Origin of the sequence: Enterobacter cloacae complex sp. 309I3 (assembly GCF_050031595.1) — a bacterium.
Lineage (GTDB): Bacteria > Pseudomonadota > Gammaproteobacteria > Enterobacterales > Enterobacteriaceae > Enterobacter > Enterobacter cloacae.
The window spans coordinates 1,606,909-1,664,579 of record NZ_JBLGWI010000001.1; the positions used below are offsets into that span (position 1 = coordinate 1,606,909).

Consider the following 57,671-nt stretch of genomic DNA (forward strand, 5'->3'; position numbering starts at 1 on the left):
TCCGCTGTTGCTGGTGGAAGACCCGGAAACACGCCTGCACCCCATCATGCTCTCCGTTGCCTGGCACCTGTTGAATCTGCTGCCGCTTCAGCGCATTACCACCACCAATTCCGGCGAGTTGTTGTCGCTGACGCCGGTCGAGTATGTTTGCCGCCTGGTGCGTGAATCATCGCGCGTTTCTGCTTACCGGCTGGGGCCGGGAGGGATGAATGCCGAGGATGGTCGCCGTATTGCGTTTCATATCCGCTTTAATCGCGCCTCGTCGCTTTTTGCCCGCTGCTGGCTTCTGGTGGAGGGGGAGACCGAGACCTGGGTCATCAACGAGCTGGCGCGCCAGTGCGGCCACCATTTTGATGCGGAGGGGATTAAGGTCATCGAGTTTGCGCAGTCAGGGTTAAAGCCGCTGATCAAATTCGCCCGGCGGATGGGCATAGAATGGCACGTGCTGGTCGACGGCGATGAAGCAGGTAAAAAATACGCATCCACCGTGCGCAGCCTGTTGAACGATGAGCGAGAAGAAGAGCGGGATCATTTAACCATGCTGCCCGCCATGGACATGGAGCACTTTATGTACCGCCAGGGGTTCGATGACGTGTTCCACAGGATAGCGATGGTGCCGGTTGATGTGCCGATGAACATGCGGCGCGTGATCGCCAAAGCGATCCACCGCTCTTCAAAACCGGATTTAGCCATTGAAGTGGCAACAGAAGCAGGGCGGAGAGGGATCGAATCGGTGCCTACGCTGCTGCGTAAAATGTTCTCCCGCGTCCTGTGGCTGGCACGCGGGAAAGCCGATTAACGCCGGGTTGCCTGGGTGACCTGCTCCGTCAGGCTATCCAGCAGCTCATAGCGGCGGCGATATTCCGCGCGTTTTTTACTGGCAATCTCTTCCATGGACTTACGCGGCATGGCAAGCGGCAGTTCAAAGTTACCGTTATCCTGTTTGTGTCCGCCGAGGGAGATCCAGAAGCTGTCGTAATCCGCCAGCAGTTTCCCCTCTTTTTTCTTGCGATATCGCCAGCTGCGATAGATGTGGGTGGCATTACTCACCGCCACAATCTGCTCCACCGGAAAGGCGCTGCCGAGCGTCATGACAGCTTCAACCAGCAGTCGTTTCGGGAAAAGGCCATGGCACGCCTTGGTTGCCTTCTGGATCAGCTCATGCGGAACGTGGGCTTTCGCCCCCTGCAGACCGCCGATAAAGAGTGTGCTTTTGCCTTCAAACGGGCACAGCGTAAACGTTATTTCCGCCAGCACGGTATCCTGATGGTCACTGAAAAAGAGGGTAGCTTCTCCCTCTTTATCCAGGAACGCATCGGCGCACAACCGAACGGTAAACTGCTGTTCATCCTTACCGGTTAAGGTCAGGAGCGTCACGCCCTGCTTAGAAAGATAGCCTTTGAGCAGCGCGGCCGGCAGGTGGTCACTCATGGTCTGGTAGTGCCAGTTCAGGGCTTCCAGCGCATGCGGGCGATCCATATTCACGGTCAGCCAAGGGCGATGCAGGCGACAGGGCAGGCCAGGCTGGACCTGCAGCATTTGCATCAAACGGGGCTGCTTTGCCAGGCTTGAGAGCAGACGTGCGGTGCTGAGCGGCGTCGCCAGCGTGCGAAGCGCAAACTTACGTCGATAGGCGGGGTTTTGCCATGCCAGGCCCGGCGTAATGGCGCCAGTGACCAGACTTTTAAACAGCTGCCAGCCGGATTTAGGCTGCGACAGAGTGGAATACGGTGTATCGACGATGGAAGACATGTGAGATCCTGCTTCTTATGGAATGGCGTTATTTCAGCAGGCCCTTTGTCAACGTTGTGTCAACAAATCCAGGCATTTCCTGAATTCAGGGGTTTCGTTGAGGAGTGGTTTAGATAGAATCGACGTTGATGTAAGCCAGAATAATTATTTGGAATATTTATGAACCTTAAGGGAAAACGCAGAAAGTGGTTTCTGCTGCTGGCGATAGTGGTGATAGCGGGCGGATACTGGTTATGGCAAGTGCTCAACGCGCCGGTTCCGCAGTATCAAACGCTGATCGTCCGTCCGGGTGAATTGCAGCAAAACGTACTGGCGACCGGCAAACTTGATGCGCTGCGCAAGGTTGACGTGGGCGCACAGGTTAGCGGGCAGTTAAAAACGCTGTCCGTTGAGATTGGCGATAAGGTGAAAAAGGGGCAACTGCTCGGCGTTATCGACCCGGAACAGGCTGAAAACCAGATCCGGGAAGTGGAAGCCACGCTGATGGAGCTGCGCGCGCAGCGTGCGCAGGCGCTGGCGGAACGTAATCTTGCCCAGGTGACCCTGACGCGTCAGCAGGCGCTGGCCAAAACGCAGGCGATCTCGAAACAGGATCTCGACACGGCCGCCACCGAACTGGCGGTGAAACAGGCGCAGATTGGCACCATTGACGCGCAAATCAAGCGCAACCAAGCCTCGCTGGATACGGCGAAAACCAACCTCGATTATACGAAGATTGTGGCGCCCATGGCCGGGGAAGTGACCCAGATCACCACGCTTCAGGGTCAGACGGTGATTGCCGCCCAACAGGCGCCGAACATTCTGACGCTGGCGGATATGAGCACTATGCTGGTGAAAGCGCAGGTTTCCGAGGCGGATGTTATCCATCTTAAGCCGGGGCAGAACGCCTGGTTCACCGTACTGGGCGATCCGCAGACGCGCTATGAAGGCGTGCTGAAGGACATTCTGCCTACGCCGGAAAAAGTGAACGACGCGATCTTCTACTATGCCCGTTTTGAAGTCCCCAACCCGCAGGGCGTGCTGCGTCTGGATATGACCGCGCAGGTCCATATTCAGCTGACCGGCGTAAAAAACGTGCTGACCGTTCCGCTCTCTGCGCTGGGGGAATCCGCCGGGGATAACCGCTATAAGGTGAAGGTGTTACGCAACGGCGAAACGCGCGAGCGTGAAGTGGTGATTGGCGCACGCAACGATACCGACGTGGTAGTGGTGAAAGGGCTGGAAGAGGGTGACGAGGTGGTCACCAGCGAAACCCTGCCCGGAGCGGCGAAATGACGGCGTTGCTTGAGCTGACTGATATTCGTCGCAGCTATCCGTCGGGCGATGGTCCGGTGGAGGTGCTGAAGGGCATCTCCCTGCGCGTGGAAGCGGGCGAGATGGTGGCGATTGTTGGCGCGTCGGGTTCCGGTAAATCGACGCTGATGAACATTCTTGGCTGTCTGGATAAACCGACCAGCGGTACCTACCGCGTGGCCGGAACGGACGTTTCCACTCTGGACGGCGACGCGCTGGCAAAGCTGCGTCGGGAACACTTCGGCTTTATCTTTCAGCGTTACCATCTGCTCTCTCACCTGAGTGCGGCGCAGAACGTGGAGGTCCCGGCGGTCTATGCAGGCGTGGAGCGCAAGAAACGCCTTGCGCGCGCGCAGGCGCTGTTAACGCGTCTTGGTCTGGCGGAGCGGGTAGATTATCAGCCCTCGCAGCTTTCTGGCGGTCAGCAGCAGCGCGTGAGTATTGCCCGTGCGCTGATGAACGGCGGGCAGGTGATCCTGGCCGATGAACCCACCGGAGCGCTCGACAGCCATTCCGGTGAAGAGGTGATGGCGATCCTCCATCAGCTTCGCGATCAGGGGCACACGGTCATTATCGTGACTCACGATCCGCAGGTGGCGGCGCAGGCTGAGCGCATTATCGAGATCCACGACGGCGAGCTGGTGAGCAACCCGCCACCGCGTGCGTCCAGAGCGGCCGCGCCAAAAGAAGCCTTGCCTGCTGCAACCGGCTGGGGACAGTTTTCCAGCGGTTTTCGCGAGGCGCTGACCATGGCCTGGCTGGCGATGGCGGCCAATAAAATGCGCACCCTGCTGACCATGCTTGGGATCATCATCGGTATTGCATCGGTGGTGTCGATTGTGGTGGTGGGCGATGCAGCCAAACAGCTGGTGCTGGCGGATATCCGCGCTATCGGGACCAACACCATTGACGTCTATCCCGGGAAAGACTTTGGTGATGACGAACCGCAGTATCAGCAGGCGTTGAAATACGACGACCTGGCGGCCATTCAGAAACAGCCGTGGGTCAATTCGGCGACGCCTGCCGTGTCGCAAAACCTTCGCCTGCGCGTGGGTAACGTGGACGTTGCCGCCAGCGCGAACGGCGTCAGCGGAGATTATTTTAACGTCTACGGCATGACCTTCAGCGAAGGGGCGACCTTCAACGCCGAACAGCTGGCGGGCAGGGCGCAGGTGGTGGTACTGGACGCGAACTCGCGCAGACAGCTCTTCCCCAATAAAACCAACGTCGTGGGCGAAGTGATCCTCGTAGGGAACATGCCAGCCACCGTGATTGGCGTGGCGGAAGAGAAGCAGTCCATGTTTGGCAGCAGCAAGATCCTGCGGGTCTGGCTACCGTACAGCACCATTTCCGGGCGGATTATGGGGCAGTCATGGCTGAACTCCATCACCGTGCGCGTCAAGGAGGGTTATGACAGCGCGCTGGCCGAACAGCAGCTTGAGCGGCTGTTAACCCTGCGTCACGGGAAGAAGGATTTCTTCACCTGGAATATGGACGGCCTCTTGAAAACGGCGGAAAAGACCACACGTACTCTTCAGCTGTTCCTCACGCTGGTGGCGGTGATTTCGCTGGTCGTTGGCGGTATCGGGGTAATGAATATCATGCTGGTCTCGGTGACGGAACGTACCCGAGAGATTGGTATTCGCATGGCGGTCGGGGCCAGAGCCAGCGACGTGCTGCAGCAATTTTTGATTGAAGCGGTGCTGGTGTGTCTGGTGGGCGGCGCCATGGGGATTGCGCTGTCGATGATGATCGCCTTTGCCCTGCAGATTTTCTTACCCGGCTGGGAGATTGGGTTTTCACCGGTGGCCATTCTTACCGCATTTTTATGCTCGACCTTTACCGGCATCTTGTTTGGCTGGCTGCCGGCCCGCAACGCGGCGCGGCTGGATCCGGTGGATGCACTGGCTCGGGAATAACCCGAAAATAAAAATGCCAGCCGATCGGGCTGGCATTTTGACTGCAGGATGTACACAATAAAACAGAGAGCTAAGCAACCGTTTCTGCTTCAATCGGTACGATAAGGCTTGCGTGATTGCCTTTGGGTCCCTGATGTACATCGAACCGGACGGACTGCCCGGCTTTGAGCGTTCTGTAACCATCCATCTGAATGGTGGAATAGTGAGCGAATATATCCTCGCCGCCGCCTTCGGGGCAGATGAAGCCAAACCCTTTGGCGTTGTTGAACCACTTAACAGTACCCATTTCCATGCTTCGACATCCTTCGTAAATCTTATAAGTTAAGATGGAATGAACCGGTGGTGGAGTGGGGGCTGTTCAAAACCTCGCCATCTCACGCTTGTACAATTTAGAGAATCGAAAGACATCGTCAAGCGTTTGGCGCTGGAGATGGGACAATAATCAACCAAAGTTTGAAGCAGTTAACGCTATTGCAACAGTTTGTGACAGACATCGCGGATGACAGTAATAGATGATTGTTATCTAACATCTGAGGTAGATTCAAAGTGGTTATGCAAAATGGGTAAGACCAACGACTGGCTGGATTTTGACCAGCTGGCGGAAGACAAAGTGCGTGACGCGCTAAAACCGCCATCTATGTATAAAGTTATGTTAATGAACGATGATTACACGCCGATGGAATTTGTTATTGACGTGCTACAAAAGTTCTTTTCTTATGATGTAGAACGTGCAACGCAACTGATGCTTACCGTTCATTATCGTGGCAAAGCTATCTGCGGCATCTTTACCGCCGAGGTGGCGGAAACCAAAGTGGCGATGGTGAACGACTATGCGAGGGAGAACGAGCATCCGTTGCTGTGTACGCTGGAAAAGGCCTGATAAGGCATAAAATTGGGGGAGGTGCCTATGCTCAATCAAGAACTGGAACTCAGTTTAAATATGGCTTTCGCCAGAGCGCGTGAGCACCGACATGAGTTTATGACCGTCGAGCATTTACTGCTCGCACTGCTTAGCAACCCATCTGCCCGCGAAGCGCTGGAAGCCTGCTCCGTGGATCTGGTGGCGCTACGTCAGGAACTCGAAGCCTTCATCGAACAAACGACACCGGTGCTGCCAGCCAGTGAAGAAGAGCGCGACACACAGCCGACGCTCAGCTTCCAGCGTGTGCTGCAGCGCGCGGTATTCCACGTCCAGTCTTCCGGACGTAGCGAAGTGACGGGCGCAAACGTCCTGGTCGCCATCTTCAGCGAGCAGGAGTCGCAGGCGGCTTACCTGCTGCGCAAACATGAAGTCAGCCGACTTGATGTGGTTAACTTTATTTCCCACGGCACGCGCAAAGACGAGCCTAACCAGGCATCGGATCCCAGCAATCAGGTCAATAACAATGAAGAGCAAGCAGGCGGGGAGGATCGTATGGAAAACTTCACCACCAACCTTAATCAGCTTGCTCGCGTTGGCGGTATCGACCCGCTGATTGGTCGCGATAAAGAGCTGGAGCGCGCGATTCAGGTGCTGTGCCGTCGCCGCAAAAATAACCCGCTGCTGGTGGGGGAATCGGGCGTGGGTAAAACCGCGATTGCCGAAGGTCTCGCCTGGCGCATTGTGCAGGGCGACGTACCGGAAGTGATTGCCGATTGCACTATCTATTCGCTGGATATCGGCTCTTTGCTGGCGGGCACCAAATACCGTGGTGATTTTGAAAAACGCTTCAAGGCGCTGTTAAAACAGCTGGAGCAGGATACCAACAGCATCCTGTTTATCGATGAAATACATACCATCATCGGTGCGGGTGCCGCTTCGGGTGGGCAGGTGGACGCCGCTAACCTGATCAAACCGCTGCTCTCCAGCGGCAAGATCCGGGTGATTGGCTCGACCACTTACCAGGAGTTCAGCAACATTTTTGAGAAGGATCGTGCCCTGGCACGTCGCTTCCAGAAAATCGATGTCACTGAACCGTCCGTCGAGGAAACGGTGCAGATCATCAACGGCCTGAAACCGAAGTATGAAGCGCACCACGACGTGCGTTACACCGCGAAAGCGGTGCGTGCGGCGGTGGAGCTGGCGGTGAAATACATCAACGATCGTCATCTGCCGGATAAGGCGATTGACGTGATTGACGAGGCAGGGGCGCGTGCGCGTCTGATGCCAGCCAGCAAGCGTAAGAAAACCGTCAACGTGGCGGATATTGAGTCCGTAGTGGCTCGTATCGCGCGCATTCCTGAGAAGAGCGTTTCTCAGAGCGATCGCGACACGCTGCGTACCCTTGGCAATCGTCTGAAGATGCTGGTCTTTGGTCAGGATAAAGCCATTGAGGCCTTAACCGAAGCGATCAAGATGGCCCGTGCCGGACTTGGGCATGAGCATAAGCCTGTCGGTTCGTTCCTGTTCGCCGGTCCAACCGGTGTCGGGAAAACCGAAGTAACGGTGCAGCTCTCCAAAGCGCTGGGCATTGAACTGCTGCGCTTTGATATGTCCGAGTATATGGAGCGTCACACCGTCAGCCGCTTGATTGGTGCGCCTCCGGGATACGTGGGCTTTGACCAGGGCGGTCTGCTCACCGACGCGGTGATCAAGCATCCACATGCGGTACTGCTGCTCGATGAAATCGAGAAAGCGCACCCGGATGTGTTCAACATCCTGCTGCAGGTGATGGACAACGGGACGCTGACCGACAACAACGGGCGCAAGGCGGACTTCCGTAACGTGGTGCTGGTGATGACCACCAACGCCGGTGTCCGTGAAACCGAGCGTAAATCCATCGGCCTGATCCACCAGGATAACAGCACTGATGCGATGGAAGAGATCAAGAAGATCTTTACGCCGGAGTTCCGCAACCGTCTGGACAACATTATCTGGTTCGATCACCTGTCTACCGAGGTGATCCATCAGGTGGTGGACAAGTTCATTGTCGAACTGCAGGTTCAGCTTGATCAGAAAGGCGTGTCGCTGGAAGTGAGCCAGGAGGCCCGCAACTGGCTGGCTGAGAAAGGCTACGACCGAGCGATGGGTGCCCGTCCGATGGCGCGTGTGATTCAGGACAACCTGAAGAAACCGCTGGCGAACGAACTGCTGTTTGGCTCGCTGGTGGACGGCGGCCAGGTGACAGTGGCACTGGATCAGGCGAAGAACGAACTGACGTACGATTTCCAGAGTGCGGCGAAGCACAAGCCGGAAGCGGCTCACTGAGTGTAATATGTGTGTTAAAAACCGGGCAACAGCCCGGTTTTTTTATGCCTGCTTTTCTCCCTCTCCCTGTGGGAGAGGGCTGGGTGAGGGCAACAGCCCGCAGAGTAATTTTGCGAGGCGCTTTCCAGTTTCGTTCGATGTTGGTTCTGGATAAATCCACAGCCATAAATTGGCGCCTCTGTACAACCGTGGAAGACAATACACCAACACTGAAGCCATGAATAAAAAAAAGGCCGGGATTATCCCGGCCTTTTTTAATATTCATCTGCCATTACAGGCGAAAACAATTAGCGACTACGGAAGACAATGCGGCCTTTGCTCAGGTCGTACGGGGTCAGTTCAACAGTCACTTTGTCGCCCGTCAAAATGCGGATATAGTTTTTGCGCATTTTACCGGAGATGTGCGCAGTTACCACGTGACCGTTTTCCAGCTCTACGCGAAACATGGTGTTAGGCAACGTATCAAGTACGGTACCCTGCATTTCAATATTGTCTTCTTTGGCCATCTAATCCTCTGGGGTATCACTACCAAGTTTTGAACCGGCAAGATAATGCCGAAATTCATCAATTAAGTAAAGAATTGCGCGTTTAAAACGCAGCAAAACAGTTTCGGCGCATTGCCCAAGCGTCACGGTACAACCGAACGGAAAGCGCATTCGTAAAGGGGATACAACAGGATAAACGTCAGGACGTTATCTGAAGCGAAGGTCCCAAACGGCGGCGGGGCAACAGGCAGAAGCTACTCTGCGGCATAATTATAACACCCTCATAAAAAATATGCGGAAAACATTTAGACATTGGGCATAAAGAGTGTCCGCGGTACCCAAAAATCGCGCGGCAGCTTCTCCTGACGGCAGTTATCCAGGTGCTCAATGTAGTGCCGGCGGGAGATTTCAACCGCACCGAGGGAGGCGGTATGCTCGTTCAGAACCTGACAATCCAGCAACTGCCCGCCGCGCTGAGCAAACTCCCGGCAGAAAACCAGCAGGGCCGTTTTCGAGGCGTTTACCGCCCGGGAGAACATCGACTCACCGCAGAACAACGTCCCCTGCGCGACGCCGTACATACCGCCAACAAGTTCGCCACCTTCCCACACCTCAATGGAGTGGGCGTAGCCAAGCTCGTGCAGTTGATGATAGGCAGTGATGATATCGCGGGTGATCCATGTCCCTTCATGACGGTCTTCCGCACACCCTTCTATCACCTGACCGAAGGCGTGATTCAATGTGACCCGATACGGTGACTTTGCGTGGAAACGCTTCATGCTGCGGCTCAGGTGAAACTGCGTGGGCCAGAGCACGGCGCGCGGATCAGGAGACCACCATAAAATAGGGTCGCCAGGTGAAAACCACGGGAATATGCCGCGCTGGTAGGCCATCAGCAGCCGGGCAGGGCTGAGATCGCCGCCAAGTGCCAGCAGCCCATTGGGTTCACGCAGCGCTCCCTCTGGCGACGGGAACGCAATGTTATGACGAGAAAGCTGGACCAGGCGCATGACAGCAAAACTCCAGTACGCGAGTGAGGACGCTACAAATATAGTCTACAGACGCTGTTTAAACTGGTAGTAGCGACCCTGTTTCGTCAACAGCTCTGCGTGACTACCTTGCTCAATAATGTGTCCGTTGTCCATCACAATTATCCGATCAAAATTTGCCAGTCCACGCAGGCGGTGTGTCACCATCAGGACGGTTTTACCGGCCATAACATTCGCAAGTAAATCAAGGATCTGGCTTTCAGTTGTCGCATCAAGCCCTTCTGTGGGCTCGTCGAGCAACATCAGCGGCGCATCATGCAGCAGCGCGCGCGCAATCGCCAGACGACGCAGCTCACCGCCAGAGAGTTGACGACCGCCTTCACCCAGCCAGCTGTTCAGGCCATCGTCTTCAAGCAGCTTATGCAGCCCGACCTGCTCCAGCATGGCGCGGAGTACGTCATCAGTGGCTTCCGGTGCAGCCAGCAGCAGGTTATCGCGCAGCGTGGCGCTGAAGAGATGAACGCGCTGCGGAACCACGCTGACGGTTTTGCGCAGCGCCTGTTCGCTGAAGTCTGCCAGCGGAGTTCCGTTAAACTGAATCTGACCTTGCTGTGGATCCCAGGCTCGCGTTAACAACTGCAAAAGCGTGGATTTGCCGCAGCCGGTACGGCCGAGGATCGCAATCCGCTGACCCGCATCCACAGCGAGGCTGATGCCTTCCAGCGCATTCTGTGCCTGCTTGTCATAGGCGAAGGTGACGTTACTGAGCGTCAGGGCAACCTGCTCAGGCGTGGCCGTTTGCTCTGCGGTGAACTTCACCTCTGGATCCTGCTCCGCAATCTCCGTGATGCGCAGGGCGGAGGCGATGACCTGGCCGAGATGCTGGAAGGCACCCGTCACCGGCGCCAGCGCTTCAAAGGCCGCCAGAGCACAGAATACGAACAAGGCAATCAGAGGGCCCGGCTGTGCGTTATTGCCAACGCCACCGGACGCCATCCAGAGCATGGCGATGACTGCGACACCCCCGATTAACATCATAAGCGCCTGAGAGAACGCGGTAAGCTCAGACTGACGGCGCTGGGCTTCATGCCAGTTCAGTTCTGTATTCTCCATTCGCGCACGGTAGCGCTCGCTGGCGCCAAATATCGTCAGTTCGGCCTGCCCCTGTAACCAGGAGGTGAGCTGCTGGCGGTACTCCCCGCGCAGACGCGTCAGGTTCTCTCCGGTGGATTTACCCGCGCGGTAAAATAGCGGCGGCAGGATAATGAGCGTCAAAAGCATGATCCCGCCCAGCGTCAGCGCAACAGCGACATCCAGCACCGACAGACCCAGCGTGACTACCACAATCACCACAAACGCGCCGACTAGCGGGGAAATCACGCGCAGGTAGAGGTGATCCAGGGTGTCGACATCCGCAACCACACGGTTGAGCAATTCCCCCTGACGAAAACGCGCCAGTCCGGCAGGGGAGAGGGGCAGCAGTTTACTGAAGGTGTAAATGCGCAGATGTTGCAGCACGCGGAATGTCGCGTCATGGCTGACCAGTCGCTCGAAGTACCGTCCAGCCGTACGGGTAATGGCGGTGCCGCGGACGCCCGCCGCCGGAAGCATGTAGTTGAAGCTGTAGAGCCCGGCAACCCCCGCCACGGCAGAGGCAGACAAGAACCAGCCGGAAAGCGTGAGCAGGCCGATGCTGGCAAGCAGGGTCACAATGGCCAGCACGATGCCCAGCGTCAGCATCCATTTATGGCGTTTATAGAGCGCGAGATAGGGAAGCAGGGCACGCATCAGATGTCCTCCTGACGATTCGCCAGCAGGGCAGCGAAAGGACCCTGCGCGGTAACGAGAGAGGCGTAATCGCCTTGCTCAACAATACGACCGTTTTCCATGACCCAGATCTGGTCCCAGTCGGCAATGCCTTCCAGCTGATGAGTGACCATCAGGGTGGTTTGCTGCCGCGAGGCGGCGTTCAGGGCCGCCATCACGCGCTGTTCACTGTGCGCATCCAGGCTGGCCGCTGGCTCGTCCAGCAGCATTAACTGGCATGGATTAAGCAACGCGCGGGCGACCGCCACGCGCTGCGCCTGGCCCACGGATAACCCGGCAGACTGATCGCCGACAACGGTATCGACGCCATGCGGAAGCAGCGGCAGAAACTCGCTGACCCAGGCGCGGTCGAGAACAGATTGCAACTCGTCTTCACGTGCATCCGGGCGAGCCAGCAGGACGTTTTCCCGCAGCGTCGGGGCTGGCAGCTGCGGGTTTTGCCCCACCCAACTGAGCTGTTTTCGCCAGGCGTTCGGATCGAGATCGCGCAGTTCGGTTTTGTTGATGCGCAGTGAGCCGGTATAAGCCATAAAACCGGATAACGCATTAATCAGCGAGCTTTTCCCTGAACCACTGGTCCCTACCAGCACCACCCGTTGCCCGGCGGGTAAGGTAAAGTTCAGTGGGCCAGCCAGCACTTTCCCTTCCGGTGACAGGATAGAGAAATCACGTGCTTCAATGGTCACGGGTTCATTGGCGTTCAGCGTTACCTCTCCCCGCTCCGGATGCGCCAGCGGCGTCTCCAGGAACGTTTTCAGGCTGTCAGCCGCGCCAACGGCCTGCGCTTTGGCATGGTAGAAGGTGCCAAGATCGCGAAGCGGCTGGAAAAATTCCGGAGCCAGAATAAGCGCCAGGAAACCGGCCGACAGCGTTACCGCCGTGCCGTAGTGACCAAAATCCAGCGCGCCGAGATACGAGAAACCAAAATAGACCGCCACGAGGGCGATAGAGAGCGAGGTAAAGAATTCCAGTACGCCAGACGACAGAAACGCCAGACGTAACACTTCCATCGTGCGCTGACGGAAATCCTGCGACGCCAGGCGAATGTTTTCCGTTTCGGCTTCACCCCGGCCAAAAATGCGTAACGTCTCCATCCCGCGCAGACGATCAAGGAAATGGCCACTCAGGCGACCCAACGCAAGGAAGTTACGGCGGTTAGCATCGGCTGCTCCCATCCCCACCATCGCCATAAACAGGGGGATCAGCGGGGCGGTACCCAGCAGGATCAGCGCTGCCACCCAGTTGACAGGGAAAATGGTTATCACAATCAGCAGCGGGACGCAGACGGCCAGCGCCATCTGCGGAAGGTAGCGGGCGTAGTAGTCGTGCATATCGTCAATCTGTTCAAGAATTAACGTTGCCCAGCTTCCGGCTGGTTTTCCCTGGATCCATGCGGGCCCGGCTTCCTGAAGACGATCAAGCACCTGTCGGCGAATTTCGTAGCGAATATGCTGCCCCGCGTGAAAACCAACGCGTTCGCGCAGCCAGACGACCCAGGCGCGCAGAATGAAAACCAGGATCAGGACGATGAAGGGCAGCAGAAGCGCTTCACGCGGAATGTTCTCCATGATCATATGATTGAGAATGCGGGCCAGCAGCCATGCCTGGGCAACAATCAACAGACCACTGATCAGTCCCAGAAGACGGGAAATCATGAGCCAGCGGCGGGAAAGAACGCTCTGCTGTTTTAGCCAGCGTGTTAACTCTTGTTGACGGGTTTTTTCCATTGCGTGCTTTGCAGGTGATGTTATTAGAAAGTGGGCAGCGCAATGTTACAACGAGGAGACATTAAAGGCGACTTATCGCCGCCTTTATTTACGTTTGTTACTGACTTGTAAAGATTATTTACTTTGTTCAGCCAGCCCATCAAGGTAGCGTTCAGCGTCCAGCGCGGCCATGCAACCGGTGCCTGCGGAGGTGATCGCCTGACGGTAAATGTGGTCCATGACGTCACCAGCAGCGAACACACCCGGGATACTGGTCTGGGTCGCGTTGCCGTGAATACCGGACTGCACTTTGATGTAGCCGTTTTCCAGCTCCAGTTGCCCCTCGAAGATTGCCGTGTTCGGGCTGTGACCGATAGCCACAAACAGGCCCGCCACTTCCAGCGTTTCGACGTTATCGGTGTTCTGGGTATCACGAATACGCAGACCGGCAACGCCCATCTGATCGCCCGTCACTTCTTCCAGCGTACGGTTGGTGTGCAGCACAATGTTGCCGCTCGCCACTTTATCCATCAGACGTTTGATCAGGATCTTCTCGGCGCGGAAGGTATCGCGACGGTGGATCAGGTGCACTTCAGAAGCGATGTTCGCCAGATAGAGCGCCTCTTCTACGGCAGTGTTACCGCCGCCGATGACCGCGACTTTCTGGTTGCGATAGAAGAAACCGTCGCAGGTTGCGCAGGCAGAAACGCCGCGACCTTTGAACGCCTCTTCTGACGGCAGGCCAAGGTAGCGGGCAGAAGCGCCCGTTGCGATGATCAACGCATCGCAGGTGTACTCGCCGCTGTCGCCCGTCAGGCGGAACGGACGGTTCTGCAAATCGACCTTGTTAATATGGTCGAACAGAATTTCGGTTTCGAATTTAGCCGCATGCTCGTGCATACGCTCCATCAGCAGCGGCCCGGTCAGGTCGTTAGGGTCGCCTGGCCAGTTTTCCACTTCAGTGGTGGTGGTCAGCTGACCGCCTTTTTCCATACCGGTAATCAAAACCGGTTGCAGGTTAGCGCGTGCAGCATAGACCGCCGCGGTATATCCCGCAGGTCCAGAACCAAGAATTAGCAGCTTACTGTGTTTGGCCGTGCCCATGAGATCCCCATTGTTGTTGGCAGACAGTTGGCTGGATTGTAGGGAATTTGTTGCCGTAAAAAAAGAGCACAGCAATGTTGATCTCAATCTGTACGATAGGCGATGACGATAAATTGAGCGCTATAACATCAGGCTTACTTCTTAAATTCGCTTGTTTATAAGGCAATAAAATGAGGATTAATACCCCACCGAAATGAATATCCGGCATGTTGTACTAAAAATCGATGTTTTGCTTTGACAATCCCCTGCGCTTTTGCGAAAACATTCAAGGAAGAAAAAAAAACCGCGTTAACCGTGTGCCGCATAGGCATGCACGTAAATGCCATTTTTACCGGGTCAGTGAAATCTACGCATGGCGTGGACAGACGCCATACGTGATGTCGGTGACTGCCTTCGGGCAACGGTCTTCTTACCAACAGAACCCGAATCCGCATCGCGTCTAATAGATAACCAGGCGATGTGATGACTAACGGGTACAGGCTCTGAACAGTGATGTGCACAGGGTCCAGGCAGGAGTAGGGAAGGAATACAGAGAGACAATAATAATGGTAGATAGCAAGAAGCGCCCTGGCAAAGATCTCGACCGTATCGATCGTAACATTCTTAATGAATTGCAAAAGGATGGGCGTATTTCCAACGTCGAGCTTTCAAAACGTGTGGGACTTTCCCCGACGCCGTGCCTTGAGCGTGTGCGCCGACTGGAAAGACAGGGTTTTATTCAGGGCTATACGGCTCTGCTGAACCCGCATTATCTGGATGCCTCACTTCTGGTATTTGTTGAGATTACTCTGAATCGTGGTGCACCGGATGTGTTTGAGCAATTTAACGCCGCTGTACAAAAACTTGAAGAAATTCAAGAGTGTCATCTGGTTTCTGGCGATTTCGACTACCTGTTGAAAACCCGCGTACCAGATATGTCCGCCTACCGTAAGCTGCTGGGTGAAACCCTGCTGCGTCTGCCAGGCGTGAACGACACCCGTACCTATGTGGTGATGGAAGAGGTCAAACAGAGCAATCGTCTGGTTATTAAGACGCGCTAACACGGAACAGGTGCAAAATCAGTGTAGTTTGATTACACTCCTGTTAATCCATACAGCAACAGTGCCGGGGTGTCCCGGCGCTGTTGTCCGTTTTAGCAAACAGGCAGGATATGCCTGATACCTGGAGAGCCTTTCTTGAGCCAGGAATACACTGAAGACAAAGAAGTCACATTATCGAAGCTAAGCAGCGGACGTCGGCTCCTTGAGGCGTTGCTGATTGTTATTGCCCTTTTTGCCGTCTGGCTGATGGCAGCCTTACTCAGTTTCAACCCCTCAGATCCCAGCTGGTCACAAACTGCATGGCATGAGCCTATCCATAATTTAGGCGGCGTTCCCGGTGCCTGGCTTGCGGACACCCTGTTTTTCATTTTCGGTGTGATGGCCTATACCATTCCCGTCATTATTATTGGCGGATGCTGGTTTGCCTGGCGCCATCGTCAGAACGACGACTACATCGATTATTTCGCGGTTTCGCTGCGCCTGATAGGCGCGCTGGCGTTGATCCTCACCTCCTGCGGGCTGGCAGCCATCAACGCCGATGACATCTGGTATTTCGCGTCTGGCGGGGTCATCGGTAGCCTGCTGAGCTCTGCGTTACAGCCTATGCTTCACAGCAGCGGCGGTACCCTGGCCTTGCTGTGTATCTGGGCGGCAGGATTAACGCTGTTCACCGGCTGGTCGTGGGTGAGCATTGCCGAGAAGATCGGCAGTTTTGTCCTCACTATTCTGACCTTTGCCAGCAACCGTACCCGTCGTGACGACACATGGGTCGATGAAGACGAATATGAAGATGAGTACGAAGAGGAAGACGATGCGCCAGTACAGCGTCGTGAATCTCGTCGTGCACGTATTTTACGTGGAGCACTGGCACGCCGTCAGCGCGTCGCCGAGAAATTTGCCAACCCGCTGGGCCGTAAAACCGATGCGGCGCTCTTCTCCGGTAAACGCATGGACGAAGACGATCATGTTGAGTACCGTTCAGCCGGTGCCGCCGTCGATCCTGATGATGTGCTTTTCTCTGGCAGTCGCGCCACGCCAGGCGATTTTGATGAATACGATCCACTGCTAAACGGTCACTCTGTTACCGCACCGGTTGCCGCCGCGGCAGCCGCGACCACGGCGGCGCAGGCTTATGCAGCACCAGCGGAAGCCGTTATGCCGTCTGCGTCGGTTCCCGCTCCCGAGTCCGCTATTCAACAGCCTCAGGTAGAGTGGCAAACGGCGCCTGGCGTTCATACGCCAGAGCCGGTTATCGCACCAGAGCCAGAAAGCTATGCGCCGGTCCAGCAGGAACCGTGGCAGCAACCTTATCAGCCTGAGCCCGTTCATGAGCCGCAGGGGTACCCGTACGACGAGCAGCCCGTCGCGCAACCGTATCAGGAGTATGTCCCTGAGCCTGTTCAGCCTGCTGAGCCTTATGTCGCTCCTCAACCAGAACTTGAGGTGGTGGAAGAGGTCAAACCGTCTCGTCCGCCAATGTACTATTTCGAAGAGGTCGAAGAGCGCCGTGCCCGTGAGCGCGAGCAACTGGCAGCATGGTATCAGCCTGTTCCCGAGCCGGTGCAGGAGCCTGTTGTGAATACACCTTCTGTCTCCCCACCGCCGGTTACTCCAACGCCTGCGGTTGCACCAGTGGCAGAGAGCGTGAAACAGGCTACAGCAGCCGCTTCGGCTGCGGCGCCGGTCTTTAGCCTGGCGACAGGTGGAACACCACGTCCTCAGGTAAAAGAGGGGATTGGCCCGCAGTTGCCGCGTCCTAACCGCGTGCGTGTGCCAACCCGCCGCGAGCTGGCATCCTATGGCATTAAACTGCCTTCTCAGCGTATGGCTGAGGAGAAAGCCCGTGAATCTGATTACGACGATGATGCAGATGAAATGCAGCAGGACGAACTGGCGCGTCAGTTCGCCGCACAGCAGCATCAGCGCTATGGCGAGGAGTATCAGCACGATCATCCTGCTCAGGCGGACGATGATGATGCAGCAGAGGCAGAATTAGCACGCCAGTTTGCGGCCACCCAGCAGCAACGCTATTCAGGTGAGCAACCTGCTGGTGCGAACCCGTTCTCGCTGTCGGATTTCGAATTCTCACCGATGAAAGATCTGGTGGATGATGGTCCGAGCGAACCGCTGTTCACGCCGAGCGTCATGCCGGAAGCCGAGCCGGTGCGTCAGCAGCCGGCCCCTGCGCCACAGGCTTACGCCCAGCCGCAGCAGCCTGCGCCACAATCTTATGCGCAGCCACAGCAGCCACAGCAGCCACGGTTCCAGCAGCCTCAGGCACAGCCGCAGGAAAGTCTCATTCATCCGCTGCTGATGCGTAACGGTGACAGTCGTCCGTTGCAACGTCCGAGCACGCCTCTGCCGTCGCTGGATCTGTTAACGCCGCCGCCAGCAGAAGTTGAGCCGGTCGATACCTTCGCGCTGGAGCAAATGGCCCGTCTGGTAGAAGCGCGTCTGGCTGACTTCCGCATTAAAGCGGACGTGGTCAACTACTCTCCAGGCCCTGTCATTACCCGTTTCGAACTCAACCTGGCGCCTGGCGTTAAAGCCGCGCGTATTTCAAACCTGTCCCGCGACCTGGCGCGTTCTCTGTCGACCGTTGCGGTTCGTGTGGTTGAAGTCATACCTGGTAAACCTTATGTCGGTCTTGAGTTGCCGAACAAAAAACGTCAGACCGTTTACCTGCGTGAAGTGCTGGACAACACCAAATTCCGCGACAACCCTTCACCACTGACCGTGGTGCTGGGTAAAGATATCGCGGGTGAGCCGGTGGTAGCCGATCTGGCGAAAATGCCTCACCTGCTGGTCGCGGGTACAACCGGTTCCGGTAAGTCGGTGGGTGTGAACGCCATGATCCTCAGCATGCTCTACAAAGCGCAGCCGGAAGATGTCCGTTTCATCATGATCGATCCGAAAATGCTGGAACTGTCGGTCTATGAGGGGATCCCGCATCTGCTGACGGAAGTTGTGACCGACATGAAAGACGCGGCCAACGCTCTGCGCTGGAGCGTCAACGAGATGGAGCGCCGTTACAAGCTGATGTCGGCTCTGGGCGTGCGTAACCTTGCCGGATATAACGAGAAAATCGCCGAGGCGGCGCGGATGGGTCGTCCAATTCCCGATCCATACTGGAAACCGGGCGATAGCATGGATGCCCAACATCCGGTGCTGGAAAAACTGCCTTACATCGTCGTGCTGGTGGATGAGTTCGCCGACCTGATGATGACCGTCGGTAAGAAAGTGGAAGAGCTGATTGCCCGTCTGGCACAGAAAGCGCGTGCGGCCGGTATTCACCTCGTCCTGGCGACGCAGCGTCCTTCTGTGGACGTCATTACGGGTCTGATTAAAGCCAACATTCCGACCCGTATCGCCTTTACCGTATCAAGCAAAATTGACTCGCGTACCATCCTTGATCAGGGCGGTGCTGAATCGCTGCTGGGGATGGGGGATATGCTCTACTCCGGCCCGAACTCCACCTCTCCGGTGCGCGTTCACGGCGCATTCGTTCGCGACCAGGAAGTGCATGCCGTGGTGCAGGACTGGAAAGCGCGCGGTCGTCCACAATACGTTGACGGCATTACCTCCGACAGCGAAAGCGAAGGCGGCGGCGGTGGCTTTGACGGCGGCGAAGAGCTGGATCCGTTATTCGACCAGGCGGTTAATTTTGTTACCGAAAAACGCAAAGCGTCGATCTCCGGCGTTCAGCGTCAGTTCCGTATTGGCTACAACCGCGCGGCGCGCATCATTGAGCAGATGGAAGCTCAGGGCATTGTCAGTGAGCAGGGGCATAACGGTAACCGTGAGGTGCTGGCTCCGCCGCCGTTTGATTGATCTTCAGCGTGTGCAAAGAAGGGTAAATCAGCCAAATTTAAGCATTTTCTTCTGTCACCTGCCTGCGGGCAGGTCCAGAATAGAAAACGGAAACCCCATTTCGGGATGACGTATTTTAAGGAACAACAATGAAAAAAATCGCAATCGCCTGTGCATTACTCACCAGTTTTGTCGCCAGCAGCGTCTGGGCTGATGCGGCCAGCGACCTTAAAAGCCGCCTGGATAAAGTGAGCAGCTTCCACGCCAGCTTCACGCAAAAAGTGACTGACGGCAGCGGTAATGCGGTGCAGGAAGGCCAGGGCGATCTGTGGGTAAAACGCCCAAATCTTTTCAACTGGCACATGACTCAGCCGGATGAGAGCATCCTGGTCTCTGACGGCAAAACCCTGTGGTTCTTCAACCCGTTTGTTGAGCAGGCAACCGCCACCTGGCTGAAAGATGCGACCAGCAACACGCCCTTTATGCTGATTGCCCGTAACCAGGCCAGCGACTGGCAGCAGTATAATATTAAACAGAACGGTGATGAGTTTGTCCTGACGCCAAAAGGCAGCAACGGCAACCTGAAGCAGTTCACCATCAATGTAAGCACCAACGGTACCATCAATCAGTTCGGCGCCGTTGAGCAGGACGATCAGCGCAGCAGCTATCAGCTCAAATCTCAGCAAAATGGCGCTGTCGATGCATCTAAATTTACCTTTACCCCGCCGCAGGGCGTAACGGTGGACGACCAACGTAAGTAAGAGGCATGAGTGGGCAACCTGTCGCTCGATTTTTCAGATAATGCGTTTCAACCTCTGGCCGCGCGTATGCGGCCAGAAAATTTAGCTCAATATATTGGCCAGCAGCACCTGCTGGCTGCGGGTAAGCCGTTGCCGCGGGCCATTGAAGCCGGGCATCTGCACTCGATGATCCTCTGGGGACCACCCGGTACCGGTAAAACCACACTTGCTGAAGTGATCGCCCGCTACGCTAACGCGGACGTCGAGCGCATCTCGGCCGTCACATCCGGTGTGAAGGAGATCCGCGAGGCAATTGAGCGCGCGCGTCAGAACCGTAACGCCGGGCGACGAACCATCCTCTTTGTGGACGAAGTCCATCGCTTTAATAAAAGTCAGCAGGATGCATTCCTGCCGCACATCGAAGATGGCACCATCTTCTTCATCGGTGCCACCACCGAAAACCCGTCATTTGAACTCAACTCGGCACTGCTTTCCCGGGCGCGCGTCTACCTGCTTAAATCGCTCACCACCGAGGATATTGAAAAAGTTCTCACCCAGGCGATGGACGACAAAGCCCGCGGCTATGGCGGACAGGACATTGTCCTGCCTGACGACACGCGTCGGGCAATTGCGGAATTGGTTAACGGCGATGCGCGGCGGGCGCTGAATACCCTGGAAATGATGGCCGATATGGCCGAAGTCGACGACGCCGGCAAACGGGTATTAAAACCGGAACTGTTGACCGAAATTGCCGGTGAGCGTAGCGCCCGTTTTGATAACAAAGGCGATCGCTTTTACGATCTGATCTCGGCGCTGCATAAGTCGGTACGCGGCAGCGCGCCGGATGCCGCGCTTTACTGGTATGCACGCATTATCACTGCCGGTGGCGATCCGCTGTACGTCGCGCGTCGCTGTCTGGCGATTGCCTCAGAAGATGTTGGCAATGCCGATCCGCGCGCCATGCAGGTGGCGCTTTCGGCCTGGGATTGTTTTACTCGCGTCGGGCCGGCGGAAGGTGAGCGCGCTATTGCTCAGGCGATTGTCTATCTGGCCTGCGCGCCGAAAAGTAATGCCGTCTATACTGCATTCAAAGCGGCCATGTCGGATGCGCGTGAGCGCCCGGACTACGATGTGCCGGTGCATCTGCGTAATGCGCCAACGAAACTGATGAAAGAGATGGGTTACGGGCAGGAGTATCGTTACGCTCACGATGAACCCAACGCTTACGCGGCCGGGGAGGAGTATTTCCCGCAGGAAATGGCACATATCCGCTATTATCACCCCACAAACAGAGGTCTTGAAGGCAAGATTGGCGAAAAGCTCGCCTGGCTCGCCGGACAGGATCAAAATAGCCCTATAAAACGCTACCGTTAGTTCAGTCGTTGCGGTAATGTTGGCATTGTATCCCTGTGGCCGCAGGCTGTGGCCACATTTTCCTATTTTAATTCGATAAGCACAGGATAAGCATGCTCGATCCCAATCTGCTGCGTAATGAGCCAGACGCAGTCGCTGAAAAACTGGCACGCCGGGGCTTTAAGCTGGATGTAGATAAGCTGCGCGCTCTTGAAGAGCGTCGTAAAGTTCTGCAGGTACAAACTGAAAATCTGCAGGCAGAGCGTAACTCTCGATCGAAGTCCATCGGCCAGGCGAAAGCGCGCGGGGAAGACATTGAGCCATTACGCCTGGAAGTGAACAAACTGGGTGAAGAGCTGGACCAGGCGAAAGCTGAGCTGGACGTTCTTCAGGCCGAAATTCGTGATATCGCCCTGGCTATCCCGAACATTCCTGACGACAGCGTTCCTGTCGGTAAAGACGAAAACGACAACGTTGAAGTGAAACGCTGGGGTACGCCTCGTGAGTTCGACTTCGAGGTTCGCGATCACGTTACTCTGGGCGAAATGCACGCGGGCCTGGACTTTGCGGCAGCCGTGAAGCTGACCGGTTCTCGCTTCGTGGTGATGAAAGGTCAGATTGCTCATCTGCACCGTGCGCTGGCACAGTTCATGCTGGATCTGCACACTGAGCAGCACGGTTACAGCGAAACCTACGTTCCGTATCTGGTTAACCACGATACTCTGTACGGTACCGGACAACTGCCGAAATTTGCCGGCGATCTGTTCCATACCCGTCCGCTGGACGAGGAAGCCGACAGCAGCAACTACGCGCTGATCCCAACCGCAGAAGTGCCGCTGACCAACCTCGTGCGTGATGAGATCATCGACGAAGACGACCTGCCAATCAAACTGACGGCGCACTCTCCGTGCTTCCGCTCTGAAGCGGGTTCTTACGGCCGTGACACGCGTGGTCTGATCCGTATGCACCAGTTCGATAAAGTTGAGATGGTACAGATCGTTCGTCCGGAAGAGTCCATGGACGCGCTGGAAGAGATGACCGGCCACGCGGAGAAAGTGCTGGAGCTGCTCGGCCTGCCGTACCGTCGTATGGCGCTGTGCACCGGTGATATGGGCTTTGGCGCCTGCAAAACCTTCGATCTGGAAGTGTGGGTACCTGCGCAGAACACCTACCGTGAAATCTCCTCCTGCTCTAACGTCTGGGATTTCCAGGCGCGTCGTATGCAGGCACGCTGCCGCAGCAAGTCCGACAAGAAAACCCGTCTGGTGCATACCCTGAACGGCTCTGGTCTGGCTGTTGGCCGTACGCTGGTTGCCGTGCTGGAAAACTATCAGCAGGCAGACGGACGTATTGAGATCCCTGAAGTACTGCGCCCATACATGAAAGGCCAGCAGTACATTGGCTAATTCTTTGCCTTACAACAAAAAAGCGCCTTTTGGCGCTTTTTTTATACCCTCGGTTTGATACGACGCAATACCCCCTCCCTCTAAAGTAGTAATACTCCTGCGAATGAAAGACAGCATAAAACACGCATAACGCATTAACTCGTTATATATAAAACTATATCGCGGTTAATTCCGCCCCTTATTCTTTGTGAGCAACCAAAGTGAGTCTTTATGAAAATCAAAGCGCCTGAAGCGTTAATGGCTGCCGAGGTCACTCGCCGTGGGTTGATGAAAACCACGGCAATTGGCGGTCTCGCCGTTGCCAGCAGTGCCTTCACTCTCCCTTTTACCCGACTGGCGTCGGCGGCGGATGCGTTGTCCCCGGCTACGGCCCCGGAAAACGTGGTGTGGAGCGCCTGTACCGTAAACTGTGGTAGCCGTTGTCCATTACGTATGCATGTGGTGGATGGCGAGATCAAATACGTCGAAACCGACAATACCGGTGACGATAACTACGACGGCTTGCATCAGGTTCGCGCCTGTCTGCGTGGCCGCTCAATGCGCCGCCGGGTTTATAACCCGGACCGTCTGAAGTACCCGATGAAACGCGTCGGTAAGCGCGGGGAAGGGAAGTTCGAGCGCCTCAGCTGGGATGAAGCTTACGATATCATCGCCAGCAATATGCAGCGTCTGATAAAAGAGTACGGTAACGAATCCATCTACCTGAACTATGGCACCGGAACGCTCGGGGGAACGCTGACCCGCTCCTGGCCACCGGGTAAAACGCTGGTGGCGCGCTTGATGAACTGCTGCGGCGGTTATCTCAATCACTACGGTGACTACTCTTCTGCACAGATTGCTGCCGGCCTGAACTACACCTACGGTGGCTGGGCAGACGGTAACAGCCCGTCCGATATCGAAAACAGTAAACTGGTGGTGCTTTTCGGTAACAACCCCGGTGAAACGCGCATGAGCGGCGGTGGGGTAACCTATTACCTTGAGCAGGCTCGCGCCAAATCTAACGCCCGGATGATCATCATCGATCCGCGTTATACCGATACGGGGGCAGGACGGGAAGATGAGTGGATCCCTATTCGCCCGGGCACCGATGCGGCGCTGGTCAGCGCGCTGGCGTGGGTCATGATCACCGAGGACCTTGTCGATCAGCCATTCCTCGATAAATACTGCGTCGGCTATGACGAGAAAACCCTGCCCGCCAGTGCGCCTGCCAACGGGCATTACAAGGCGTATATTCTGGGTCAGGGCAGTGACGGCGTGGCGAAGACCCCGGAGTGGGCATCAAAAATCACCGGGATACCGGCGGAACGTATTGTCCAGCTGGCGCGTGAAATCGGTTCAGCGAAACCGGCCTATATCAGCCAGGGCTGGGGGCCACAGCGTCACGCGAATGGCGAAATCGCCACTCGTGCTATTTCGATGCTCTCCATTCTGACCGGTAATGTGGGTATTAATGGTGGGAATAGTGGCGCGCGCGAAGGTTCCTATTCGCTGCCGTTTGAACGGATGCCAACCCTGGAAAACCCGGTTCAGACCAGTATCTCCATGTTTATGTGGACCGACGCCATTGAGCGCGGGCCGGAGATGACCGCCCTGCGCGATGGCGTACGGGGCAAAGACAAGCTGGATGTGCCGATCAAGATGATCTGGAACTACGCCGGTAACTGCCTTATTAACCAGCACTCGGAGATCAACCGCACCCACGAAATCCTGCAGGATGACAAGAAGTGCGAGATGATTGTGGTGATCGACTGCCACATGACCTCATCGGCGAAATATGCGGATATTCTGCTGCCGGATTGCACCGCCTCGGAGCAGATGGATTTCGCGCTGGATGCCTCCTGCGGCAACATGTCCTACGTGATCTTTACCGACCAGGCCATCAAACCGCGTTTCGAGTGCAAAACCATCTATGAGATGACCTCTGAGCTGGCGAAACGTCTTGGTGTCGAACAACAGTTCACAGAAGGCCGCACTCAGGAAGAGTGGATGCGTCATCTGCATGAACTTTCCCGTAAAGCGATCCCTGACCTGCCGGATTTCGATACCTTCCGCAAGCAGGGCATCTATAAACAGCGCGATCCGCAAGGGCACCACGTGGCGTACAAAGCCTTCCGCGACGATCCGCAGGCGAATCCGCTGACCACGCCATCGGGCAAAATCGAGATTTACTCCGAAGAGCTGGCAAACATTGCCGCAACCTGGGAATTGCCGGAAGGGGATGTTATCGATCCCCTGCCGATCTACACGCCCGGGTTTGAAAACTATAACGATCCGCTGACCGCAAAATTCCCGCTGCAACTGACCGGATTCCACTACAAAGCGCGCGTTCACTCCACCTACGGCAACGTTGATGTGCTGAAAGCCGCCTGCCGCCAGGAGATGTGGATTAACCCGATGGATGCGAAAGCGCGAGGTATCAGCAATGGCGATCGCGTGCGTATCTTTAACGGTCGCGGCGAGGTGCATATCGAAGCCAAAGTGACGCCCCGCATGATGCCTGGTGTTGTCGCGTTGGGGGAAGGCGCGTGGTACAGCCCGGATGCAAACCGCATCGACCAGGCTGGCAGTATTAACGTACTGACCACGCAGCGCCCATCGCCGCTGGCGAAAGGCAACCCGTCCCACACAAACCTTGTTCAGGTTGAGAAGGTGTAAGGAGTAACCGATGACAACCCAGTATGGATTTTTTATTGATTCCAGCCGTTGCACCGGGTGCAAAACCTGCGAGCTGGCCTGCAAGGATTACAAAGACCTGACCCCGGACGTCAGCTTCCGCCGGATCTACGAATACGCGGGCGGCGACTGGCAGGAGGATAACGGCGTCTGGCATCAGAACGTCTTTGCCTATTACCTGTCGATTGCCTGTAACCACTGTGAAGATCCGGCCTGCACCAAAGTGTGTCCGAGCGGGGCAATGCACAAGCGTGACGACGGGTTTGTGGTGGTGAATGAGGATGTCTGCATCGGCTGCCGCTACTGCCATATGGCCTGCCCGTACGGTGCGCCGCAGTACAACGCTGCCAAAGGCCACATGGCCAAGTGCGACGGCTGCCATGACCGCGTCGCAGAGGGCAAAAAGCCGATTTGCGTGGAGTCCTGTCCGCTGCGCCCTGATTGGCGCCGATTGACGAGCTGCGTAAAAAACACGGCCAGCTTGCGGCCGTCGCGCCACTGCCGTCCGCGCACTTCACCAAGCCGAGCATTGTGATTAAACCTAACGCCAACAGCCGCCCGACGGGAGATACCACCGGCTATCTGGCAAACCCGAAGGAGGTGTGAGATGGGAAGTGGATGGCATGAATGGCCGCTGATGATCTTCACGGTCTTTGGGCAGTGCGTGGCGGGGGGCTTTATTGTGCTCGCGCTGGCGTTACTGAAAGGCGATTTGAAAGCTGAACAGCAGCAGCGCGTGGTGCTGAGTATGTTTGGTCTGTGGGTGTTGATGGGGATCGGTTTTATTGCCTCTACGCTGCACCTCGGCTCGCCAATGCGCGCGTTCAACTCTCTCAATCGCGTGGGGGCATCCTCACTGAGTAACGAAATTGCCAGCGGGGCGATCTTCTTTGCCGTCGGTGGGCTGGGGTGGCTGCTGGCAGCCCTGAAAAAGCTTCCTGCGGGGCTGCGCAACGTGTGGCTGATCGTGACAATGGTGCTGGGCGTGGTCTTCGTGTGGATGATGGTGCGGGTTTATAACACCATCGATACCGTTCCCACCTGGTATAGCGTCTGGACGCCAATGAGTTTCTTCCTGACGATGTTTATCGGTGGGCCGCTGCTGGGCTACCTGCTGCTGCGCGTGGCGGGTGTGGACGGTTGGGCGATGCGTCTGCTTCCCGCCGTTTCGCTGTTGGCGCTGGTGGTGAGCACGATGGTTGCGCTGATGCAGGGCGCTGAGCTGGCAACCATTCACAGCTCCATTCAGCAGGCCTCAGCCCTGGTGCCAGATTACGGTTCTCTGATGGCCTGGCGTGTGGTGTTGCTGGCTGTTGCGCTGGTGTGCTGGATTGCCCCTCAGCTTAAAGGTTATCAGCCCGCACTGCCGTTACTGTCAGTGGCCTTTGTGCTGGTGCTGGCAGGGGAGTTGATCGGTCGCGGTGTGTTTTACGGCCTGCATGTGACGGTAGGCATGGCTATCGCCAGCTGATTTGATTTTTCGTTATAAAAAGCCGGGACATAGCGCCCGGCTTTTCTTTTTTCCATCATGAAATTTTTCGACTGATGTTTGGTATTAAAAATCCCCTGAAATAAATAAAAACAACCAGATAATTAATATCAGTAGCAGACTTTGCATTAGCAGGATGAGTTTTTTAAATCGACATGGCACATATCGTGCGTGACGCCTGAATCGGTGGATTGACTTTGTTTTTGCCAGTGGCATGATGCGCACGAAATCTGAACTTCCTCACGGTTTTTAATCCATGACCATCTATACCCGGCCAGTGCTCCTGTTGCTCTGTGGCCTGCTTTTGTTGACCCTGGCGATCGCAGTGTTGAATACGCTCGTCCCGCTATGGCTTGCCCATGAAAACTTACCAACCTGGCAGGTGGGTATGGTCAGCTCGTCCTTTTTCACGGGGAACCTGCTGGGCACCCTGATGACGGGGAGCCTGATTAAACGCGTTGGCTTTAACCGCAGCTATTATCTGGCCTCGCTGATTTTCGCTGCCGGATGTGCCGGGCTGGGCCTGATGGTCGGCTTCTGGAGCTGGATGATCTGGCGCTTTATCGCTGGCGTAGGCTGCGCGATGATTTGGGTCGTGGTGGAAAGTGCGCTGATGTGCAGCGGTACCTCGCGCAACCGGGGACGTCTGCTGGCAGCGTATATGATGGTCTATTACGTCGGAACCGTGCTTGGGCAATTAATGGTCAGCAAACTGCCGACCGACCTGATGAGCGTTCTGCCGTGGGTAACGGGCATGGTCCTGGCGGCGATCCTGCCGCTGCTCTTTACACGCATTGTGAATCAGAACAGTGAGCATCAGGAAGCGACCCACGTCTGGCCGATGCTGAGACTGCGACAGGCGCGTTTGGGCGTGAACGGCTGCATCATCTCCGGGATTGTTCTGGGGTCGCTTTATGGTCTGATGCCGCTCTACCTGAACCATCAGGGCGTCAGTGATTCCGGGATCGGCTTCTGGATGGCGGTAATGGTCAGCGCGGGCATCGTCGGACAGTGGCCGATTGGCCGTCTGGCAGACCGTTTTGGGCGTCTGCTGGTGTTGCGCGTTCAGGTCTTCGTGGTGATCATGGGTTGCCTTGCCATGCTCAGCAATGCCGCGATGGCGCCAGCGCTGTTTATTCTGGGGGCTGCAGGCTTCACACTTTATCCGGTCGCGATGGCCTGGGCCTGTGAAAAAGTTGAACATCACCAGCTGGTGGCGATGAACCAGGCGCTGTTATTAAGCTATACCATTGGCAGTTTGCTGGGGCCGACATTCACCGCGATGCTGATGCAGAATTATTCCGACAATTTGCTGTTTATCATGATTGCCAGCGTGTCGTTTATTTATCTCTTAATGCTGCTGCGCAAAGCGGGCGAACATCCCACGCCAGTGGCGCATGCCTGATGAATTAAAAGCCAGTCGTTGACTGGCTTTTTTGTCCCCATCACATATAAGAATTTTACGCATTGTTTGTTTATCACGCCAGGCGATAATTCAGGTGAGTTCTAACACTAAAAGGCAGCAATCATGGCTACACGTCGTTTAACCACTACCGCACTGGCAGTAGTGTTGTCTTTAACGTTTGCTACAGCACCGGTCATGGCTAACCCTGGAAACGGGAATGGCGGTGGTGGTCACGGTAACAGTGGCGGACAAGGTAATGGCGGTAATCACGGCAACGGGAATTCCGGCAATCATGGCAACGGAATGTCCGATACTCATGGCAATAAAAAAAGTGGTCTGGACAACCCGGGTAAATCGAATAAAAGCGTCAGCGATGATGTCGATGCTCGCGTGAGCTTCGATCATGCTCGCCATCTGGCAGTGAACTATGGATTAACGGGGTATGAATCGCTGCCTCCGGGCATTGCTAAAAACCTCGCACGCGGCAAACCACTGCCTCCAGGTATTGCGAAGAAAACCGTGCCAGCCTCCATGCTGGGCCAGCTCCCTAACTATCCTGGCTATGAATGGCGCGTGGTCGGTGACGATCTGGTCCTGGTTGCGCTGAGTACTGCGATTGTGACTTCCATTATTAATGGTGTCTTTAAATAAAATACAAAAAGGCCCGGTTCTCACCGGGCCTCTTGTTTAATACATGACCTTGTGTCCGTATTGTTCCAGAATACCTTTCACGCGCTCCATCGTCTCTTTCTTCGGCGGCTTAACGCCATCAAGCTTATATTCTTCACCCATCGCCACCCATTTATGCTTACCCAGCTCATGGTAGGGCAGAAGCTCAATTTTCTCGACGTTGCCCATATCGCGGGTAAATTCGCCCAGGCGATGTGCGGAATCATCATCATCAGACCAGCCTGGAACGACGACATAGCGGATCCAGGTTTTGATGCCCTTGGCTGAAATATATTTGGCGAACTCCAGCGTACGGTGGTTGGATACGCCAACCAGGTTCTGGTGGATCTCATCATTCATCTGTTTGAGATCGAGCATGACCAGGTCGGTGACTTCAAGCAATTCATCGATGACCGGATCGTAGCGGCGCACAAACCCGTTCGTGTCGAGGCAGGTGTGTATGCCTTCTTTGTGGCAGGCGCGGAACCAGTCGCGCACAAATTCCGCCTGAAGAATGGCTTCACCACCGGATGCGGTGACGCCCCCGCCGGACGCGTTCATAAAGTGGCGGTAAGTCACCACCTCTTTCATCAGATCTTCAACGGTCACTTCTTTGCCGCCGTGCGTATCCCATGTGTCACGGTTGTGGCAGTACAGGCAGCGCATCAGGCAGCCCTGGAAAAAGGTGATAAAACGGATGCCCGGGCCATCAACAGTGCCACAGGATTCAAAGGAGTGAATGCGACCAATAATTGACATTGCGGTGATATCTCCGAATTTGGCCCATCCCGGGGCCTGTGTTGATGCACAGCTCAAAGGCTATGTCGAGTCTGTTTTGGCTGTTATCCATTCAGTATAGATAGCGGCCAAAAGAGACTGGGGTGGGGAAGAAAAAGGCCCCACTGACGTGGAGCCTTTATTGTACGCTTTTTAACGCGTGATTTCAGTCAATTCCAGTTACATGGACTGAGTGAAAGTACGGGTGATAACGTCCTGCTGCTGTTCTTTAGTCAGGGAGTTAAAGCGTACTGCGTAGCCAGATACACGGATGGTCAGTTGAGGATATTTCTCAGGGTGTTCCATCGCGTCGAGCAGCATTTCACGGTTCATGACGTTAACGTTCAGGTGCTGACCACCTTCGATGGACGCTTCGTGGTGGAAGTAACCATCCATCAGACCCGCGAGGTTAGTTTTACGTACTTCGTCATCTTTACCCAGAGCGTTTGGCACGATAGAGAAGGTGTAAGAGATACCATCTTTCGCGTAAGCAAACGGCAGTTTTGCAACGGAAGTCAGAGAGGCAACCGCACCTTTCTGGTCACGACCGTGCATTGGGTTAGCACCTGGGCCAAATGGCGCGCCAGCACGACGACCGTCTGGGGTGTTACCGGTTTTCTTACCATACACAACGTTAGAGGTGATGGTCAGAACAGACTGAGTCGGGATAGCGTTACGGTAAGTGGTCAGTTTCTGAATTTTCTTCATGAAACGTTCAACCAGGTCAACCGCCATGTCATCAACGCGAGCGTCGTTGTTACCAAACTGCGGATATTCGCCTTCGATTTCGAAGTCGATAGCCAGACCGTCTTCGTCACGAATTGGTTTAACTTTCGCATATTTGATAGCAGACAGGGAGTCAGCAGCAACGGACAGACCTGCGATACCACACGCCATGGTACGGATAACGTCACGGTCATGCAGCGCCATCAGAGAGGCTTCGTAGCTGTACTTGTCGTGCATGTAGTGGATAACGTTCAGTGCAGTAACGTACTGTTTCGCCAGCCAGTCCATGAAGTGATCCATGCGATCCATGACTTCGTCATAGTTCAGCACATCGCCTTTGATTGGTTCAGACTTAGGACCAACCTGCATTTTCAGTTTTTCATCAACGCCGCCGTTGATAGCGTACAGCATGGTTTTCGCCAGGTTTGCACGCGCACCGAAGAACTGCATTTGTTTACCAACAACCATTGGGCTTACGCAGCATGCGATAGCGTAGTCGTCGTTGTTGAAGTCCGGACGCATCAGGTCATCGTTCTCATACTGCAGAGAAGAGGTGTCGATGGACACTTTAGCGGCGAATTTCTTGAAGTTCAGAGGCAGTTTTTCAGACCACAGAACGGTGATGTTTGGCTCCGGAGAAGGACCCATGGTGTACAGGGTGTTCAGGAAGCGGAAGCTGTTTTTGGTGACCAGAGTACGGCCATCTACGCCCATACCACCGATAGATTCGGTTGCCCAGATTGGGTCACCAGAGAACAGTTCATCATACTCAGGGGTACGCAGGAAGCGAACCATACGCAGTTTCATGACCAGGTGGTCAATCATTTCCTGAGCGTCTTGCTCGGTGATTTTACCTGCTTTCAGGTCACGTTCGATGTACGCATCCAGGAAGGTGGATACACGACCGAAGGACATTGCTGCACCGTTCTGAGACTTAACTGCGGCCAGGTAGCCGAAGTAGGTCCACTGGATAGCTTCCTGAGCGTTAGTTGCAGGACCAGAGATATCGCAGCCATATTTAGCAGCCATCTCTTTGATCTGACCCAGCGCACGGTGCTGTTCAGCGATCTCTTCACGCAGACGGATGGTTGCTTCCAGGTTTACGCCGTTTTCCAGATCGGACTGCAGGGAAACGAACTGCGCGTATTTGTCTTTCATCAGGAAGTCGATACCGTACAGCGCAACGCGACGGTAGTCACCGATGATACGGCCACGGCCGTAGGCATCTGGCAGACCAGTCAGAACACCGGATTTACGGCAGTTCAGAATGTCTTTGGTGTAAACATCGAATACACCTTGGTTGTGGGTTTTACGGTATTCGGTGAAGATTTTTTTCAGCATTGGGTCCAGCTCGCGGTTGTACGCTTTGCAGGAACCTTCAACCATTTTGATACCACCGAACGGGATGATCGCACGTTTCAGTGGTGCTTCAGTCTGCAGACCAACGATTTTCTCAAGGGCTTTGTTGATGTAACCAGCATCGTGAGAAGTGATGGTGGAAGCAACGGAGGTGTCAAAATCAACTGGCGCGTGAGTGCGGTTTTCCAGTTTTACGCCTTCCATTACGCTGTCCCACAGCTTGGTGGTCGCTTCAGTTGCGCCAGCCAGGAAGGATTCGTCACCTTCATACGGGGTATAGTTTTTCTGAATGAAGTCACGTACGTTTACTTCATTCTGCCAGTCACCTTTTGCAAAACCTTCCCAGGCTGTGGCTAACTTTTCATTAAGCTCGGACATGTAACACCTACCTTCTTAAGTGGATTTTTTATTTACTGCCTGAGATAACCATCAATGATGATCGTCGCCACGCAGGTAAATGACCCAGTATGTCAACCCAACTAACAGACCCCCACCGATAATGTTCCCGATAGTGACAGGGATCAGGTTATCAGTAATGAAATTCATAATAGTCAGGTGAGAGAAACTTTCCGGGGTTGAACCAACTGCAGTCCAGAACTCCGGGCTCGCAAAGTTGCGGATTACAATACCCATTGGGATCATAAACATGTTCGCGATACTGTGCTCGAAGCCGCTGGCAACAAACATCGCAACCGGCAGAACCATAATCATGGCTTTGTCCATCAGGCTACGGCCGGAGTAACTCATCCATACCGCCAGACAGACCATCAGGTTCGCGAGGATGCCAAGTGCAACCGCTTCGATAAATGTGTGGTGCATTTTGTGGTCTGCGGTCTGCAGGACGTTCAGTCCCCAGCCACCGTTGGCGGTCATATACTCGCCAGAGAGCCACATCAACAAAACAAAGAGCAGACAGCCAATCAGGTTACCAACATAGACGTTAAGCCAGTTGCGCGCCAGTTGACCCCAGGTAATTCTTCCGCTGGCTTTTGCTACGACAATCAGCACCGTTGAGGTGAAGAGGTCGGCGCCGCAGATAACGCACAGAATCAGACCCAGTGAGAAGCAAATGCCGCCAATCAGTTTGGCCATGCCGTAAGGCATCGCGGCAGTACCGGTGGTGGCAGTAATGTAGAAGACGAACGCGATAGAGATGAACACACCAGCCGTGATCGCCAGATAGAACGTCTTCATCGGGTGTTTCGTTGCTTTATAGACACCTGCTTCTTCGGCCACTTTGGCCATCGCAGCAGGGAGTAAAAGATCAAAAGGGTTGTCAGCTTTCACACTAACTCTCTCTTTATTAAGTCGGCGACGAGATACTAACAAAGCATTATAGAAGAGAAATTGATATAGATCATATCTCGCCTGGCTTATAGGCCCGCAGTGTGTATGGTTTTACGACAAATGCGGTGTAAGTTTTTGATTATCCGTATAAAAATAAATTTTAAAAGTTATGAAAAGAGTTGAATTTTTTCGGTCGGCCACCTCTGAAACAGTTAATTAATATGGAGTATTTGCCATAAAAAGTAACAGTAAAGCCCAGGTAAATATTATTATATTTACCCATATTTAACTTTATTATTACATTCAACGTTCATTGCCGAAAAAAATAAAAAACGGGGCAATGAAATTGCCCCGTAATATAGCCCAGACGATTAAATACGCCTACTGCTGATAATGTTATATGCGCTTATTTTGACCAGTAAGCGGCTTTTGCTTTCTGCAGTTTTTCATAGGCCTTCAACAGCGACTGATGCGCAGGGAAGGCTTTCAGATCGCTGTCTACCGCCTGCAGTCCGTAGAATGGCGCTTCGCCGCTCAGGGCCGCGCTGGCGGCTTCTACCGCCTCGGCACCGTACATGCGCACAAAAGCGTTCAGGTACTGCAGTGGCTCACGATCCTCTTCCTGCGCAAGAAGCAGGAGGGTTTGCAGGCAGCGGTAGTAGTTGGTGCGCTCGGCAGAGAACACTGACTGGTTGAATTCCATGGTCCACTCGGTCCAGGCCAGGGCCTGATCCAGATCGCCGCCAGCCAGCGCCAGCATCGCTTTCAGCTCGCCGATGCGCAGGGTATACCAGCCGTTGTCTTTACCGGTAGCCAGACCCAGCAGTTCACGTACGCGCGTGAAGTCATCATGGCCTTCGTCGTCCAGCTGGGCGATCAGGTTCAGATAATCCTCTTTTTCCCACTCGCTGCCCGGCAGGGCCAGCAGCGTTTCACGCAGGTGCGCACCCATGCTGTTGTTCGCCAGCCACAGATCTTCAGCCGGATAGATATCGGACATGCCCGGCACCAGAATACGGCAGGCGTAAACACCCAGATGTTCGTAGTCAGCAATGTAGACTTCTTTATCTTCCGCGTTGAAGATAGCCATCAGGGTAGCGAACTCTTCTTCGGTCGTACCGGCAAAGCTCCAGTCGACGAATGGATAGTCTGCGTCCTGCTTGAACATATCCCAGGAGATCAAACCGCTGGAGTCGATGAAGTGGGTTTCGAGGTTGGTATGCTCGGCCACTTCTTCGTCGTCAAAGGTTGGTGGAGTAAATACATCGAGGTCTTTCAGGCTACGGCCCTGCAGCAGCTCGGTGACGGTACGCTCCAGCGCCACGCCGAAGTCAGGATGCGCGCCGAAGGAGGCGAAGCAGGTGCCGTTCGTCGGGTTAAACAGCACAACGCAGATAACCGGGTATTTACCGCCCAGCGAGCCATCATACGCAAAGATAGGGAAGCCTTCTGCCTCCAGCTTAGCAATGGATTCCACCACGCCCGGATAGCGTGCCAGCACGTCGGCCGGAATTTCAGGCAAACTGATGGATTCAGCAATGATGCGGTTTTTAATGTGGCGCTCAAACACTTCTGACAGCCCCTGCACACGCGCTTCATTGCGGGTGTTACCGGCGGACATGCCGTTAGACACATACAGGTTACCGACAATGTTCATCGGGATGTAAACGGTCTGTTCATCAGACTGACGGGTGAACGGCAGGGCACAGATCCCACGCTCTTCATTACCCGACTGCAGATCGATCAGCATGCTGGCGGTCAGTTCATTTTCCGGATCGTAGAACGCACGCAGACGCGCATCCAGAATGCCTTCCGGCAGTTCATCGTCTTCGGTCAGCGGAAACCATTTTTCATTGGGATAGTGAACGAACGGGCCGTTAGCGATGGTTTCACCCAGCCAGAAATCGGCGAAGAAGTAGTTGGTCGACAGACGTTCAAAATACTCACCCAGCGCAGAAGCCAGCGCCGCTTTTTTAGTCGCGCCTTTACCGTTGGTAAAGCACAGTGCACAGTCTTTATCGCGAATATGCACGGACCAGACGTGAGGCACTGGATTAAGCCAGGAGGCTTCTTCGATATTAAAGCCCAGGTCGGTCAGTTTCTGCTGGAAGCGAGCGATGGAATCTTCCAGGGCGGCGTCTTTGCCGGGGATAAACGTTTGAGTCATGGCGTTCACTTTTATCGTACGTAAAGCGCGCAATGATACGGGTTTTGCGTGACGGGTGCTATCTCCGGCGAAAATAAAAGACTGGGCTATGCTTACTGTCAGTAACTGACTGTTAAGGCATAAAAAAAATGAAAGCATTCGATCTGCAAAGGATGGCGTTTGATAAAGTCCCACCTGAATTTTTAGGCGAAGTAGCGCTGCGTAGTCTGTATACCTTCGTCCTGGTCTTCCTGTTTCTTAAAATCACCGGTCGGCGTGGCGTACGGCAGATGTCGCTGTTTGAGGTGCTGATCATTCTGACGCTGGGTTCAGCGGCGGGGGATGTCGCTTTTTACGATGATGTGCCAATGGTGCCGGTGTTTATTGTCTTCGTCACGCTGGCTCTGCTTTACCGGCTGGTCATGTGGCTGATGTCGAAAAGCGAAAAGCTGGAAGACATGCTTGAAGGGAAACCCGTCGTTATCGTTGAGAACGGACAGCTGGCCTGGGAAAATGTCCAAAGCGCCAATATGACCGAATTTGAGTTCTTTATGGAGCTGCGGCTGAACAGCGTGGAGCAGCTTGGGCAAGTGCGTCTGGCGATAATGGAAACGAATGGGCAAATCAGCGTGTATTACTATCCTGACGACGAGGTTAAGCCAGGGCTCTGTATTCTGCCGGATATGTTAATCGAGCGGTTTAAAACGGTACCGGAATCCGGCGAATATGCCTGTGTAAGATGTAGCCATGTCGTTGCCATGCACGTGGGCGATCATCAATTATGTCCCCGCTGTACAAATCCGGAATGGTCGAAGGTTAGCCGGGCCAAACGCCTTGTCTGACAGCCATTTTGTCGGTTTTGTGACAGCGAGGCGACAGATTGTATTGTGTGACGAAGGGCACATTTCACCGGTCATAAGTTTTAGACATTGCGGCGCGTGTCACTGAATGATAAAACCGATATCCACAGTTATAACTTATGGCTTTTAGCGTGGTGAGGGGAAATGGCTCAAGTCTTTAATTTCAGTTCAGGTCCGGCAATGTTACCGGCAGACGTGCTTAAACAGGCTCAACAGGAACTTTGTGACTGGAACGGTCTGGGTACGTCGGTGATGGAAATCAGCCACCGAGGTAAAGAGTTTATTCAGGTGGCGGAAGAGGCAGAAAAGGATTTTCGCGATCTGCTGAACATTCCCTCGAACTACAAAGTATTGTTCTGCCACGGTGGTGGGCGCGGCCAGTTTGCTGGCGTACCGCTGAATATTCTGGGTGACAAAACCACGGCAGACTATGTTGACGCTGGCTACTGGGCTGCCAGCGCGGTGAAAGAGGCGCATAAATATTGCACGCCAAACGTCATCGACGCCAAAGTGACCGTTGATGGCCTGCGTGCCGTGAAGCCAATGAGCGAGTGGCAGCTCTCTGACAACGCCGCGTATCTGCACTACTGCCCGAACGAAACCATTGACGGGATTGCCATCGACGAGACGCCGGACTTCGGTAAAGACATGGTGGTTGCCGCTGACTTCTCCTCCACCATTCTCTCTGCGCCGATTGACGTCAGCCGCTACGGTGTCATCTATGCGGGTGCGCAGAAAAATATCGGCCCTGCAGGCCTGACTATCGTCATCGTACGTGACGATCTGCTGGGTAAAGCGCATAAATCCTGCCCGTCGATTCTTGATTACACTGTGCTGAACGATAACGACTCCATGTTCAACACCCCACCGACGTTTGCCTGGTATCTCTCCGGCCTGGTCTTTAAATGGCTGAAGCAAAACGGCGGTGTGGCGCAGATGGACAAGATCAATCAGCAGAAAGCTGAACTGCTGTACGGCGTCATTGATAAGAGTGATTTCTATCGTAACGATGTGGCGAAAGCCAACCGTTCCCGCATGAACGTGCCGTTCCAGCTGGCGGACAGCAACCTGGATAAAGTTTTCCTGGAAGAGTCCTTCGCCGCAGGTCTGCATGCGCTGAAAGGTCACCGTGTGGTAGGCGGCATGCGCGCCTCCATCTATAACGCCATGCCGCTGGAAGGCGTTAAAGCCCTGACCGATTTCATGATTGACTTTGAACGTCGCCACGGTTGATTGCGCTGTTTTCACCCCCGTAGCCCTGCTGCGGGGTTTTTATTATGTTGAGTTGAGAGTTAAGTTTCATGGAATCCCTGACGTTACATCCTATCGCGCGGGTAGATGGCACCATCAATCTGCCTGGTTCAAAAAGTGTCTCGAACCGCGCTCTGCTGCTGGCAGCTCTGGCAAACGGCACCACCGTCCTCACGAACCTGCTGGACAGCGATGACGTGCGCCATATGCTCAATGCGCTGAAAGCGTTGGGAGTTCACTACACGCTGTCTGACGACCGTACCCGCTGTGAAGTGACGGGGAACGGCGGTGCGCTACGTTCAGCCGAGGAACTGGAACTGTTTCTGGGTAACGCGGGAACCGCCATGCGCCCACTGGCGGCAGCTCTGTGCCTGGGCAGCAACAATATTGTTCTGACCGGCGAACCGCGCATGAAAGAGCGTCCGATCGGTCATCTGGTGGATGCCCTTCGTCAGGGCGGTGCCCAGATTGACTATCTGGAGCAAGAAAATTACCCACCACTGCGCCTTCGCGGTGGCTTTACCGGCGGCAACGTCGAGGTGGACGGCAGCGTCTCCAGCCAGTTCCTGACGGCACTGTTGATGACTGCACCGCTGGCACCGCAGGATACGGTCATCACCATCAAGGGTGACCTGGTGTCTAAGCCGTACATTGATATCACCCTGCATCTGATGAAAACCTTCGGTGTGGAGGTGGAAAACCACGCGTATCAGCGCTTCGTGGTTCGCGGTGCGCAGCAGTATCAGTCTCCGGGTAACTATCTGGTTGAAGGTGACGCCTCATCTGCGTCTTACTTCCTGGCGGCAGGTGCTATTAAAGGCGGTACGGTGAAAGTGACCGGTATTGGCCGTAACAGCGTGCAGGGCGATATTCGTTTTGCTGATGTGCTGGAGAAAATGGGTGCGGTAGTGACCTGGGGGGAGGATTTCATCGCCTGTACACGTGGTGAACTCAACGCCATCGATATGGACATGAACCACATTCCTGATGCGGCAATGACCATTGCCACCGCTGCGCTCTTTGCAAAAGGCACTACGACGCTGCGTAACATCTACAACTGGCGCGTAAAAGAGACTGACCGTCTGTTCGCGATGGCCACCGAGTTGCGTAAAGTGGGTGCCGAAGTGGAAGAGGGCGAAGACTACATTCGCGTAACGCCTCCGGCAAAACTGCAGTTCGCGGAAATCGGAACTTACAACGATCACCGTATGGCGATGTGCTTCTCGCTGGTGGCGTTGTCCGATACACCTGTCACGATCCTCGATCCGAAATGTACGGCGAAAACCTTCCCGGACTATTTCGAACAGCTGGCCCGCATCAGTACACTGGCCTGATGACATGATGCCGCATCACCCGATGCGGCATTTCCTTACGTTTTCTGACGTTTGTTCCCGCACATTTCTTCTACACTCTGCTTCATTAATTCCGTAATTTGCACGCAAAGGTAACAGTTGCGCACGTTGGCGCGTATAATGCGCGGCGTTCATGTTAACGGTATGCCTTTATTAAGGAGAAAAAGATGACGGCAGTTGCCCCGGTAATCACCATTGATGGGCCTAGTGGCGCAGGGAAAGGAACTCTGTGCAAGGCGATGGCGGAAGCATTGCAATGGCATCTTTTAGATTCGGGAGCTATCTATCGCGTGCTGGCGCTGGCAGCGCTGCATCACCATGTGGATGTTGCGTCTGAAGAGGCGCTGGTTCCGCTGGCTGCGCATCTGGATGTGCGTTTTGTCTCGACCGATGGCAACCTCGAAGTGATCCTGGAAGGGGAAGATGTGAGCGGCGAAATTCGTACGCAGGAGGTTGCTAACGCTGCCTCTCAGGTGGCGGCTTTCCCGCGCGTTCGTGAGGCCCTGTTACGCCGTCAGCGTGCTTTCCGTGAAGCACCCGGCCTGATCGCTGACGGACGAGATATGGGGACGGTGGTATTCCCTGATGCGCCAGTGAAAATTTTCCTTGACGCTTCCTCGGAAGAACGGGCTCAACGCCGCATGCTTCAGTTGCAGGAGAAGGGGTTTAGTGTTAACTTTGATCGCCTTTTATCCGAGATAAAAGAGCGCGATGACCGCGACCGTAACCGCGCCGTCGCCCCACTTGTTCCTGCAGAAGATGCATTAGTTCTGGATTCCACCAGTTTAACTATTGAGCAAGTGATTGAAAAAGCGCTACAATATGCGCGCCAAAAACTGGCACTCGCGTAATTGCGACCGATTTAGCAGTACCCCCGCTGCAATGGATTGACGGCGGGTATGTGAAACAACCCCATCCGGCACGGAGCCAGGTGGACGTTAATATTAACCTGAAGATTAAACATGACTGAATCTTTTGCTCAACTGTTTGAAGAATCCTTAAAAGAAATCGAAACCCGTCCGGGTTCCATCGTTCGCGGTGTTGTTGTTGCTATCGACAAAGACGTTGTACTGGTTGACGCCGGTCTGAAATCTGAGTCCGCCATTCCGGCAGAGCAGTTCAAAAACGCCCAGGGCGAGCTGGAAATCCAGGTAGGTGACGAAGTTGACGTTGCTCTGGACGCAGTAGAAGACGGCTTCGGCGAAACCCTGCTGTCTCGTGAAAAAGCTAAACGTCACGAAGCATGGATCACGCTGGAGAAAGCTTACGAAGAAGCTGAAACTGTGGTCGGTGTTATCAACGGCAAAGTTAAAGGTGGCTTCACTGTTGAGCTGAATGGTATTCGTGCGTTCCTGCCAGGTTCTCTGGTAGACGTTCGTCCAGTCCGTGACACCCTGCACCTCGAAGGCAAAGAGCTTGAGTTCAAAGTAATCAAGCTGGACCAGAAGCGTAACAACGTTGTTGTTTCCCGTCGTGCCGTTATCGAATCCGAAAACAGCGCAGAACGCGATCAGCTGCTGGAAAACCTGCAGGAAGGCATGGAAGTCAAAGGTATCGTTAAGAACCTCACTGACTACGGCGCATTCGTTGACCTGGGCGGCGTTGATGGCCTGCTGCACATCACCGACATGGCGTGGAAACGCGTTAAGCACCCAAGCGAAATCGTGAACGTGGGCGACGAAATCACTGTTAAAGTGCTGAAGTTCGACCGCGAGCGTACTCGTGTATCCCTCGGCCTGAAACAGCTGGGCGAAGATCCATGGGTAGCTATCGCTAAGCGTTACCCAGAAGGTACCAAACTGACTGGCCGCGTGACCAACCTGACTGACTACGGCTGCTTCGTTGAAATCGAAGAAGGCGTTGAAGGTCTGGTACACGTTTCCGAAATGGACTGGACCAACAAAAACATCCACCCATCCAAAGTTGTTAACGTTGGTGACGTAGTGGAAGTTATGGTTCTGGATATCGACGAAGAACGTCGTCGTATCTCCCTGGGCCTGAAGCAGTGCAAAAACAACCCATGGCAGCAGTTCGCGGAAACCCACAACAAGGGCGACCGTGTTGAAGGTAAAATCAAGTCTATCACTGACTTCGGTATCTTCATCGGCCTGGACGGCGGCATCGACGGCCTGGTTCACCTGTCTGACATCTCCTGGAACGTTGCAGGCGAAGAAGCAGTTCGTGAATACAAAAAAGGCGACGAAATCGCAGCAGTTGTTCTGCAGGTTGACGCAGAGCGTGAGCGTATCTCTCTGGGCGTTAAACAGCTCGCAGAAGATCCGTTCAACAACTGGGTTGCACTGAACAAGAAAGGCGCAATCGTAAACGGTAAAGTGACTGCAGTTGACGCTAAAGGCGCAACCGTAGAACTGGCTGACGGCGTTGAAGGTTACCTGCGCGCTTCTGAAGCTTCACGTGACCGCGTTGAAGATGCCACTCTGGTTCTGAACGTTGGCGACGATGTTGAAGCTAAGTTCACCGGTGTTGACCGTAAGAACCGTGCAATCAGCCTGTCTGTTCGTGCGAAAGACGAAGCTGACGAGAAAGATGCAATCGCTACTGTTAACAAACAGGAAGATGCAAACTTCTCTAACAACGCAATGGCTGAAGCTTTCAAAGCAGCTAAAGGCGAGTAATATCAAGTCCTCAGCATCCTTTGAGCGGTAACGCATTTATCGCGCGAAGGATGAGGAGCAAACTTGACAGATTGCAGGATTCGTCCTGTAATCAATAACAAAGGGCGGCTACGGCCGCCCTTGTTTAATGAGCTGTTCAGCTAATTGGTTTGAAAGGAACCGGAGGAATCATGACCAAGTCAGAATTGATTGAAAGACTTGCCAGTCAGCAACCGCATATCCCAGCTAAAGCAGTGGAAGATGCCGTAAAAGAGATGCTGGAGCATATGGCCACCACTCTTGCCCAGGGCGAGCGCATTGAAATCCGCGGTTTCGGTAGTTTTTCTCTGCACTATCGTGCTCCACGTACCGGGCGTAACCCGAAGACTGGCGATAAAGTCGAGCTGGAAGGTAAGTACGTTCCACACTTTAAGCCGGGTAAAGAACTGCGCGATCGCGCCAATATTTACGGCAACTGAGTTTAGCCATCAGGTTAAACTGGGTTCAAAAGAAAGCACCTCCGGGTGCTTTTTTTGTACTTATCGTTTTTATTCTGAAGCCGTGCCGCAATCCCCGTGTCGTTTTCTGCAAACCGACAAAAACAGTGCAGCGTGCGCTGTAACCTGCATTTTATTCAACTGACGCCTCTCTCCCTCTTCTTACATACTGCCGCCCTGAAACAGGGAGGTCGTAATGGGAATTCCCACACTAAGTCTGTGCGCCATTCTGGCGATAGTGCCGCTACTCTGGTTACCTGAACTACCTGCACGGCATACTTTATGGATCATGGTTGCCGGCGGGTTGGTGCTGGGCTTACAGCGAAGCATCAGTCTGAAGTGTATCGGTATGGGGTTGTTATTTTGCGCGTGGGGCATTCTGGCTGCGCAGGAAAGCGTCTGGCCGATGCAGCATTTAACCACCGGTGCAGTCAAGGCAGAGGTGGAGATCACCGCCACCGATGGCGCAACAGTCCATCAGGGTAAAATCGTTGCACTTAATGGCAAACGCTGGTGGGCATCGACGGGCATCGTGTTGTATGGCAATTACCTGCCGCAAAAGGGCTGCGCGGGTCAACGCTGGGCCATGACGCTCAGGCTAAGGCCTGTACATGGTGAACTGAACGACGGAGGATATGATCCTCAGCGAAATGCTTTTGCCCGGCATCAAACGTTGAGCGGACGTTTTACACGGGCAGAAATCATTGATGAACGCTGCAGCTTGCGTGCCCGCTATCTGTCATCGCTGCACGACACCCTTTCAGCCTATCGTTGGGGAGCGGTGATCCTGGGGCTGGGGATGGGCGAGCGCCTGGATGTGCCCCGGGAAATAAAAACACTGATGCGTGAAACCGGCACGTCGCATCTGATGGCGATCTCGGGTTTGCATATCACGCTGGCGGCTTCCATCATCTGGACGCTTGCCAGGGGTTTTCAGTTTTTATTGCCGTGTCAGTGGATCCGCTGGCAGATGCCTCTGCTTGCGGGACTGTTTTTTGCGGCCTTCTACGCATGGCTAACGGGTCTGCAGCCGCCTGCATTACGCACGGTCATCGCGCTTGCGGTGCTGGCCGCTCTGCGGATCGGCGCGCGTCAGTGGTCTGCATGGCAGATCTGGTGTAGCTGTATTGCAGCGATACTCATCGTTGATCCGCTGGCGGTGCTTTCTCAAAGCCTGGTGTTGTCAGCGTTTGCTGTCGCGGCGTTGATTTTCTGGTATCAGTGGCTGCCACTCCCCAGCTGGCGCTGGACTCGCCGGGTGCGACCCCTGGTAAATTTACTCTATCTGCAGGTTGGGATGTTGCTGCTGCTCCTGCCTTTGCAGGTGTTGATGTTCCATGGCTTCAGCGTCTCTTCGCTGGTAGCCAATCTCTTTGCCGTTCCGCTGGTGACCTTTATCTCGGTTCCGCTGATCCTGCTCGGTATGCTACTGCACCTGCTCCCGCTGGTCTCTCTGGAAACTGGCGTATGGTTTGCGGCAGATAAGTCCCTGGCCGGTTTGTTCTGGCTGCTGCAGCGTCTGCCTGATGGCTGGCAGGACGTCGATGAGCGCTGGCAGTACCTGACATTACTGCCCTGGCTGGCCATTATCGGCTGGCGTTTTCGCTCCTGGAAAAGCATGCCGGCGGTGTGTCTGACAGGAACTGTCGTGCTGGCATCCCCATTCATGCGAACGGAGAAAACCGATAGCTGGACGTTGCATATGCTGGATGTGGGGCAGGGGCTATCAATGGTTATTGAGCGGCAGGGTAAAGCGCTTCTATACGACACCGGTCCCGGCTGGCCTGGGGGAGACAGTGCGCAGCAGTTGATCATTCCGTGGTTACGCTGGCATCACCTGCAACCAGAGGGCGTTATTCTCAGTCACGAGCACCTGGACCATGCTGGTGGTCTGGCATCGCTGCAGGCGGCATGGCCCGGCTTATGGGTACGAAGCCCGCTGGGGTGGGCGCAGCATCTTTCCTGCTTTCGCGGGCAGCAGTGGAAATGGCAGGGGTTAACATTCACCGTCCACTGGCCACCGGCTGGATCCACTGCCCAGGGTAACAATCGCTCCTGCGTGGTTAAAATTGATGACGGTGAGCAGAGTGTTTTGCTGACAGGGGACATTGAAGCGCAAGCGGAACAGGCTATGCTTAGCCATTACTGGCGTTATCTGACGTCAACGGTGATACAGGTGCCGCACCATGGCAGTAATACCTCCTCATCGTTGCCGCTGGTACAACGGGTGGGAGGTGAAATCGCGCTGGATTCTGCGGCCCGTTACAATGCGTGGCGATTCCCGTCAGTGAAGGTGGTGAAGCGTTATCGAAAGGAGGGCTATGTCTGGCACGATACCCCTCATTCGGGCCAAATATCGGTGACGTTTTCGCAACATGCCTGGCAAATCCGACGGTTGCGGGAGCAATATTTACCGCGTTGGTATCATCAGTGGTTTGGCGCGCCCGTCGATAACGGGTAGAATATGCGGCTATTTCAACAGATGCTGGTTTTTTGAATGCATAACGACAAAGATCTCTCCACGTGGCAAACCTTCCGCCGACTCTGGCCGATGATTGCACCTTTTAAAGCAGGTTTAATCGTGGCGGGTATAGCGTTAGTTCTCAACGCAGCCAGCGATACTTTTATGTTATCGCTCCTCAAACCGTTACTGGATGACGGTTTTGGTAAAACGGATCGCTCAGTGTTGCTATGGATGCCTCTGGTGGTGATCGGACTGATGATCTTACGCGGTATCACCAGCTATATTTCCAGTTATTGCATCTCCTGGGTGTCAGGAAAAGTGGTCATGACAATGCGCCGTCGGCTGTTCAGCCACATGATGGGCATGCCGGTGGCCTTCTTTGACAAACAATCGACAGGTACGTTGTTGTCACGTATCACCTATGACTCAGAACAGGTGGCATCCTCTTCCTCCAGCGCACTGATTACCGTTGTGCGTGAAGGTGCGTCAATTATCGGTCTGTTCGTGATGATGTTCTATTATAGCTGGCAGCTGTCGCTGATCCTCATCGTGCTGGCTCCGGTTGTTTCTGTCGCGATCCGCGTCGTTTCAAAGCGTTTTCGCAATATCAGTAAGAATATGCAGAATACGATGGGGCAGGTGACCACCAGCGCTGAGCAGATGCTGAAAGGACATAAAGAGGTGTTGATTTTCGGCGGGCAGGAGGTCGAAACAAAACGCTTCGATAAAGTCAGCAACAAAATGCGTCTGCAGGGGATGAAAATGGTCTCGGCCTCTTCAATCTCTGATCCCATTATTCAGCTGATTGCCTCTCTGGCTCTGGCATTCGTCCTGTATGCGGCAAGCTTCCCGAGCGTAATGGAAACGCTGACGGCGGGGACCATCACCGTTGTGTTCTCTTCCATGATTGCGCTGATGCGTCCGCTGAAGTCGCTGACCAACGTTAACGCCCAGTTCCAGCGCGGGATGGCAGCATGCCAGACGCTGTTCAGCATCCTGGATTCTGAGCAAGAGAAAGACGAAGGTACTCGCGTCATTGAGCGCGCAAAGGGCGATGTCGAATTCCGCAACGTGACCTTCACTTACCCTGGCCGTGAAGTTCCAGCATTACGTAACATCAACCTGACCATTCCGGCAGGCAAAACCGTTGCGCTGGTCGGCCGTTCCGGTTCGGGTAAATCGACGATTGCCAGCCTGATTACCCGTTTCTACGACATCGATCAGGGTGAAATTCTGTTAGACGGTCACGACCTGCGGGAATACACCCTGCAGTCGCTGCGTAACCAGGTTGCGCTGGTTTCTCAGAACGTGCATCTGTTCAACGATACTGTTGCGAACAACATTGCCTATGCGCGCACTGAAGAGTACAGCCGCGAGCAGATTGAAGAAGCCGCTCGCATGGCCTATGCCATGGACTTTATTAACAAGATGGACAACGGCCTGGATACCATCATCGGTGAGAATGGAGTTCTGCTCTCCGGTGGTCAACGTCAGCGTATCGCCATCGCCCGTGCACTGCTGCGTAACAGCCCTATTCTGATCCTCGACGAAGCAACCTCTGCTTTGGATACAGAATCTGAACGTGCAATTCAGTCTGCGCTGGATGAACTGCAAAAGAACCGTACATCACTGGTGATTGCGCACCGCCTGTCAACGATTGAACAGGCTGACGAAATCGTCGTTGTGGAGGATGGGGTCATTGTAGAACGCGGTAGCCATACCGATTTACTGGCACAGCGTGGTGTTTACGCTCAGCTCCATAAGATGCAGTTCGGCGAATGATTGCCCGCATCTGGTCCGGTGAGTCCCCGCTGTGGCTGCTGCTTCTGCCGCTCTCCTGGCTGTATGGTCTGGTGAGCGGCATTATTCGTCTGCTTTACCGTCTGGGGCTAAAGCGGGCGTGGCGTGCGCCGGTGCCGGTTGTCGTGGTGGGTAACCTCACGGCAGGGGGGAACGGTAAAACCCCTGTGGTCATCTGGCTGGTTGAGCAACTGCAAAAGCGCGGCATCCGCCCCGGCGTGGTGTCGCGAGGTTACGGCGGCAAAGCGGCGCACTATCCACTGCTCCTGACGCTGGACACGACGACCGCCGAGGCGGGGGATGAGCCGGTATTGATTTATCAGCGTACTGGCGCGCCTGTCGCAGTCTCTCCGGTGCGTAGTGATGCTGTTCAGGCGCTGCTTGCCGAACACGACGTGCAAATAATTATTACCGATGACGGTCTGCAGCATTACGCGCTGGCGCGTGATAAAGAGATTGTGGTCATTGATGGCGTACGCCGTTTTGGCAACGGCTGGTGGCTGCCTGCAGGCCCCATGCGTGAACGCGCTTCGCGCCTGAAGTCCGTGGATGCGGTGATTGTTAACGGCGGTGTGGCACAGCCGGGGGAGATCCCGATGCAACTCCAGCCAGGCATGGCAATTAACCTGTTGACCGGTGAACGACAGGCCGTTTCCCGGCTACCGGCGCTGGTCGCGATGGCAGGTATTGGTCATCCTCCGCGTTTCTTCGCAACGCTGGAACAGTGTGGTGCCCGCCTTGAAAAGCGTGTTCCGCTGGCCGATCACCAGGCGCTGGTGGCGGAGCAGGTAGACGCGTTGACAACATCCGGTCAGACATTAATCATGACCGAAAAAGATGCGGTGAAATGCCGCGCTTTTGCGAAAGAAAACTGGTGGTATCTGCCGGTTGACGCTGAACTCAGCGGCGAGCAGCCGGAACACTTGCTCCAGGAACTGATTGCGTTGGTGCATTAAGAGCTTACGCGGTTCTGGTGGCGCTTTGACTGACAGGAAAACGCATGTCTTTACCGCAACTCTCGCTTTCAGCCGCACGTAACTTGCACCTTGCCGTACAAGGACTTCTTAAAAAGCCCCGTCGCCGCGCGCAGCCTGCCGATATCCTCACTACCGTGCAACGCATGTCGTTGTTGCAAATCGACACCATCAACATTGTGGCTCGTAGCCCCTACCTGGTGCTGTTCAGCCGGCTGGGTAATTATCCGCCTCAGTGGCTCGATGATGCGCTCAGCAAGGGAGAGCTGATGGAATACTGGGCACATGAAGCCTGTTTCCTGCCCCGCAGCGATTTTGCCCTGGTTCGCCACCGTATGCTCGCCCCGGAAAAAATGGGCTGGAAATACCGGCAGGCGTGGATGCACGAGCATGCGGCTGAGATTGAGCAGCTCATTGCCCATATCGCGGAAAAGGGGCCAGTACGTTCCGCGGATTTTGAACATCCACGAAAAGGGGCAAGCGGCTGGTGGGAATGGAAACCGCACAAGCGTCATCTCGAAGGGTTGTTTACATCAGGCAAGGTGATGGTAGTCGAGCGGCGTAATTTTCAACGGGTGTACGACCTGACGCAGCGGGTGATGCCTCACTGGGACGACGAGCGCGACCTGCTCACACAGGAGGCAGCCGAAGCCGTCATGCTTGAAAACAGCGCCCGCAGTCTGGGTATTTTCCGTCCGCAATGGCTGGCCGATTATTACCGTCTCCGACAGCCCGAGCTGAAACCGTTGCTGGATAACTGGCAGCGTGAACAGCGGGTTATCCCGGTCTCTGTAGAGAAGTTGGGCGAAATGTGGCTGCATGCGGATTTACTCCCGCTGCTGCCACAAGCTGAAGCAGGTAAACTTCAGGCAACCCATAGCGCGGTGCTGTCACCTTTTGATCCGGTGGTCTGGGACAGAAAACGGGCCGAGCAGCTGTTTGATTTCAGCTACCGGCTGGAGTGCTACACTCCCGCGCCAAAGCGCCAGTACGGTTACTTTGTTTTGCCCCTGCTGCACAAGGGACAACTGGTAGGGCGCATGGATGCCAAAATGCACCGTAAAACCGGCACGCTAGAGGTCATTGCGCTGTATCTGGAAGAGGGCGTCAGGTTAACCGCGCCCCTGGAAAAAGGGTTAACATCCGCCATCAATGATTTCGCCTGCTGGCAGAAGGCCTGTGAAGTGACGCTGGGCCGCGTGCCTGACGGACTCTTTACATCCTGTCGAAGTGGCTGGGAAACAGGCACGCCCTGAAAAGAGAATGTGTTAAGCTTTAGCGATTACCCATACGGAGGAACTATGGATCACCGTTTACTTGAAATTATTGCCTGCCCGGTGTGCAACGGCAAACTCTACTATAGCCAGGACAAACAAGAGCTGATTTGCAAACCGGACAGCCTGGCTTTCCCGCTGCGTGACGGTATTCCGGTACTGCTGGAAAACGAAGCCCGTTCCCTGGTCGCAGAAGAGAGCAAACCATGAGCTTTGTCGTCATTATTCCTGCCCGTTACGCCTCAACGCGTCTGCCGGGTAAGCCGCTGGTAGATATCAACGGCAAGCCAATGATTGTGCATGTCCTTGAACGCGCCCGTGAGTCCGGCGCTGACCGTATTATCGTGGCCACCGATCATCCTGATGTTGCGCGTGCGGTTGAAGCCGCAGGCGGGGAAGTGTGCATGACCCGCGCCGATCACCAGTCTGGTACTGAACGACTGGCTGAAGTGGTTGAGAAATGCGCATTCAGCGACGATACGGTAATCGTTAACGTGCAGGGCGACGAACCGATGATCCCGGCGGCGATTATTCGTCAGGTGGCGGAAAACCTGGCGCAGCGTCAGGTTGGCATGGCAACTCTCGCGGTACCTATCCACCACGCGGAAGAAGCGTTCAACCCGAACGCGGTGAAGGTTGTGACGGATGCGGAGGGCTATGCGCTCTATTTCTCCCGTGCCACCATCCCGTGGGATCGTGATCGCTTTGCGGTGTCCAAAGAGACCATTGGCGATACCTTCCTGCGCCATATTGGCATCTACGGCTATCGCGCTGGCTTTATTCGCCGGTATGTAACCTGGACACCGAGTCCGCTGGAGCATATTGAAATGCTGGAACAGCTTCGTGTGCTCTGGTACGGCGAAAAGATCCACGTTGCCGTCGCCGAAGAGGTGCCTGGTACAGGCGTAGACACCCCAGAAGATCTTGAGCGCGTTCGCGCTGAATTGCGTTAATCCTTGCGGCATCCCTCTTTTGGGAGGGATGCACTCCGCCGTTTATTTTCTCTTATCTTTTCCATAATTGATCTCCGCAGGGTGACATCTGCGTCCTGCGCGCTCATTATAAAAGCAGTAGTCTTAATGGGGGTAATCTCATATGGAACAGCTGCGTGCCGAACTGAGTCACCTGCTTGGCGAGAAGTTAAGCCGGGTGGAATGTGTAAGTGAAAAGGCAGATACCGCGCTCTGGTCGTTGTACGACAGTCAGGGAAACCCAATGCCGCTGATGGCCCGAAGCTTTACCTCGCCGGGTGTAGCCAGGCAGCTCGCCTGGAAAATTTCAATGCTCGCGCGGCAAGGAACCGTGCGTATGCCGACGGTTTATGGGGTGATGACGCATGAAGAGCACCCCGGTCCGGATGTTCTGCTGATTGAGCGTTTACGCGGAGTATCCGTTGAAGCCCCGGCGCGTACACCGGAGCGCTGGGAACAACTGAAAGACCAGATTGTGGAGGCACTGCTGGCCTGGCACCGGCAGGATAGCCGTGGCCTTGTGGGACCCGTCGACAGCACTCAGGAAAATCTCTGGCCGCTGTGGTATCGCCAGCGGGTGGAGGTGCTGTGGGGAACGCTTAATCAGTTCAACAACACCGGCTTGACCATGCAGGATAAACGTATCCTGTTCCGCACCCGGGAGTGTTTACCGGCGCTGTTTGAGGGCTTTAACGACAACTGCGTGTTGATACACGGTAATTTTACCCTGCGTAGCATGCTTAAAGATTCTCGTAGCGATCAGCTTCTGGCAATGCTGGGGCCAGGGGTCATGCTCTGGGCTCCGCGCGAGTACGACCTGTTCAGGCTCAGCGACAGCGCGGCCGCTGAAGGCTTGCTGTGGCACTATCTGCAGCGCGCGCCCGTTGCGGAGGCGTTTCTCTGGCGGCGCTGGCTTTATTTATTGTGGGATGAAGTGGCGCAGCTGGTGAATACCGGACGTTTCAACCGCGCCAACTTTGACCTTGCGACAAAATCACTCCTGCCCTGGCTCGCCTGAGGAGCCTTTCAGCCACTGCCAGATGCGTCCCAGCGTCTCATAGCCGACGCGATCGCTATGCATCAACCACATTGGGGACGGGATCACCCGTTCCCATGGGTTGAGCGGGGCGTTAATGGCCATCTGGTTCGCCGGCGCGGGAAGCGGGTGCAGACCTTGTTTTTCGAAGAAAATCATTGCCCTTGGCAGATGTGAAGCAGATGTCACCAGTAAGAACGGAACATCGCCAATAGCCTGTTTCACCGCGGCGGCTTCTTCTTCGGTATCTTTCGGACTGTCCAGCGTGATAATAGCGGAGCGCGGCACGCCGAGGGATTCCGCCACCCTGGCGCCGGCTTCAGCCGTGCTGACCGGGTTGGTTTTGGCTGGCGCGCCGGTGAAGATCATTTTCGATCCCGGATTAGCCAGCCACAGGCGAATACCTTCGTTCAGGCGCGGCAGGCTGTTATTGATCAGGTTGGAGCTGGGGGCCCAGTTTGGATCCCAGGTATACCCGCCGCCCAGCACCACGATGTACTCCACTTTCTGGTTTCCCTGCCAGGTTGGGTAGGTGTTTTCGATGGGACGTAACAGTTTGTCTGCGACGGGTTGCAGGCTCAGCAGCAGCAGTACCAGCCAGCCGAAGGTGATCAGCGTTTTGCCACTTTTCTGAAAGCGACTAAACCACACCAGCCCCAGCCCCAGCGCGATGATGAGCAGCAGTAGCGGAAGGGGAAGCATCATGCCTCCAATGTATTTCTTCAGGGTAAAAAGCATCCTTTTTGGTTCCTTTTTTAACCATATAGCAGGCGAATACCCGTGATATTACACCAGAGAGGTTCATTCTCCGCGCGGGTGTGACAAAATAGCGGTTTTGCAGTTAGCGAGTGGAACTCTCCCAATGCGGGATCGCAATTTTGATGACATCGCGGAAAAGTTTTCGCGCAACATATACGGCACCACAAAAGGGCAGTTACGTCAGACGATCCTCTGGCAGGATCTGGACACCATTCTGGCCACGTATGGCGGTCAAACGTTGCGCGTGCTTGACGCCGGAGGCGGTGAAGGGCAGACGGCCATAAAAATGGCTGAGCGCGGTCATCACGTCACACTTTGCGATCTTTCTGCTGAGATGGTTGCGCGTGCCACGCGTGCAGCAGAGGAGAAAGGTGTGAGCGACAACATGCATTTTGTACAATGCGCCGCTCAGGACATCGCACAGCATTTGGAAACCCAGGTTGATCTGATATTGTTTCATGCGGTGCTGGAATGGATAGCCGATCCGTTAAGCGTGTTACAAACCCTGTGGTCGATGCTACGCCCGGGCGGTACGCTGTCGCTGATGTTCTACAATGCTAACGGCTTCCTGATGCACAACATGGTTGCGGGCAACTTCGACTATGTTCAGGTCGGAATGCCTAAAAAGAAAAAGCGCACGCTTTCCCCGGACTATCCGCGCGATCCCCAGCAGGTTTACGGCTGGCTGGAAGAGATTGGCTGGCAGATAACCGGGAAGACGGGCGTCAGGGTGTTTCATGATTATCTGCGTGAAAAACACAAACAGCGTGACTGTTTTGACACCTTAACAGAATTAGAAACGCGGTATTGCCGTCAGGAACCGTTTATCAGTCTTGGCCGCTATATTCACGTCACCGCGCACAAGCCGCAGATGCAAGGATAACCTATGAGTGAATTTTCCCAGACAGTCCCCGAACTGGTTGCCTGGGCCAGGAAAAATGATTTCTCCATCTCGCTGCCGGTAGACAGACTCTCTTTCCTGCTGGCGGTTGCCACGCTGAACGGCGAACGGCTCGATGGCGAAATGAGCGAGGGTGAACTGGTGGATGCGTTCCGCCATGTGAGTGATGCGTTTGAGCAAACCAGCGAAACCATTAGCGTGCGTGCCAACAACGCAATCAACGATATGGTGCGTCAACGTCTGCTGAACCGCTTTACCAGCGAGCAGGCGGAAGGTAACGCCATTTATCGACTGACGCCACTGGGCATCGGCATTACCGATTACTACATCCGCCAGCGTGAGTTTTCCACGTTGCGCCTTTCCATGCAGCTCTCCATTGTGGCGGGTGAACTCAAGCGTGCAGCCGATGCTGCGGATGAAAACGGTGATGAATTCCACTGGCACCGTAACGTCTACGCGCCGCTGAAATATTCGGTAGCGGAGATTTTTGACAGTATCGATCTGACCCAGCGTCTGATGGACGAACAGCAGCAGCAGGTGAAAGATGATATCGCGCAATTGCTGAATAAAGACTGGCGTGCGGCCATCTCCAGCTGTGAACTGCTGTTGTCGGAAACCTCCGGCACGCTGCGTGAACTGCAGGATACGCTGGAAGCCGCAGGCGATAAGCTCCAGGCCAACCTGCTGCGCATTCAGGATGCGACCATGGCACATGACGATCTGCATTTTATCGACCGTCTGGTCTTTGATTTGCAGAGCAAGCTCGATCGCATCATTAGCTGGGGCCAGCAATCGATTGACCTGTGGATCGGTTACGATCGTCACGTACATAAATTTATCCGTACCGCCATCGATATGGATAAAAACCGCGTCTTTGCTCAGCGTCTGCGTCAGTCTGTTCAAACCTACTTCGATGCGCCGTGGGCGCTAACCTACGCCAATGCCGATCGTCTGCTCGATATGCGTGACGAAGAGATGGCGCTGCGTGATGAAGAGGTAACCGGTGAGCTGCCACCGGATCTGGAGTACGAAGAATTCAACGAAATTCGTGAGCAACTTGCGGCCATGATCGAAGAACAGCTCGCTGTCTACAAAACCAGACAGGTACCGCTGGATCTTGGTCTCGTGGTGCGCGACTATCTGGCGCAATATCCTCGCGCGCGCCACTTCGACGTTGCCCGCATTGTGGTAGATCAGGCGGTTCGCCTGGGTATCGCGCAAGCAGATTTCACCGGACTGCCGCCGAAGTGGCAGCCGATTAACGATTACGGAGCCAAGGTACAGGCGCATGTCATTGACAAATATTGAACAAGTGATGCCATTAAAGCTGGCACAGGCGCTGGCGAATCCGTTATTTCCGGCGCTGGACAGCCAGCTGCGTGCCGGTCGTCATATTGGCCTCGACGAGCTGGATAATCACGCCTTTTTGATGGACTTCCAGGAGTATCTGGAAGAGTTTTACGCACGCTATAACGTTGAGCTTATCCGCGCGCCGGAAGGTTTCTTCTACCTGCGTCCGCGTTCCACCACGCTTATTCCGCGCTCTGTGCTTTCCGAGCTGGATATGATGGTCGGCAAAATTCTGTGCTACCTCTACCTCAGCCCGGAACGTCTGGCAAATGAAGGGATCTTCACCCAGCAGGAGCTTTACGATGAGCTGTTGACGCTGGCAGACGAAAGCAAGCTGCTGAAGCTTGTGAACAACCGTTCTACGGGGTCGGATCTCGATCGTCAGAAATTGCAGGAAAAAGTTCGCTCTTCTCTGAACCGTCTGCGTCGTCTGGGGATGGTCTGGTTTATGGGCCACGACAGCAGCAAATTCCGCATTACGGAATCTGTTTTCCGCTTCGGTGCCGACGTGCGTGCGGGCGACGACGCGCGTGAAGCGCAGCTTCGCATGATCCGCGACGGTGAGGCGATGCCGGTGGAAAACCATTTGCAGCTCAATGACGAGCCTGAAGACAATCAGCCGGATAGCGGGGAGGAAGAGTAATGATTGAACGCGGTAAATTTCGCTCACTAACGCTGATTAACTGGAACGGCTTTTTTGCCCGAACCTTTGATCTTGATGAGCTGGTGACAACGCTCTCCGGCGGTAACGGTGCGGGTAAATCCACCACCATGGCGGCCTTTGTGACGGCGCTGATCCCTGATTTGACGCTGCTGCACTTCCGTAACACCACCGAAGCGGGGGCGACAAGCGGCTCCCGCGATAAAGGCCTGCACGGTAAGCTCAAAGCTGGCGTCTGTTATTCGGTGCTGGATGTGATCAACTCCCGTCATCAGCGTGTGGTGGTGGGCGTGCGTCTACAGCAGGTCGCCGGTCGCGACCGAAAAGTGGATATCAAACCGTTCGCGATTCAGGGCCTGCCAACCTCAATGCAGCCAACGGCGCTGCTGACGGAAACGCTCAATGAGCGCCAGGCGCGCGTACTGACGCTGCAGGAGCTGAAAGACAAGCTCGAAGCTATCGAAGGCGTGCAGTTCAAGCAGTTCAACTCGATTACCGATTACCACTCCCTGATGTTCGATCTGGGCGTGGTGGCGCGTCGTCTGCGTACCGCATCCGACCGCAGCAAATATTACCGTCTGATTGAAGCCTCCCTGTACGGCGGGATCTCCAGCGCCATTACCCGCTCCCTGCGCGACTACCTGTTGCCGGAAAACAGCGGCGTGCGTAAGGCCTTCCAGGACATGGAAGCCGCGCTGCGTGAAAACCGCATGACGCTGGAAGCGATTCGCGTTACCCAGTCTGACCGCGATCTGTTTAAACACCTGATCAGTGAAGCCACCAACTATGTGGCGGCGGATTATATGCGTCACGCCAACGAGCGTCGTGTGCATCTCGATCAGGCATTAGAGTACCGCCGCGAGCTGTTCACCTCGCGTAAACAGCTGGTGGCCGAGCAGTATAAGCACGTTGAAATGGCCCGTGAACTGGGCGAACACAACGGGGCTGAAGGCGATCTGGAAGCCGATTATCAGGCCGCCAGCGATCACCTGAACCTGGTTCAGACCGCGCTGCGCCAGCAGGAAAAAATCGAGCGCTACGAAGCCGATCTCGATGAACTGCAAATTCGTCTCGAAGAGCAAAACGAAGTGGTGGCCGAAGCCGCCGACATGCAGGAAGAGAACGAAGCGCGTGCCGAAGCCGCCGAACTGGAAGTGGATGAGCTGAAAAGCCAGCTCGCCGATTACCAGCAGGCGCTGGACGTGCAGCAGACGCGTGCAATTCAGTACAACCAGGCCCTGCAGGCATTGCAGCGTGCGAAAGAGCTATGCCATCTGCCTGACCTGACGCCGGACAGCGCCGATGAATGGCTGGACACCTTCCAGGCGAAAGAGCAGGAAGCCACGGAAAAACTGCTCTCCCTGGAACAGAAAATGAGCGTCGCGCAGACCGCGCACAGCCAGTTTGAACAAGCTTATCAGCTGGTGGTGGCGATTAACGGCCCGCTGGCGCGAAACGAAGCGTGGGACGTAGCCCGCGAGTTGCTGCGCGACGGCGTCAACCAGCGTCATCTGGCTGAGCAGGTGCAACCGCTGCGTATGCGTCTGAACGAGCTGGAACAGCGTCTGCGCGAGCAGCAGGAGGCCGAGCGTCTGCTGGCCGAGTTCTGTAAGCGTCAGGGTAAACATTACGATATTGACGATCTCGAGGCTCTGCACCAGGAGCTTGAAGCCCGTATCGCCGCCCTTTCCGATACGGTATCCAGCGCCAGCGAACAGCGGATGACGCTGCGTCAGGAGCTGGAGCAGCTTCAGTCCCGCTCGCAGACGCTGTTGCAACGCGCACCCGTCTGGCTGGCGGCGCAAAGCAGCCTGAACCAGCTCAGCGAACAGTGCGGTGAAACGTTCGAATCCAGCCAGGAAGTGACCGAATATCTGCAACAGCTGCTGGAGCGCGAGCGCGAGGCGATTGTTGAGCGTGATGAAGTTGGTGCGCGCAAGCGCGAGGTTGATGAAGAGATTGAACGCTTAAGCCAGCCGGGCGGTGCGGAAGATGCCCGCCTGAATACGCTGTCGGAGCGTTTCGGTGGCGTACTGCTGTCAGAAATTTATGATGACGTGGGTCTGGACGATGCGCCGTACTTCTCCGCGCTGTATGGCCCGTCGCGTAACGCGATTGTGGTGCCGGATCTGTCTCTGATTGCCGAACAGCTCGAAGGGCTGGAAGATTGCCCGGAAGATCTCTATCTGATCGAAGGGGATCCGCAATCGTTCGATGACAGCGTGTTTAGCGTTGACGAGCTGGAAAAAGCGGTAGTGGTGAAAATCGCTGACCGTCAGTGGCGTTACTCGCGCTTCCCGGAACTTCCTCTGTTCGGCCGCGCCGCGCGTGAAAGCCGTATTGAGAGCCTGCACGCTGAGCGTGAAACACTGTCTGAACGTTTTGCGACGTTGTCGTTTGACGTGCAGAAAACCCAGCGCCTGCATCAGGCATTTAGCCGCTTTATCGGTAGCCATCTGGGAGTGGCCTTTGAGGCTGACCCGGAAGCGGAAATTCGCAAGCTCAACACCCGCCGTGGCGAGCTTGAGCGCGCAATTGCCAGCCATGAAAATGACAACCAGCAGAGCCGCGTTCAGTTTGAACAGGCGAAAGAGGGCGTTGCTGCCCTGAACCGCATTCTGCCGCGTCTGAATCTGCTGGCGGACGATACGCTGGCTGACCGTGTGGATGAAATCCAGGAACGTCTGGATGAAGCGCAGGAGGCTGCGCGCTTCGTGCAGCAACACGGTAATCAGCTGGCGAAGCTGGAGCCGGTCGTTTCGGTGCTTCAGAGCGATCCAGAGCAGTTTGAGCAGCTAAAAGAAGATTATGCCTGGTCCCAGCAGGTGCAGCGTGAAGCACGCCAGCAGGCGTTTGCCCTGACGGAAGTGGTGCAGCGTCGCGCTCACTTCGGCTACTCTGACTCGGCGGAAATGCTGAGCGGTAACAGCGATCTGAACGAGAAATTACGCCAGCGTCTTGAGCAGGCTGAAGCGGAACGTACGCGTGCCCGTGAAGCGATGCGTAGCCACGCGGCCCAGTTGAACCAGTACAACCAGGTTCTGGCCTCGCTAAAAAGCTCCTTTGATACCAAGAAAGAGCTGTTAAACGATCTGCAAAAAGAGCTGCAGGATATCGGCGTCCGTGCCGACAGCGGGGCAGAAGAGCGGGCGCGTGTTCGTCGTGATGAGCTGCATGCCCAGCTGAGCAATAACCGCGCGCGTCGTAATCAGCTGGAAAAAGCGCTGACCTTCTGTGAAGCGGAGATGGATAACCTGACCCGCCGCCTGCGCAAGCTGGAGCGCGACTATCACGAAATGCGCGAGCAGGTGGTATCTGCGAAGGCAGGCTGGTGCGCGGTGATGCGCATGGTGAAAGACAATAATGTTGAACGCCGTCTGCATCGTCGTGAACTGGCGTACCTCTCTGCTGATGAACTGCGATCGATGTCGGATAAGGCGTTGGGTGCGCTGCGTCTGGCGGTGGCAGATAACGAACATCTGCGCGATGTGCTGCGTATGTCTGAAGATCCGAAGCGTCCTGAGCGTAAAATTCAGTTCTTCGTGGCGGTATACCAGCATCTGCGTGAGCGTATTCGTCAGGACATCATCCGTACCGACGATCCGGTCGAAGCCATTGAACAGATGGAAATTGAACTGGGGCGCCTGACGGAAGAACTGACCTCCCGTGAGCAGAAGCTGGCTATCAGCTCCCGTAGCGTGGCGAACATCATCCGCAAGACCATTCAGCGCGAGCAGAACCGTATTCGCCAGCTGAACCAGGGT

The 57,671-nt window shown here is 55.1% G+C and carries 43 protein-coding genes and 1 pseudogene (2 of these 44 only partly in view); 32 read left to right on the forward strand and 12 right to left on the reverse strand.

Features of this window, described 5'->3' with window-relative positions:
• A protein-coding gene (locus ACQG22_RS07530) for an ATP-dependent endonuclease (protein ID WP_013097329.1) crosses the window boundary here: on the forward strand, positions 1 to 799 show its end. Its footprint begins 860 nt before the window's first position; 799 of the gene's 1,659 nt are visible here — the last part of the coding sequence; the start codon falls outside the window, past its left edge; the stop codon is at positions 797 to 799.
• Here the strand turns inward: ACQG22_RS07530 and ACQG22_RS07535 are convergent.
• Positions 796 to 1,752 (reverse strand): VirK/YbjX family protein, encoded by a 957-nt coding sequence (locus ACQG22_RS07535; RefSeq protein WP_013097328.1) that lies wholly within the window; start codon positions 1,750 to 1,752, stop codon positions 796 to 798. The two genes, ACQG22_RS07530 and ACQG22_RS07535, sit on opposite strands and share 4 nt — an antisense overlap.
• Positions 1,753 to 1,911: 159 nt before the next feature.
• Between ACQG22_RS07535 and macA the strand changes: the two genes are divergently transcribed.
• Both macA and macB read left to right on the forward strand, forming a co-directional pair.
• The gene (gene macA / locus ACQG22_RS07540) at positions 1,912 to 3,027 is read left to right on the forward strand and encodes a macrolide transporter subunit MacA (RefSeq protein WP_013097327.1); all 1,116 of its coding nucleotides are present in this window, start codon (positions 1,912 to 1,914) and stop codon (positions 3,025 to 3,027) included.
• Entirely contained in the window at positions 3,024 to 4,964 is a 1,941-nt protein-coding gene (gene macB / locus ACQG22_RS07545; protein WP_020689930.1) for a macrolide ABC transporter ATP-binding protein/permease MacB, read from the forward strand. The genes macA and macB overlap by 4 nt, the downstream gene beginning before the upstream one ends.
• A gap of 70 nt (positions 4,965 to 5,034) precedes the next feature.
• Here the strand turns inward: macB and cspD are convergent, their stop codons facing one another.
• Positions 5,035 to 5,256 (reverse strand): cold shock-like protein CspD, encoded by a 222-nt coding sequence (gene cspD / locus ACQG22_RS07550; protein WP_008499993.1) that lies wholly within the window; start codon positions 5,254 to 5,256, stop codon positions 5,035 to 5,037.
• 267 nt (positions 5,257 to 5,523) lie between these two features.
• Here cspD and clpS point away from each other — a divergent pair, with 267 nt between their 5' ends.
• Entirely contained in the window at positions 5,524 to 5,844 is a 321-nt protein-coding gene (gene clpS / locus ACQG22_RS07555) for an ATP-dependent Clp protease adapter ClpS (RefSeq protein ID WP_006174393.1), read from the forward strand.
• Between the two features lie 27 nt (positions 5,845 to 5,871).
• Entirely contained in the window at positions 5,872 to 8,151 is a 2,280-nt protein-coding gene (clpA, locus tag ACQG22_RS07560) for an ATP-dependent Clp protease ATP-binding subunit ClpA (protein WP_023622164.1), read from the forward strand.
• A gap of 287 nt (positions 8,152 to 8,438) precedes the next feature.
• Here the strand turns inward: clpA and infA are convergent, their stop codons facing one another.
• The 5 genes from infA to trxB all read right to left on the reverse strand — a co-directional run bounded on the left by infA (position 8,439) and on the right by trxB (position 14,262).
• Positions 8,439 to 8,657, reverse strand: a complete 219-nt coding sequence (gene infA / locus ACQG22_RS07565) for a translation initiation factor IF-1 (RefSeq protein ID WP_002211347.1) — start codon at positions 8,655 to 8,657, stop codon at positions 8,439 to 8,441.
• A gap of 284 nt (positions 8,658 to 8,941) precedes the next feature.
• Complete coding sequence (gene aat, locus ACQG22_RS07570) at positions 8,942 to 9,646, reverse strand: leucyl/phenylalanyl-tRNA--protein transferase (protein WP_058660300.1); 705 nt, start codon at positions 9,644 to 9,646, stop codon at positions 8,942 to 8,944.
• Between the two features lie 45 nt (positions 9,647 to 9,691).
• Positions 9,692 to 11,413 (reverse strand): heme ABC transporter ATP-binding protein/permease CydC, encoded by a 1,722-nt coding sequence (cydC, locus tag ACQG22_RS07575; RefSeq protein ID WP_058660299.1) that lies wholly within the window; start codon positions 11,411 to 11,413, stop codon positions 9,692 to 9,694.
• The gene (gene cydD / locus ACQG22_RS07580; protein ID WP_013097322.1) at positions 11,413 to 13,179 is read right to left on the reverse strand and encodes a heme ABC transporter permease/ATP-binding protein CydD; all 1,767 of its coding nucleotides are present in this window, start codon (positions 13,177 to 13,179) and stop codon (positions 11,413 to 11,415) included. The genes cydC and cydD overlap by 1 nt, the downstream gene beginning before the upstream one ends.
• Positions 13,180 to 13,293: 114 nt before the next feature.
• Positions 13,294 to 14,262, reverse strand: a complete 969-nt coding sequence (trxB, locus tag ACQG22_RS07585; RefSeq protein WP_058684016.1) for a thioredoxin-disulfide reductase — start codon at positions 14,260 to 14,262, stop codon at positions 13,294 to 13,296.
• A 545-nt stretch (positions 14,263 to 14,807) separates the two neighbouring features.
• On the opposite strand from trxB, the gene lrp reads away from it, so the two are divergent.
• The 10 genes and pseudogenes from lrp to ACQG22_RS07635 all read left to right on the forward strand — a co-directional run bounded on the left by lrp (position 14,808) and on the right by ACQG22_RS07635 (position 28,829).
• Positions 14,808 to 15,302 (forward strand): leucine-responsive transcriptional regulator Lrp, encoded by a 495-nt coding sequence (gene lrp, locus ACQG22_RS07590; RefSeq protein WP_000228469.1) that lies wholly within the window; start codon positions 14,808 to 14,810, stop codon positions 15,300 to 15,302.
• A gap of 135 nt (positions 15,303 to 15,437) precedes the next feature.
• Complete coding sequence (locus ACQG22_RS07595; protein WP_369706392.1) at positions 15,438 to 19,133, forward strand: DNA translocase FtsK; 3,696 nt, start codon at positions 15,438 to 15,440, stop codon at positions 19,131 to 19,133.
• A gap of 128 nt (positions 19,134 to 19,261) precedes the next feature.
• Entirely contained in the window at positions 19,262 to 19,873 is a 612-nt protein-coding gene (gene lolA / locus ACQG22_RS07600; protein WP_013097319.1) for an outer membrane lipoprotein chaperone LolA, read from the forward strand.
• 9 nt (positions 19,874 to 19,882) lie between these two features.
• Complete coding sequence (rarA, locus tag ACQG22_RS07605) at positions 19,883 to 21,226, forward strand: replication-associated recombination protein RarA (RefSeq protein ID WP_369706393.1); 1,344 nt, start codon at positions 19,883 to 19,885, stop codon at positions 21,224 to 21,226.
• Between the two features lie 92 nt (positions 21,227 to 21,318).
• A complete protein-coding gene (serS, locus tag ACQG22_RS07610) occupies positions 21,319 to 22,611 on the forward strand; it encodes a serine--tRNA ligase (protein WP_008499983.1) in 1,293 nt (430 codons plus the stop codon).
• A gap of 210 nt (positions 22,612 to 22,821) precedes the next feature.
• On the forward strand, positions 22,822 to 25,266 hold the full coding sequence (dmsA, locus tag ACQG22_RS07615; RefSeq protein WP_369706394.1) for a dimethylsulfoxide reductase subunit A: 2,445 nt from the start codon (positions 22,822 to 22,824) through the stop codon (positions 25,264 to 25,266).
• A gap of 10 nt (positions 25,267 to 25,276) precedes the next feature.
• A pseudogene (locus ACQG22_RS07620) lies at positions 25,277 to 25,890 on the forward strand (DMSO/selenate family reductase complex B subunit).
• Position 25,891: 1 nt separating this feature from the next.
• Positions 25,892 to 26,755, forward strand: a complete 864-nt coding sequence (locus ACQG22_RS07625) for a dimethyl sulfoxide reductase anchor subunit family protein (protein ID WP_369706395.1) — start codon at positions 25,892 to 25,894, stop codon at positions 26,753 to 26,755.
• 274 nt (positions 26,756 to 27,029) lie between these two features.
• Positions 27,030 to 28,178: an MFS transporter gene (locus tag ACQG22_RS07630; RefSeq protein WP_013097314.1), complete on the forward strand. Its 1,149-nt coding sequence runs from the start codon at positions 27,030 to 27,032 to the stop codon at positions 28,176 to 28,178.
• Positions 28,179 to 28,301: 123 nt separating this feature from the next.
• Positions 28,302 to 28,829 carry an anti-virulence regulator CigR family protein gene (locus tag ACQG22_RS07635; RefSeq protein WP_040022911.1) on the forward strand — a complete coding sequence of 176 codons (528 nt, stop codon included), beginning with the start codon at positions 28,302 to 28,304 and terminating at the stop codon, positions 28,827 to 28,829.
• Between the two features lie 36 nt (positions 28,830 to 28,865).
• Here the strand turns inward: ACQG22_RS07635 and pflA are convergent, their stop codons facing one another.
• The 4 genes from pflA to ycaO form a co-directional block, all read right to left on the reverse strand.
• Complete coding sequence (pflA, locus tag ACQG22_RS07640; protein WP_014831281.1) at positions 28,866 to 29,606, reverse strand: pyruvate formate lyase 1-activating protein; 741 nt, start codon at positions 29,604 to 29,606, stop codon at positions 28,866 to 28,868.
• Positions 29,607 to 29,804: 198 nt separating this feature from the next.
• Positions 29,805 to 32,087 carry a formate C-acetyltransferase gene (gene pflB / locus ACQG22_RS07645; RefSeq protein ID WP_013097311.1) on the reverse strand — a complete coding sequence of 761 codons (2,283 nt, stop codon included), beginning with the start codon at positions 32,085 to 32,087 and terminating at the stop codon, positions 29,805 to 29,807.
• 51 nt (positions 32,088 to 32,138) lie between these two features.
• The gene (focA, locus tag ACQG22_RS07650) at positions 32,139 to 32,996 is read right to left on the reverse strand and encodes a formate transporter FocA (RefSeq protein ID WP_013097310.1); all 858 of its coding nucleotides are present in this window, start codon (positions 32,994 to 32,996) and stop codon (positions 32,139 to 32,141) included.
• Between the two features lie 406 nt (positions 32,997 to 33,402).
• A complete protein-coding gene (gene ycaO / locus ACQG22_RS07655) occupies positions 33,403 to 35,163 on the reverse strand; it encodes a 30S ribosomal protein S12 methylthiotransferase accessory factor YcaO (RefSeq protein WP_038981416.1) in 1,761 nt (586 codons plus the stop codon).
• A 128-nt stretch (positions 35,164 to 35,291) separates the two neighbouring features.
• On the opposite strand from ycaO, the gene ACQG22_RS07660 reads away from it, so the two are divergent.
• The 13 genes from ACQG22_RS07660 (at position 35,292) to ACQG22_RS07720 (ending at position 50,218) form a co-directional block, all read left to right on the forward strand.
• Entirely contained in the window at positions 35,292 to 35,984 is a 693-nt protein-coding gene (locus tag ACQG22_RS07660; protein WP_013097308.1) for a DUF421 domain-containing protein, read from the forward strand.
• Positions 35,985 to 36,146: 162 nt separating this feature from the next.
• Positions 36,147 to 37,235 carry a 3-phosphoserine/phosphohydroxythreonine transaminase gene (serC, locus tag ACQG22_RS07665; RefSeq protein WP_284957799.1) on the forward strand — a complete coding sequence of 363 codons (1,089 nt, stop codon included), beginning with the start codon at positions 36,147 to 36,149 and terminating at the stop codon, positions 37,233 to 37,235.
• Positions 37,236 to 37,303: 68 nt separating this feature from the next.
• On the forward strand, positions 37,304 to 38,587 hold the full coding sequence (gene aroA / locus ACQG22_RS07670) for a 3-phosphoshikimate 1-carboxyvinyltransferase (RefSeq protein ID WP_045295727.1): 1,284 nt from the start codon (positions 37,304 to 37,306) through the stop codon (positions 38,585 to 38,587).
• 185 nt (positions 38,588 to 38,772) lie between these two features.
• Positions 38,773 to 39,456, forward strand: coding sequence for a (d)CMP kinase (gene cmk / locus ACQG22_RS07675; RefSeq protein WP_013097305.1), 684 nt, complete (start codon positions 38,773 to 38,775; stop codon positions 39,454 to 39,456).
• 111 nt (positions 39,457 to 39,567) lie between these two features.
• A complete protein-coding gene (rpsA, locus tag ACQG22_RS07680) occupies positions 39,568 to 41,241 on the forward strand; it encodes a 30S ribosomal protein S1 (RefSeq protein WP_008499966.1) in 1,674 nt (557 codons plus the stop codon).
• Positions 41,242 to 41,411: 170 nt separating this feature from the next.
• Entirely contained in the window at positions 41,412 to 41,699 is a 288-nt protein-coding gene (ihfB, locus tag ACQG22_RS07685; protein ID WP_003858233.1) for an integration host factor subunit beta, read from the forward strand.
• A gap of 214 nt (positions 41,700 to 41,913) precedes the next feature.
• Positions 41,914 to 44,178 (forward strand): ComEC family protein, encoded by a 2,265-nt coding sequence (locus ACQG22_RS07690; RefSeq protein WP_129252579.1) that lies wholly within the window; start codon positions 41,914 to 41,916, stop codon positions 44,176 to 44,178.
• 36 nt (positions 44,179 to 44,214) lie between these two features.
• Entirely contained in the window at positions 44,215 to 45,963 is a 1,749-nt protein-coding gene (msbA, locus tag ACQG22_RS07695) for a lipid A ABC transporter ATP-binding protein/permease MsbA (RefSeq protein WP_013097303.1), read from the forward strand.
• Positions 45,960 to 46,937, forward strand: coding sequence for a tetraacyldisaccharide 4'-kinase (gene lpxK, locus ACQG22_RS07700; RefSeq protein ID WP_369706396.1), 978 nt, complete (start codon positions 45,960 to 45,962; stop codon positions 46,935 to 46,937). Before msbA ends, lpxK begins: the two co-directional genes overlap by 4 nt.
• 44 nt (positions 46,938 to 46,981) lie before the next feature.
• Positions 46,982 to 48,211: a winged helix-turn-helix domain-containing protein gene (locus tag ACQG22_RS07705; RefSeq protein ID WP_369706397.1), complete on the forward strand. Its 1,230-nt coding sequence runs from the start codon at positions 46,982 to 46,984 to the stop codon at positions 48,209 to 48,211.
• A gap of 45 nt (positions 48,212 to 48,256) precedes the next feature.
• Positions 48,257 to 48,439, forward strand: coding sequence for a protein YcaR (ycaR, locus tag ACQG22_RS07710; RefSeq protein ID WP_013097300.1), 183 nt, complete (start codon positions 48,257 to 48,259; stop codon positions 48,437 to 48,439).
• Positions 48,436 to 49,182: a 3-deoxy-manno-octulosonate cytidylyltransferase gene (kdsB, locus tag ACQG22_RS07715; RefSeq protein WP_013097299.1), complete on the forward strand. Its 747-nt coding sequence runs from the start codon at positions 48,436 to 48,438 to the stop codon at positions 49,180 to 49,182. Before ycaR ends, kdsB begins: the two co-directional genes overlap by 4 nt.
• Before the next feature lie 142 nt (positions 49,183 to 49,324).
• The gene (locus ACQG22_RS07720) at positions 49,325 to 50,218 is read left to right on the forward strand and encodes a YcbJ family phosphotransferase (RefSeq protein ID WP_013097298.1); all 894 of its coding nucleotides are present in this window, start codon (positions 49,325 to 49,327) and stop codon (positions 50,216 to 50,218) included.
• Here ACQG22_RS07720 and elyC read toward each other — a convergent pair.
• Positions 50,195 to 50,974 (reverse strand): envelope biogenesis factor ElyC, encoded by a 780-nt coding sequence (gene elyC, locus ACQG22_RS07725; RefSeq protein ID WP_013097297.1) that lies wholly within the window; start codon positions 50,972 to 50,974, stop codon positions 50,195 to 50,197. The genes ACQG22_RS07720 and elyC overlap by 24 nt on opposite strands.
• A gap of 124 nt (positions 50,975 to 51,098) precedes the next feature.
• Here elyC and cmoM point away from each other — a divergent pair, with 124 nt between their 5' ends.
• The 4 genes in view from cmoM to mukB are tightly spaced (at most 3 nt apart) and all read left to right on the forward strand, a layout consistent with a single transcriptional unit that may run on beyond the window.
• Positions 51,099 to 51,878 carry a tRNA uridine 5-oxyacetic acid(34) methyltransferase CmoM gene (cmoM, locus tag ACQG22_RS07730; RefSeq protein ID WP_102752525.1) on the forward strand — a complete coding sequence of 260 codons (780 nt, stop codon included), beginning with the start codon at positions 51,099 to 51,101 and terminating at the stop codon, positions 51,876 to 51,878.
• 3 nt (positions 51,879 to 51,881) lie between these two features.
• On the forward strand, positions 51,882 to 53,204 hold the full coding sequence (gene mukF, locus ACQG22_RS07735) for a chromosome partition protein MukF (protein WP_013097295.1): 1,323 nt from the start codon (positions 51,882 to 51,884) through the stop codon (positions 53,202 to 53,204).
• Positions 53,185 to 53,889 (forward strand): chromosome partition protein MukE, encoded by a 705-nt coding sequence (mukE, locus tag ACQG22_RS07740; protein ID WP_013097294.1) that lies wholly within the window; start codon positions 53,185 to 53,187, stop codon positions 53,887 to 53,889. The genes mukF and mukE overlap by 20 nt, the downstream gene beginning before the upstream one ends.
• Positions 53,889 to 57,671, forward strand: the 5' portion of a protein-coding gene (mukB, locus tag ACQG22_RS07745; RefSeq protein ID WP_369706398.1) for a chromosome partition protein MukB. The gene runs 666 nt beyond the window's last position; only the first 3,783 of its 4,449 coding nucleotides appear in the window; it begins with the start codon at positions 53,889 to 53,891; the stop codon falls past the right edge of the window. Before mukE ends, mukB begins: the two co-directional genes overlap by 1 nt.

What these genes read in the sequence shown, in the direction of transcription:
- ACQG22_RS07535 (WP_013097328.1), bottom strand. Translation starts at nt 1,752, where the DNA reads ATGTCTTCCATCGTCGATACACCGTATTCCACTCTGTCGCAGCCTAAA.
- macA (WP_013097327.1), top strand. Translation starts at nt 1,912, where the DNA reads ATGAACCTTAAGGGAAAACGCAGAAAGTGGTTTCTGCTGCTGGCGATA.
- macB (WP_020689930.1), top strand. Translation starts at nt 3,024, where the DNA reads ATGACGGCGTTGCTTGAGCTGACTGATATTCGTCGCAGCTATCCGTCG.
- cspD (WP_008499993.1), bottom strand. Translation starts at nt 5,256, where the DNA reads ATGGAAATGGGTACTGTTAAGTGGTTCAACAACGCCAAAGGGTTTGGC.
- clpS (WP_006174393.1), top strand. Translation starts at nt 5,524, where the DNA reads ATGGGTAAGACCAACGACTGGCTGGATTTTGACCAGCTGGCGGAAGAC.
- clpA (WP_023622164.1), top strand. Translation starts at nt 5,872, where the DNA reads ATGCTCAATCAAGAACTGGAACTCAGTTTAAATATGGCTTTCGCCAGA.
- infA (WP_002211347.1), bottom strand. Translation starts at nt 8,657, where the DNA reads ATGGCCAAAGAAGACAATATTGAAATGCAGGGTACCGTACTTGATACG.
- aat (WP_058660300.1), bottom strand. Translation starts at nt 9,646, where the DNA reads ATGCGCCTGGTCCAGCTTTCTCGTCATAACATTGCGTTCCCGTCGCCA.
- cydC (WP_058660299.1), bottom strand. Translation starts at nt 11,413, where the DNA reads ATGCGTGCCCTGCTTCCCTATCTCGCGCTCTATAAACGCCATAAATGG.
- cydD (WP_013097322.1), bottom strand. Translation starts at nt 13,179, where the DNA reads ATGGAAAAAACCCGTCAACAAGAGTTAACACGCTGGCTAAAACAGCAG.
- trxB (WP_058684016.1), bottom strand. Translation starts at nt 14,262, where the DNA reads ATGGGCACGGCCAAACACAGTAAGCTGCTAATTCTTGGTTCTGGACCT.
- lrp (WP_000228469.1), top strand. Translation starts at nt 14,808, where the DNA reads ATGGTAGATAGCAAGAAGCGCCCTGGCAAAGATCTCGACCGTATCGAT.
- lolA (WP_013097319.1), top strand. Translation starts at nt 19,262, where the DNA reads ATGAAAAAAATCGCAATCGCCTGTGCATTACTCACCAGTTTTGTCGCC.
- serS (WP_008499983.1), top strand. Translation starts at nt 21,319, where the DNA reads ATGCTCGATCCCAATCTGCTGCGTAATGAGCCAGACGCAGTCGCTGAA.
- dmsA (WP_369706394.1), top strand. Translation starts at nt 22,822, where the DNA reads ATGAAAATCAAAGCGCCTGAAGCGTTAATGGCTGCCGAGGTCACTCGC.
- ACQG22_RS07625 (WP_369706395.1), top strand. Translation starts at nt 25,892, where the DNA reads ATGGGAAGTGGATGGCATGAATGGCCGCTGATGATCTTCACGGTCTTT.
- ACQG22_RS07630 (WP_013097314.1), top strand. Translation starts at nt 27,030, where the DNA reads ATGACCATCTATACCCGGCCAGTGCTCCTGTTGCTCTGTGGCCTGCTT.
- ACQG22_RS07635 (WP_040022911.1), top strand. Translation starts at nt 28,302, where the DNA reads ATGGCTACACGTCGTTTAACCACTACCGCACTGGCAGTAGTGTTGTCT.
- pflA (WP_014831281.1), bottom strand. Translation starts at nt 29,606, where the DNA reads ATGTCAATTATTGGTCGCATTCACTCCTTTGAATCCTGTGGCACTGTT.
- pflB (WP_013097311.1), bottom strand. Translation starts at nt 32,087, where the DNA reads ATGTCCGAGCTTAATGAAAAGTTAGCCACAGCCTGGGAAGGTTTTGCA.
- ycaO (WP_038981416.1), bottom strand. Translation starts at nt 35,163, where the DNA reads ATGACTCAAACGTTTATCCCCGGCAAAGACGCCGCCCTGGAAGATTCC.
- ACQG22_RS07660 (WP_013097308.1), top strand. Translation starts at nt 35,292, where the DNA reads ATGAAAGCATTCGATCTGCAAAGGATGGCGTTTGATAAAGTCCCACCT.
- serC (WP_284957799.1), top strand. Translation starts at nt 36,147, where the DNA reads ATGGCTCAAGTCTTTAATTTCAGTTCAGGTCCGGCAATGTTACCGGCA.
- aroA (WP_045295727.1), top strand. Translation starts at nt 37,304, where the DNA reads ATGGAATCCCTGACGTTACATCCTATCGCGCGGGTAGATGGCACCATC.
- cmk (WP_013097305.1), top strand. Translation starts at nt 38,773, where the DNA reads ATGACGGCAGTTGCCCCGGTAATCACCATTGATGGGCCTAGTGGCGCA.
- rpsA (WP_008499966.1), top strand. Translation starts at nt 39,568, where the DNA reads ATGACTGAATCTTTTGCTCAACTGTTTGAAGAATCCTTAAAAGAAATC.
- ihfB (WP_003858233.1), top strand. Translation starts at nt 41,412, where the DNA reads ATGACCAAGTCAGAATTGATTGAAAGACTTGCCAGTCAGCAACCGCAT.
- ACQG22_RS07690 (WP_129252579.1), top strand. Translation starts at nt 41,914, where the DNA reads ATGGGAATTCCCACACTAAGTCTGTGCGCCATTCTGGCGATAGTGCCG.
- msbA (WP_013097303.1), top strand. Translation starts at nt 44,215, where the DNA reads ATGCATAACGACAAAGATCTCTCCACGTGGCAAACCTTCCGCCGACTC.
- lpxK (WP_369706396.1), top strand. Translation starts at nt 45,960, where the DNA reads ATGATTGCCCGCATCTGGTCCGGTGAGTCCCCGCTGTGGCTGCTGCTT.
- ACQG22_RS07705 (WP_369706397.1), top strand. Translation starts at nt 46,982, where the DNA reads ATGTCTTTACCGCAACTCTCGCTTTCAGCCGCACGTAACTTGCACCTT.
- ycaR (WP_013097300.1), top strand. Translation starts at nt 48,257, where the DNA reads ATGGATCACCGTTTACTTGAAATTATTGCCTGCCCGGTGTGCAACGGC.
- kdsB (WP_013097299.1), top strand. Translation starts at nt 48,436, where the DNA reads ATGAGCTTTGTCGTCATTATTCCTGCCCGTTACGCCTCAACGCGTCTG.
- ACQG22_RS07720 (WP_013097298.1), top strand. Translation starts at nt 49,325, where the DNA reads ATGGAACAGCTGCGTGCCGAACTGAGTCACCTGCTTGGCGAGAAGTTA.
- elyC (WP_013097297.1), bottom strand. Translation starts at nt 50,974, where the DNA reads ATGCTTTTTACCCTGAAGAAATACATTGGAGGCATGATGCTTCCCCTT.
- cmoM (WP_102752525.1), top strand. Translation starts at nt 51,099, where the DNA reads ATGCGGGATCGCAATTTTGATGACATCGCGGAAAAGTTTTCGCGCAAC.
- mukF (WP_013097295.1), top strand. Translation starts at nt 51,882, where the DNA reads ATGAGTGAATTTTCCCAGACAGTCCCCGAACTGGTTGCCTGGGCCAGG.
- mukE (WP_013097294.1), top strand. Translation starts at nt 53,185, where the DNA reads ATGTCATTGACAAATATTGAACAAGTGATGCCATTAAAGCTGGCACAG.